The organism is Paenibacillus sp. CAA11 (genome assembly GCF_003060825.1).
Lineage (GTDB): Bacteria > Bacillota > Bacilli > Paenibacillales > Paenibacillaceae > Fontibacillus.
Genome location: NZ_CP028922.1, coordinates 1,426,008 through 1,483,678 on the forward strand (window position 1 = coordinate 1,426,008; position 57,671 = coordinate 1,483,678).

Annotated in this window: 55 protein-coding genes, 1 tRNA gene, 1 riboswitch and 1 other annotated feature (2 of these 58 cut by a window edge); of the genes, 46 read left to right on the plus strand and 10 right to left on the minus strand. The window is 48.7% G+C overall.

Annotated features, from left to right (window positions below; all coding sequences use genetic code 11):
• Positions 1-301 carry the final stretch of a leucyl aminopeptidase gene (locus DCC85_RS06635; RefSeq protein ID WP_234414371.1) on the plus strand. Its footprint begins 1,217 nt before the window's first position, so 301 of the gene's 1,518 nt are visible here — the last part of the coding sequence; its start codon lies beyond the left edge, outside the window; its stop codon occupies positions 299-301.
• Between the two features lie 42 nt (positions 302-343).
• Here DCC85_RS06635 and DCC85_RS06640 read toward each other — a convergent pair whose 3' ends face one another.
• From DCC85_RS06640 to DCC85_RS06650, 3 genes are all read right to left on the minus strand, one after another.
• On the minus strand, positions 344-520 hold the full coding sequence (locus DCC85_RS06640) for a FeoB-associated Cys-rich membrane protein (protein ID WP_108464871.1): 177 nt from the start codon (positions 518-520) through the stop codon (positions 344-346).
• Between the two features lie 70 nt (positions 521-590).
• Positions 591-2,624: a ferrous iron transport protein B gene (gene feoB, locus DCC85_RS06645; protein ID WP_108464872.1), complete on the minus strand. Its 2,034-nt coding sequence runs from the start codon at positions 2,622-2,624 to the stop codon at positions 591-593.
• On the minus strand, positions 2,621-2,863 hold the full coding sequence (locus DCC85_RS06650; protein ID WP_108464873.1) for a FeoA family protein: 243 nt from the start codon (positions 2,861-2,863) through the stop codon (positions 2,621-2,623). Before DCC85_RS06650 ends, feoB begins: the two co-directional genes overlap by 4 nt.
• Before the next feature lie 231 nt (positions 2,864-3,094).
• On the opposite strand from DCC85_RS06650, the gene DCC85_RS06655 reads away from it, so the two are divergent.
• From DCC85_RS06655 to DCC85_RS06695, 9 genes are all read left to right on the plus strand, one after another.
• On the plus strand, positions 3,095-4,054 hold the full coding sequence (locus DCC85_RS06655; protein WP_108464874.1) for an aldolase catalytic domain-containing protein: 960 nt from the start codon (positions 3,095-3,097) through the stop codon (positions 4,052-4,054).
• A gap of 175 nt (positions 4,055-4,229) precedes the next feature.
• Positions 4,230-4,300 (plus strand) — tRNA-Gly (locus DCC85_RS06660).
• A gap of 508 nt (positions 4,301-4,808) precedes the next feature.
• Complete coding sequence (gene ltrA / locus DCC85_RS06665; RefSeq protein ID WP_108463800.1) at positions 4,809-6,209, plus strand: group II intron reverse transcriptase/maturase; 1,401 nt, start codon at positions 4,809-4,811, stop codon at positions 6,207-6,209.
• A 233-nt stretch (positions 6,210-6,442) separates the two neighbouring features.
• Positions 6,443-6,778: a DUF4064 domain-containing protein gene (locus DCC85_RS06670; protein ID WP_108467758.1), complete on the plus strand. Its 336-nt coding sequence runs from the start codon at positions 6,443-6,445 to the stop codon at positions 6,776-6,778.
• Positions 6,779-7,331: 553 nt separating this feature from the next.
• Positions 7,332-8,354 (plus strand): BMP family lipoprotein, encoded by a 1,023-nt coding sequence (locus DCC85_RS06675; RefSeq protein WP_108464875.1) that lies wholly within the window; start codon positions 7,332-7,334, stop codon positions 8,352-8,354.
• Positions 8,355-8,511: 157 nt separating this feature from the next.
• Positions 8,512-10,047, plus strand: a complete 1,536-nt coding sequence (locus DCC85_RS06680; protein WP_108464876.1) for an ABC transporter ATP-binding protein — start codon at positions 8,512-8,514, stop codon at positions 10,045-10,047.
• On the plus strand, positions 10,044-11,120 hold the full coding sequence (locus tag DCC85_RS06685; protein WP_108464877.1) for an ABC transporter permease: 1,077 nt from the start codon (positions 10,044-10,046) through the stop codon (positions 11,118-11,120). Before DCC85_RS06680 ends, DCC85_RS06685 begins: the two co-directional genes overlap by 4 nt.
• Positions 11,121-12,083: an ABC transporter permease gene (locus DCC85_RS06690; RefSeq protein WP_108464878.1), complete on the plus strand. Its 963-nt coding sequence runs from the start codon at positions 11,121-11,123 to the stop codon at positions 12,081-12,083.
• A 156-nt stretch (positions 12,084-12,239) separates the two neighbouring features.
• Entirely contained in the window at positions 12,240-13,016 is a 777-nt protein-coding gene (locus DCC85_RS06695) for a general stress protein (protein WP_108464879.1), read from the plus strand.
• Positions 13,017-13,117: 101 nt separating this feature from the next.
• Here DCC85_RS06695 and DCC85_RS06700 read toward each other — a convergent pair whose 3' ends face one another.
• On the minus strand, positions 13,118-13,309 hold the full coding sequence (locus tag DCC85_RS06700) for a YwbE family protein (RefSeq protein WP_108464880.1): 192 nt from the start codon (positions 13,307-13,309) through the stop codon (positions 13,118-13,120).
• Positions 13,310-13,848: 539 nt separating this feature from the next.
• Here DCC85_RS06700 and pheS point away from each other — a divergent pair.
• From pheS to DCC85_RS06715, 3 genes are all read left to right on the plus strand, one after another.
• Entirely contained in the window at positions 13,849-14,883 is a 1,035-nt protein-coding gene (pheS, locus tag DCC85_RS06705) for a phenylalanine--tRNA ligase subunit alpha (protein WP_108464881.1), read from the plus strand.
• A gap of 29 nt (positions 14,884-14,912) precedes the next feature.
• On the plus strand, positions 14,913-17,360 hold the full coding sequence (gene pheT / locus DCC85_RS06710) for a phenylalanine--tRNA ligase subunit beta (protein WP_108464882.1): 2,448 nt from the start codon (positions 14,913-14,915) through the stop codon (positions 17,358-17,360).
• 114 nt (positions 17,361-17,474) lie between these two features.
• Positions 17,475-19,022: a cell division protein ZapA gene (locus DCC85_RS06715; protein WP_108464883.1), complete on the plus strand. Its 1,548-nt coding sequence runs from the start codon at positions 17,475-17,477 to the stop codon at positions 19,020-19,022.
• 66 nt (positions 19,023-19,088) lie between these two features.
• Here DCC85_RS06715 and DCC85_RS06720 read toward each other — a convergent pair whose 3' ends face one another.
• Positions 19,089-19,436 (minus strand): cupredoxin domain-containing protein, encoded by a 348-nt coding sequence (locus DCC85_RS06720; RefSeq protein WP_234414451.1) that lies wholly within the window; start codon positions 19,434-19,436, stop codon positions 19,089-19,091.
• 364 nt (positions 19,437-19,800) lie between these two features.
• Here DCC85_RS06720 and DCC85_RS06725 point away from each other — a divergent pair, with 364 nt between their 5' ends.
• Positions 19,801-20,811, plus strand: a complete 1,011-nt coding sequence (locus DCC85_RS06725; RefSeq protein ID WP_234414373.1) for a GGDEF domain-containing protein — start codon at positions 19,801-19,803, stop codon at positions 20,809-20,811.
• A gap of 54 nt (positions 20,812-20,865) precedes the next feature.
• On the opposite strand, the gene DCC85_RS06730 is transcribed toward DCC85_RS06725, so the two are convergent.
• The gene (locus tag DCC85_RS06730) at positions 20,866-21,222 is read right to left on the minus strand and encodes a phage holin family protein (RefSeq protein WP_108464886.1); all 357 of its coding nucleotides are present in this window, start codon (positions 21,220-21,222) and stop codon (positions 20,866-20,868) included.
• Between the two features lie 152 nt (positions 21,223-21,374).
• Here DCC85_RS06730 and DCC85_RS06735 point away from each other — a divergent pair, with 152 nt between their 5' ends.
• From DCC85_RS06735 to DCC85_RS06750, 4 genes are all read left to right on the plus strand, one after another.
• Positions 21,375-23,735 (plus strand): endonuclease MutS2, encoded by a 2,361-nt coding sequence (locus DCC85_RS06735; RefSeq protein ID WP_108464887.1) that lies wholly within the window; start codon positions 21,375-21,377, stop codon positions 23,733-23,735.
• A gap of 61 nt (positions 23,736-23,796) precedes the next feature.
• A complete protein-coding gene (locus tag DCC85_RS06740; protein ID WP_108467759.1) occupies positions 23,797-24,177 on the plus strand; it encodes a DUF350 domain-containing protein in 381 nt (126 codons plus the stop codon).
• A gap of 22 nt (positions 24,178-24,199) precedes the next feature.
• Entirely contained in the window at positions 24,200-24,745 is a 546-nt protein-coding gene (locus DCC85_RS06745; RefSeq protein ID WP_108464888.1) for a hypothetical protein, read from the plus strand.
• A gap of 65 nt (positions 24,746-24,810) precedes the next feature.
• A complete protein-coding gene (locus tag DCC85_RS06750) occupies positions 24,811-26,037 on the plus strand; it encodes an MFS transporter (protein WP_234414374.1) in 1,227 nt (408 codons plus the stop codon).
• A gap of 80 nt (positions 26,038-26,117) precedes the next feature.
• On the opposite strand, the gene DCC85_RS06755 is transcribed toward DCC85_RS06750, so the two are convergent.
• Positions 26,118-27,350 (minus strand): NAD(P)/FAD-dependent oxidoreductase, encoded by a 1,233-nt coding sequence (locus DCC85_RS06755; RefSeq protein ID WP_108464889.1) that lies wholly within the window; start codon positions 27,348-27,350, stop codon positions 26,118-26,120.
• A gap of 127 nt (positions 27,351-27,477) precedes the next feature.
• On the opposite strand from DCC85_RS06755, the gene DCC85_RS06760 reads away from it, so the two are divergent.
• From DCC85_RS06760 to DCC85_RS06805, 10 genes are all read left to right on the plus strand, one after another.
• Complete coding sequence (locus tag DCC85_RS06760) at positions 27,478-27,711, plus strand: hypothetical protein (protein WP_108464890.1); 234 nt, start codon at positions 27,478-27,480, stop codon at positions 27,709-27,711.
• A 26-nt stretch (positions 27,712-27,737) separates the two neighbouring features.
• On the plus strand, positions 27,738-28,127 hold the full coding sequence (locus DCC85_RS06765) for a spore coat protein (protein ID WP_108464891.1): 390 nt from the start codon (positions 27,738-27,740) through the stop codon (positions 28,125-28,127).
• Positions 28,128-28,280: 153 nt separating this feature from the next.
• Positions 28,281-28,781 carry an Lrp/AsnC family transcriptional regulator gene (locus DCC85_RS06770; RefSeq protein ID WP_108464892.1) on the plus strand — a complete coding sequence of 167 codons (501 nt, stop codon included), beginning with the start codon at positions 28,281-28,283 and terminating at the stop codon, positions 28,779-28,781.
• A 15-nt stretch (positions 28,782-28,796) separates the two neighbouring features.
• Complete coding sequence (locus DCC85_RS06775; RefSeq protein WP_108464893.1) at positions 28,797-30,011, plus strand: aminotransferase class I/II-fold pyridoxal phosphate-dependent enzyme; 1,215 nt, start codon at positions 28,797-28,799, stop codon at positions 30,009-30,011.
• Between the two features lie 221 nt (positions 30,012-30,232).
• Positions 30,233-30,499 (plus strand): aspartyl-phosphate phosphatase Spo0E family protein, encoded by a 267-nt coding sequence (locus DCC85_RS06780; protein ID WP_108464894.1) that lies wholly within the window; start codon positions 30,233-30,235, stop codon positions 30,497-30,499.
• Between the two features lie 172 nt (positions 30,500-30,671).
• Complete coding sequence (locus DCC85_RS06785) at positions 30,672-31,238, plus strand: cob(I)yrinic acid a,c-diamide adenosyltransferase (protein ID WP_108464895.1); 567 nt, start codon at positions 30,672-30,674, stop codon at positions 31,236-31,238.
• A 5-nt stretch (positions 31,239-31,243) separates the two neighbouring features.
• Complete coding sequence (locus DCC85_RS06790) at positions 31,244-32,242, plus strand: RluA family pseudouridine synthase (RefSeq protein WP_199910011.1); 999 nt, start codon at positions 31,244-31,246, stop codon at positions 32,240-32,242.
• The gene (locus DCC85_RS06795; protein WP_108464897.1) at positions 32,239-32,598 is read left to right on the plus strand and encodes an arsenate reductase family protein; all 360 of its coding nucleotides are present in this window, start codon (positions 32,239-32,241) and stop codon (positions 32,596-32,598) included. Before DCC85_RS06790 ends, DCC85_RS06795 begins: the two co-directional genes overlap by 4 nt.
• Positions 32,599-32,719: 121 nt before the next feature.
• Positions 32,720-33,610, plus strand: a complete 891-nt coding sequence (locus tag DCC85_RS06800) for a 5'-3' exonuclease (protein ID WP_108464898.1) — start codon at positions 32,720-32,722, stop codon at positions 33,608-33,610.
• Positions 33,607-34,710 carry a phosphodiester glycosidase family protein gene (locus DCC85_RS06805; RefSeq protein WP_108464899.1) on the plus strand — a complete coding sequence of 368 codons (1,104 nt, stop codon included), beginning with the start codon at positions 33,607-33,609 and terminating at the stop codon, positions 34,708-34,710. The genes DCC85_RS06800 and DCC85_RS06805 overlap by 4 nt, the downstream gene beginning before the upstream one ends.
• 68 nt (positions 34,711-34,778) lie before the next feature.
• On the opposite strand, the gene DCC85_RS06810 is transcribed toward DCC85_RS06805, so the two are convergent.
• Entirely contained in the window at positions 34,779-35,726 is a 948-nt protein-coding gene (locus DCC85_RS06810; RefSeq protein WP_108464900.1) for a helix-turn-helix transcriptional regulator, read from the minus strand.
• A 113-nt stretch (positions 35,727-35,839) separates the two neighbouring features.
• Here DCC85_RS06810 and modA point away from each other — a divergent pair, with 113 nt between their 5' ends.
• Complete coding sequence (modA, locus tag DCC85_RS06815) at positions 35,840-36,676, plus strand: molybdate ABC transporter substrate-binding protein (protein ID WP_234414375.1); 837 nt, start codon at positions 35,840-35,842, stop codon at positions 36,674-36,676.
• A complete protein-coding gene (gene modB / locus DCC85_RS06820; protein WP_108464901.1) occupies positions 36,673-37,353 on the plus strand; it encodes a molybdate ABC transporter permease subunit in 681 nt (226 codons plus the stop codon). The genes modA and modB overlap by 4 nt, the downstream gene beginning before the upstream one ends.
• Before the next feature lie 5 nt (positions 37,354-37,358).
• Here the strand turns inward: modB and DCC85_RS06825 are convergent, their stop codons facing one another.
• The gene (locus DCC85_RS06825) at positions 37,359-37,664 is read right to left on the minus strand and encodes a DUF3055 domain-containing protein (protein WP_108464902.1); all 306 of its coding nucleotides are present in this window, start codon (positions 37,662-37,664) and stop codon (positions 37,359-37,361) included.
• Between the two features lie 216 nt (positions 37,665-37,880).
• Between DCC85_RS06825 and DCC85_RS06830 the strand changes: the two genes are divergently transcribed.
• Positions 37,881-38,894 carry an HRDC domain-containing protein gene (locus DCC85_RS06830; protein WP_108464903.1) on the plus strand — a complete coding sequence of 338 codons (1,014 nt, stop codon included), beginning with the start codon at positions 37,881-37,883 and terminating at the stop codon, positions 38,892-38,894.
• A gap of 63 nt (positions 38,895-38,957) precedes the next feature.
• Here DCC85_RS06830 and corA read toward each other — a convergent pair whose 3' ends face one another.
• Positions 38,958-39,893 carry a magnesium/cobalt transporter CorA gene (gene corA, locus DCC85_RS06835; RefSeq protein WP_108464904.1) on the minus strand — a complete coding sequence of 312 codons (936 nt, stop codon included), beginning with the start codon at positions 39,891-39,893 and terminating at the stop codon, positions 38,958-38,960.
• Between the two features lie 485 nt (positions 39,894-40,378).
• Positions 40,379-40,504: riboswitch (SAM riboswitch) on the plus strand.
• 138 nt (positions 40,505-40,642) lie between these two features.
• On the opposite strand from corA, the gene metA reads away from it, so the two are divergent.
• The 15 genes from metA to DCC85_RS06910 all read left to right on the plus strand — a co-directional run.
• Entirely contained in the window at positions 40,643-41,578 is a 936-nt protein-coding gene (gene metA / locus DCC85_RS06840; RefSeq protein ID WP_108464905.1) for a homoserine O-acetyltransferase MetA, read from the plus strand.
• 19 nt (positions 41,579-41,597) lie between these two features.
• Positions 41,598-42,788 (plus strand): aminotransferase class I/II-fold pyridoxal phosphate-dependent enzyme, encoded by a 1,191-nt coding sequence (locus DCC85_RS06845; protein WP_108464906.1) that lies wholly within the window; start codon positions 41,598-41,600, stop codon positions 42,786-42,788.
• Positions 42,781-43,968 (plus strand): trans-sulfuration enzyme family protein, encoded by a 1,188-nt coding sequence (locus DCC85_RS06850; RefSeq protein WP_108464907.1) that lies wholly within the window; start codon positions 42,781-42,783, stop codon positions 43,966-43,968. Before DCC85_RS06845 ends, DCC85_RS06850 begins: the two co-directional genes overlap by 8 nt.
• 158 nt (positions 43,969-44,126) lie before the next feature.
• Positions 44,127-45,266, plus strand: coding sequence for a cyclic dehypoxanthinyl futalosine synthase (mqnC, locus tag DCC85_RS06855; protein WP_108464908.1), 1,140 nt, complete (start codon positions 44,127-44,129; stop codon positions 45,264-45,266).
• A 186-nt stretch (positions 45,267-45,452) separates the two neighbouring features.
• Entirely contained in the window at positions 45,453-46,337 is an 885-nt protein-coding gene (locus DCC85_RS06860) for a putative sporulation protein YtxC (RefSeq protein ID WP_159081806.1), read from the plus strand.
• Between the two features lie 45 nt (positions 46,338-46,382).
• Positions 46,383-46,620: a binding site (T-box leader), on the plus strand.
• A gap of 57 nt (positions 46,621-46,677) precedes the next feature.
• A complete protein-coding gene (thrS, locus tag DCC85_RS06865; RefSeq protein WP_108464910.1) occupies positions 46,678-48,615 on the plus strand; it encodes a threonine--tRNA ligase in 1,938 nt (645 codons plus the stop codon).
• Positions 48,616-48,703: 88 nt separating this feature from the next.
• Entirely contained in the window at positions 48,704-49,408 is a 705-nt protein-coding gene (locus tag DCC85_RS06870) for a 3D domain-containing protein (RefSeq protein WP_325048405.1), read from the plus strand.
• A 92-nt stretch (positions 49,409-49,500) separates the two neighbouring features.
• Complete coding sequence (locus DCC85_RS06875; RefSeq protein ID WP_108464911.1) at positions 49,501-49,800, plus strand: hypothetical protein; 300 nt, start codon at positions 49,501-49,503, stop codon at positions 49,798-49,800.
• Between the two features lie 199 nt (positions 49,801-49,999).
• Positions 50,000-50,932: a cell wall-active antibiotics response protein LiaF gene (gene liaF / locus DCC85_RS06880; RefSeq protein WP_108464912.1), complete on the plus strand. Its 933-nt coding sequence runs from the start codon at positions 50,000-50,002 to the stop codon at positions 50,930-50,932.
• 17 nt (positions 50,933-50,949) lie between these two features.
• Complete coding sequence (locus DCC85_RS06885; protein ID WP_234414376.1) at positions 50,950-51,975, plus strand: sensor histidine kinase; 1,026 nt, start codon at positions 50,950-50,952, stop codon at positions 51,973-51,975.
• Positions 51,972-52,631 (plus strand): response regulator, encoded by a 660-nt coding sequence (locus tag DCC85_RS06890; RefSeq protein ID WP_108464913.1) that lies wholly within the window; start codon positions 51,972-51,974, stop codon positions 52,629-52,631. The genes DCC85_RS06885 and DCC85_RS06890 overlap by 4 nt, the downstream gene beginning before the upstream one ends.
• A 144-nt stretch (positions 52,632-52,775) precedes the next feature.
• The gene (locus DCC85_RS06895; RefSeq protein WP_108464914.1) at positions 52,776-54,467 is read left to right on the plus strand and encodes a S1C family serine protease; all 1,692 of its coding nucleotides are present in this window, start codon (positions 52,776-52,778) and stop codon (positions 54,465-54,467) included.
• Positions 54,468-54,583: 116 nt separating this feature from the next.
• Positions 54,584-55,273, plus strand: a complete 690-nt coding sequence (locus DCC85_RS06900) for a response regulator transcription factor (RefSeq protein ID WP_108464915.1) — start codon at positions 54,584-54,586, stop codon at positions 55,271-55,273.
• 3 nt (positions 55,274-55,276) lie between these two features.
• Complete coding sequence (locus DCC85_RS06905) at positions 55,277-56,746, plus strand: sensor histidine kinase (RefSeq protein WP_108464916.1); 1,470 nt, start codon at positions 55,277-55,279, stop codon at positions 56,744-56,746.
• Between the two features lie 79 nt (positions 56,747-56,825).
• Positions 56,826-57,671, plus strand: the 5' portion of a protein-coding gene (locus DCC85_RS06910; RefSeq protein ID WP_108467764.1) for a 4-hydroxy-3-methylbut-2-enyl diphosphate reductase. Its footprint extends 114 nt past the window's final position; only the first 846 of its 960 coding nucleotides appear in the window; it begins with the start codon at positions 56,826-56,828; the stop codon falls past the right edge of the window.

Consider the following 57,671-nt stretch of genomic DNA (forward strand, 5'->3'; position numbering starts at 1 on the left):
CCTACAAGGCTTCATCATGGCGTCCAAGCAGACCGGCGAAAAGGTCTGGCCGCTGCCAAGCTATCCAGAGTACTGGGATATGCTCAAGAGCGATGTAGCTGATCTTCAGAACAGTCCAGGAAGGTTTGGTGCCGCCATCACAGCCGGGCTGTTTATCGGTACCTTTGCTGAAGGAATGCCGTGGATTCATTTAGACATTGCCGGCACGGCATACTTGCCCAAAGAGCGCGGAGTAGACCCTAAAGGCGGCACAGGTGTTATGGTGCGCACGATTACGCAGTGGCTGATTACAGAGAAATAAGATACAGGTTCAAAGCTGCCAGCAAATGAAAGAAGGCTCCGGTTATACCGGAGCCTTCTTCTCTGTATCTGCAGGATTCTGAAATGCACTGCAAGCGGCACTGCAGGATTTGTTCTGAGAACATGAAGCACAGGCGCCTTTCCTGCTTTTTTTAACAAAACGGTATAGGGTCCATCCGGCATAAGAGAATAACAGGGCACCAAGGATAATATCAATCATGAGTACATCCCTTTCCGTGTGAGATTGGACTGGAGCTTCAGTCAAAGATCGGGGCAAACAAGCATTAAGGTTAGCTAAACCCAAGCAGGAGGCCACCTTGATATACGATCAGGGCAATGAAATAAGCGAGCAGAAGTGAATAGCCGATAGAGAACAAGGTCCATCTCCATGAGGCGGTCTCTTTACGTAGAACACCTACGGTAGCCAGGCACGGAGTGTAGAGCAGAACAAAAGTCATAAAGCTCAAGCCCTGTAAAGGGGTGAAAGCCGTGGAGATTTGCTGCTGCAACCCACCGGAATCCGAAACATGGTAAATGATATTCATCGTGGAGACCACGATTTCTTTGGCCATAAATCCGGTAACCAGCGAGGCGCCAGACTGCCATGTGCCAAAGCCGAGCGGGGCCAGGATCGAAGCGAACAGGCCGCCTAATTTGGCTAGAAAGCTCTCATCCATGCTGACGCTAATTCCTGAAGGGCCGCAGTAGGTTAATAACCAGATGATCACTGAACCGCCAAGGATAAATGTCCCGGCTTTGCGCAGGAAGCCCTTGCCCTTCTCCCAGGTGCTGCGGAGCAGGGTAACGCTTTGCGGCATCCGGTAAGGCGGGAGTTCAACCACGAAGAAGCTGGGTTTATCTTTAAAGAGCACAGACGAGAACAATTTAGCCAGAATCAGAGCGAGCAGAATGCCAAGAACATAGAGTCCGAGAACCACAAAAGCCTGATAGCGAGTGAAGAAAATTCCCGCGAACAGAGCGTAAACCGGAAGTCTTGCAGAGCAGGACATTAGCGGAACCAGCAGCATGGTGAGTGTTCTTTCTTTGGGCTGCTCGATACTTCGAGATGCCATGATGGCGGGCACGTTGCAACCAAAGCCAAGGATAAACGGGATAATAGCTTTTCCGTTCAAGCCGACCTTTTCCAGCAGCCTGTCAGTAAGCAGCGTGATGCGGGCCATGTACCCGGAGTCCTCAATAAATGAAATCATCAGGAACAAGATGAAGATCTGCGGAAGGAAGACCAGCACACCGCCAACACCGGCGATAACTCCATCAATCACGAGAGAGCGTGTGAAAGAGGAGGCGCCAACTGCATCTAGCCCTAAGCTTACGCCTTGGCTCAGCGGGCCTGAGATGAAGCTGTCCAGCAAATCAGAGAGCGGGTTGCCCAACCAGTCGAATGTAAGCTGGAACATCATAAACATGAACAGCAAGAATATAGGAATCCCTAATAATGGATGAGCCACGATAGCATCTATTTTCTCGGTTAGATTATGCGGCTTCTGCTCTGAGCGGTCAACAGCTTCATTGCATAAAGCCTGAATGAAAGAGGTTCGAACAGAACGAATCAGCTCAGGAACAGACTCCTTAATTCCCTCTTTGTTCAGCTGCTGCGCGCATCTTGCCGTAATTGAGGCAATGTTCTCAAGCTCCGCTGGGGTCAGCGACTGAGTAACTACAGAATTCTCCTCCAGAAGCTGCAAGGCAAGCCAGCGTTTAGATGCAGGGCATCCTTGCAGGCTATGAGATTTCTCAAGGATTGGGATCAGGGCTTTGACCGCTTCTTCTAAAGTTCGCCCATAGTCCAGCAGCAGTACCTCTTGCGGGGCAGGGGCCGACGGGGAGCCAACCTTATCCATACACATCAATAGCTGCTGATTACCTTCACCTGTACGGGCGATGAGTGGAACGACCTCGGCACGAAGGCGGCTTGCCATGACCTCGGGGAGAACTTTAATGCCTCTAGCCTTTGCGACATCAATCATGTTGAGGCCGATAATGACTGGCTTCCCATATTCCAGAAGCTGAACGGTTAAATATAAATTTCGCTCTAATTGTGAAGCATCTACAATGTTAACTATTACCGAAGGAGATTCTGTGAGCAAATAATTAGTGGCAACTCCTTCGTCCTTGGATAGGGGATGAAGCGAGTAAATGCCTGGAAGATCTGTGATGAAGCCAGACTTGTTCCTCAGTTGACCGACTTTCTTCTCGACAGTTACCCCGGACCAGTTGCCGACGTATTCATAAGAGCTGGTTAGAATATTGAATAGGGAGGTCTTTCCTGTATTAGGGTTGCCGATGAGTGCAGCGCTCTTCATACAAGGAGCACCTCAATTTGGGCGGCTTCCGATCTGCGGATTCCGATCTGTTGGCTGCCGAACTGTATGGTGACAGGTCCGCCAAAAGGAGCGGTACGCCGTAGGGCAATAGGTGTTCCGATAAAGAGACCTAAGTCCGCAAGTCTACGCTGCATCATAGGAGATAAATTCTGCATACGAGAAACAGGAGCAAAAGAGTCTGGTTGTAAGTGAAGTAAGCAAGTTGACTTTGAAGCCATAGGTTCCCCTCATTTCTATGATTGGGAAAATCCCAAAAGATATTGATAATCAATCTCAATTAGACATTTGTGACTATAACACCGCAAATGGAAAATGTCTATGATTATTATCACGTTGTTTCACTTTCATATAAAGGAGGCGATGTGGTGACGAAAATCCTATAAACTTCTTTACTTTAACGGATTAATTCAAGTAAGATAGCATTAACCAACCTGAGAAAGGAATTCGTTATGAAAATGAATCAATGTAAAATTGTAGATTGCACCATTCGTGATGGCGGATTGGTCAATAATTGGGATTTTAGCGTGGAATTTGTGCAGCAGCTGTACGCCGGCTTAAATGAAGCTGGTGTTGATTATATGGAGATTGGATATAAAAATTCCCCCAAGCTGCTGAGCGGAGCAGAGAATGCCGGACCTTGGCGCTTCTTGAATGATGAGTTCATCCGTGAGGTAATCCCGCAGAAGGGGGTAACGAAGCTGTCAGCTCTTGTCGACGTAGGCCGAGTGGATGAGAGTGATATCCTCCCTCGCAGTGAAAGTCCGCTGGATCTGATTCGCGTGGCTTGCTATATCAAGGACGTCGATAAAGCGCTTGAACTGGTTCAGAAGTTTCATGACCGCGGATATGAGACAACCTTGAATATTATGGCATTGTCCAATGTGATGGATAATGAGCTGCTTGAAGCCTTTGAGATGATCAAGGAGAGCGTCGTTGATGTTGTATATATTGTAGATTCTTACGGCAGCCTGGATTACAAGGACATGGAGTATTTAGTTGACAAGTTCAAAACAAATCTTCCTAATAAGCGTTTAGGTGTCCATACTCATAACAATATGCAGCTTGCCTTCTCCAACACGTTGGTAGCTGCACAGAATGGTGTTGAGCTTCTGGATGCTTCTGTGTATGGAATGGGACGAGCTGCCGGGAACTGTCCTACCGAGCTCTTGGTTACTCATTTGAAGAACACCCGTTACAATCTGCGTCCGCTGCTTGGTGTGCTTGAGAAGCTGATGATTCCGCTGCGTGAGAAAGAAGAATGGGGTTACCTGATTCCTTATATGATTACAGGAACGCTGGATGAGCATCCTCGCTCGGCGATGGCGCTGCGGGCTTCTGAGGACAAAGATAAATTTGTTGATTTCTATGATAAGCTCACCACGCCTGAAGTCAGCTTTGAGAAAAAATAAGCCCTTAATCATGGGAGCCGGCTTCTAATGAAGCCGGTTATCCTTATCCTATTTGGATACCTTGAGTTCAGATGGATCTGTCTGTGACAAGACTTGCATTCACTACACAGCAGTGGTATATTAATCCTTGTGTTGATGGTTATTAGTCTTACATAATTTGATCGCATCATTATTTGCGGGTGTAGTTCAATGGTAGAACTCCAGCCTTCCAAGCTGGTAGCGTGGGTTCGATTCCCATCACCCGCTTTGATTATTTGTCTCATGTGAATAGATAGAATAAGCTAAGCAGTCAGCGCATGCCGATACTTAATCGGTATGCGCTGTTTGAGTGTGCGCCCGGCATGGGCGATAACTCGGCGGTGAAAGTCCGCTACAGGCTTGGCAGTAGGAACTGTTAGCTGAAGGCAAGGGTGTCCGCCGCGAGGCGGAATCTGAAGGAAGCCGGAGGCAAACCCTCGGTCTGACGAACAGAAATCACATAGAAGGCATCATGGGACGGACGAGCTTGCACTACAAAGCAAAGTCCAATACTGCCCGAATCCCATGGTGTAAATGTGGCAGATAGATGAGGGGAAGGTTATCGCTCTTACCCGGGGAGGTCTCACAGACGACAAGTAGGAAAAAAAAACCGAAAGACGGAGTAAAGCTTGCTGTGAGAAGTCAGCAGAGGCCATAGTACCCGGAAGGTTTTTTTTTCGGGGAAGGGCCGAACAATCGTAAGTCTCGAGTACATACCGAAAGGAGAGCTGACGCGATGAAAGCAGAATACCGAAAGGGCTACCTGCAAAGGGATAGCGTGGAACGCGAAGAGCATGCGGGAGTGCGGAGCGCCGGTACTCGGGAACGTAAAGAAAGAGGCGGTGCAACAGACCTGCTGGAGCAGATTCTGGACAGAGACAATCTGAACAGAGCCTACAAACAGGTCAAACGCAACCATGGAGCGCCAGGAATCGACGGAATGACCGTAGAAGACGCGCTACCCTGGCTGCAGGAACATAGAGACGAGCTGTTGCAAAAGATCCGGGAAGGCAGATACAAGCCCAGCCCAGTACGGCGCAAGGAAATTCCCAAAGCAGATGGAAGCGGAGTACGGAAGCTTGGCATACCCACGGTCGTAGACCGAGTGATTCAGCAGGCAGTCGCCCAGCAGCTCCAGCCCCTGTTCGAGCCGCTCTTCTCGGAGGGAAGCTATGGCTACCGCCCCGGTCGGAGCGCACAACAGGCCATTCGCAAGGTGAAAGACTATGCAGAACAGGGATACGGCTACGCAGTAGAAATCGACCTCTCCAAATACTTCGACACGCTGAATCATGAGCTGCTTATGCATCTTTTGCGCAAACAAATTCAGGACAGACGCGTAACCGAACTGATTAAGAGATACCTGAAAAGTGGGGTTATGGAGAACGGGGTGCACTGCAAAACAGAAGAAGGCTCCCCTCAGGGAGGCCCCCTGTCGCCGCTTCTGGCGAACATCTACCTGAACGAATTTGACCAAGAGATGAAAGGCCGCGGAGTGAACGTCATCCGCTATGCGGACGATATTGTGGTGCTTGCCAAAAGCAAACGGGCAGCGGTGCGGCTACTGGAATCCTGCGGAAAGTACCTGGAGACCAAACTGAGACTCCAGATCAATACGCAGAAAAGTAAGGTCGGTAGCGTAGTGGCTCGAAAGCACTTCAAATTTCTCGGCTTTGCCCTGGGAAAGAACAAGAACGGCATGTATATCCGTGCCCATGGACAATCCCTCGCAAAAGCGAAGAAGAAGTTGAAAGAACTCACAAGTCGCAGCCAGGGCAGAAATGTTCGCCAAGTCATGGAAAAGGTAAAAGTCTACATTCGGGGATGGATTGGTTACTACTATGTGGCCGACATGAAACGGATCCTGCAAAGCTGGAGCGAATGGTTGCGAAGACGACTGCGGATGTACATCTGGAAACAGTGGAAAAAGCCGCGAACAAAAGTACAAAACCTGCGGAAGCTGGGGATACCGGAATGGCAGGCTTACCAGTGGGGCAATTCCCGTCTCGGGTACTGGCGCATCGCCGGAAGTCCAGTGTTGTCTCGTTCCATAACAAACAAAAAGCTCGTACAGGCAGGATATTATGACTTTCCTGCGCAATACGAGCGTTTACGTAAATTGCACTTATGCGGTTGAACCGCCGTATACCGAACGGTACGTACGGTGGTGTGAGAGGTCGGCTACTCATCTAATGAATAGCCTCCTACTCGATTTATCCTGGAAATCCCGGTATTTCCCAATCTCATTAGATGTCGGACAATGGTTGATACTCGTAAAAAAGATGTAGTTAAATTCTCTTGAACATGATACCATATTCCTAGTCATAGGAGTTTTTGCTCAATGAATAAGGGGGATTTATAGTGTTTGCAATGGGTCTAGTAGCAGGTATCTTTGGAATTATCTCTTCTATTATTGCGCTAATGATAGGCGGTGTAGATGCGGCTTTCTCGAGTTCTGGGACTTCATCAGTAACAGGACTTGGATATGCAGCGTTGCTGTTCAGTATTTTGGGCATTGTCGGTGCAGCAATGACAAAATCCAAACCGAAACTTGCAGGCTGGCTGATGCTAGTAAGCGGTGTAGGCGGATTTATTAGTGTCTCCATGTTCTATATTATCTCGGCAGTGCTCTTTGTTGTCGGAGGGTTTATGGGGATTCTTGCAAAGAAAAAGGATCAAGCCCCACAGAATATGTCAGCTCAATAAAGCAAGTTGTCTATGAAGGCTTCCATTCAAGGGAGCCTTTTTTATATGCTCAGGTGCGATTACAGTTTGATTAGGTTATGACCCAAAATCGGCACGTTGGAAATGAAACTGATTAGCTGGTTACAGCACCCAGCAGGGAATCTAAAAGAGAGGACGACAATTCATAAGAAATGGATGGGATTTCTTACAATTTGTATTGACCGGAACGGTGGTTGCCATCGTAACGGCTATTTTGTGAATGATTGTTGGAGTTATTCATAAAGCAGGGGAAAGTGTCGAATACTAGGGTTGCCTACTTCCAATAAGATGCCAATACTGACTGGAAATAGCATGGCAAACGGCTGCTGAATAACATACACCGAACGTATAGTGTAAGCTTTTTCTGAATAAAGCGATTACATTCTGAAAATTACGAATAATCAATGAAAAAATCTTTAATAATGTCTGGATTTTACGCGTTTTTGATTGTATAATCGTTTTGTCAAAAGATAGTGCCGCAAGGTACGGAAAAAGTCCAAAGAGGCTTTCATATTTCTAAGGGGGACTACATTCAATGAAGAAAAGTTTCAAACTGACAGTGGTCATGCTGCTCGTATTAACTGTTGTTTTGGCAGGCTGCGGTAAGAAGAACAACAACGAGGGCAGCGCTGCAGAAGGTAAGAGCGGAAGCAGCGCAAAGTCGGTAAAAATCGGTATGGTTACTGACGTTGGTGGAGTTAATGACAAATCCTTTAACCAATCTGCGTGGGAAGGCCTTCAATCTTTGGAGGGGGCTTCTACTGAATACTTGCAAAGTACGAAACCTGAAGACTATGTATCCAACTTGAATAAATTCGTAAAAGGTGGCTATGCCCTGACTTGGGGTATCGGCATGGATCTGGGAGAGGCTATTGGACAAGTTGCCAAACAAAACCCGGATGCTAAGCTGGCTATCATTGACGCTGTAGTAAAAGGCAATAACGTTAAATCCGTAACCTTCTCTGAGAACGAGGGAGCTTTCCTTGTTGGGGTGGTTGCCGGTAAGATGACGAAATCCAACAAAATTGGATTTGTCGGCGGTTCTGAAATTCCGGTTGTGCAACGTTTTGAAAAAGGCTTCGCTGCAGGCGTAGCTGCTGTAAATCCTAAAGCTACCGTTACCTCGAACTACACAGGCGCATTCGACAAGCCTGACCAAGGGAAAACAGCTGCAGCTACATTCTATAATGACGGTTATGACATCGTGTTCCAAGCAGCGGGTGCTACAGGAACCGGCGTATTTAATGAAGCGATCGCTCGTAACAAAGCAGGACAAAAAGTATGGGTTATTGGCGTAGATAAGGACCAGTCCTTGGAATTTGGTGATGATGTAACCCTGACTTCCATGATCAAACGTGTTGACGAAGCTGTTAAACGTGTGAGTCAAGAAGTTATCGACGGTACGTTTAAAGGCGGTAATGAAGTTCTCGGCTTGAAAGAGAACGGCGTAGGCATTGCTGATACCTCTAGCAAGAACGTTCCTCAAGATGTGCTTGACCTTGTAGAGGAATATAAGCAAAAAATCATCAGCGGCGAAATCAAGGTTCCAACAGTGTAAGTTAGCTCGGCCCGTTATGTGGGCTGTTGCCTTTGTAACTGAATATAACGCATATTTTGTGACAAGGCTGGTTATCTAACTGGCCTTGTTCTTACGTTATCCTCCGTGTTAAAGTGATATGGGCTTAATGCTCTAATTATATAAGAAGGGTGATTTCATGAACGCAGCGACCCCCGTCGTAGAGTTAAAAGGCATTACCAAACGGTTCCCTGGGATTGTTGCCAATGATTCCATTAGTTTGAAACTGCACAAAGGTGAAATCCATGCTCTACTTGGCGAGAACGGCGCCGGTAAGTCAACGCTGATGAACATCGTATTCGGCTTGTACCAGCCGGATGAGGGCAGTATCGAAATTAATGGTTCCCCCGTTGTTATAGATAACCCGAATAAGGCTATTGATCTGGGGATTGGCATGGTACACCAGCACTTTAAATTAGTTCAGCCCTTTACCGTGACTGAGAATATTATTCTCGGCATGGAACCAAAGAAGGGTCTCAAGCTGGATCATAAGAGTGCTGCCGCTAAAATTCGTGAACTATCGGAGCAATATGGTCTGAAGGTTGATCCTTATGCGAAGATTCACGATATTTCCGTGGGCATGCAGCAGCGTGTAGAGATCTTGAAGACATTATACCGCGGAGCGGAAATTCTGATCTTTGATGAGCCGACCGCAGTGCTGACTCCGCAAGAGATTACAGAGTTGATGGAGATCATGCGCCGCCTCGTAGCAGAAGGCAAGTCGATTATTCTGATCACCCATAAGCTGAAAGAGATCATGCATATTTCGGATACCGTGACCATTGTACGGCGGGGTAAGGTCATCGATACGGTAAAGACCGCGGAGACTACGCCGAATATGCTGGCAGAGAAAATGGTCGGGCGTAATGTCTCCTTTAAGGTGGACAAGCAGCCTGCAAAACCGGGCGAGCCTGTTCTGCAGGTAAGGGACTTATTCGTGAAGAACAAGGATGGCGCAGCGGTGCTCAATCACTTGAACTTAGAAGTCCGGGCTGGTGAAATACTGGGCATTGCTGGTGTTGACGGTAACGGTCAGACGGAATTAATTGAGGCTTTGACAGGACTGCGCAAAGTGAGCGGAGGCTCAATACGCCTGTCCGGCAAAGAGATATCAGGGCTCTCGCCACGTAAAATTTCAGAGAGCGGTATGGCCCATATTCCGGAGGATCGGCATAAGCACGGGCTTGTACTTGATTTCTCCATGAGTGAGAATATGGTGCTTGAGAGCTACTATAAAGCACCGTACAATAAGGGCGGTTTCCTTAATTACAAGGCGATCGCGGAGAAAGCCCAGCGGTTGATCAAAAATTTTGACGTGAGAACTCCAAGTATGGAAACAAAAGCACGTTCTTTGTCCGGGGGGAACCAGCAAAAAGCCATTATAGCCCGGGAAATAGATAAGAATCCTGATCTCTTAATCGCAGCACAGCCAACCCGCGGGCTTGATGTCGGAGCTATTGAATTCGTACAAAGCCAGCTGGTAGCACAGCGCGACCAAGGTAAAGCAGTTTTGCTGATTTCTTTTGAATTGGACGAAATTATAAACGTATCTGATCGAATTGCTGTCATTTATGAAGGACAGATTGTCGGCGAAGTGCTGCCGGAGCAAACCAATGATGAGGAGCTTGGCTTGATGATGGCAGGCAGCACAGTAGCTGGAGGTGCCAAGGCATGAGTAAAGTGTTCAAAATATTTACCGGCAGTGCAGGGACATCCATTGTTGCAATTATTTTAGGCTTGATTGTCGGAGCCATTATAATGCTGATTGGGGGTTATGACCCTCTGCTGGCTTATCAATCTTTGTTCCAACAGGTGTTTGGAAATTCGTATGACTTTGGTGAGACCTTGCGTGAGATCACTCCGCTGATTCTGACTGGTCTTGCGGTTGCCTTTGCTTTCCGTGCAGGACTGTTCAACATTGGCGGTGAAGGACAGTTTATTATCGGGATGACTGCTGCGACGTTCATCGGCGTCAAAGTAACGGGCTTGCCAGCTTATATTCATGCCCCGCTCGCGATTATTGTAGGCGGTCTGTGCGGTGGCTTATGGGCCGCTATTGCAGGCTATTTAAAGGCAAAGCGCGGTGTGAATGAGGTTATTACCAGTATCATGCTGAACTGGACTGCTCTTTATTTAGCGAATTATGTAGTTCGCAACTTCTTGCTCATGGAGGGGCAACAGCGTTCTCAGGATATCCAGCCCTCGGCTTCTATCTCGATAGACTGGTTGTCTGAGATGCTAAATGGCGCTCGTGTGCATTGGGGCATGCTGATTGCGATCATTGCAGCGGTATTCTTCTATGTCTACTTGTGGAAAACAAAGCAGGGCTTCGAATTGCGTGCTGTCGGCAGCAATCCGCAGGCGGCCGAATATGCAGGGATGAATGTGGGCCGTAATGTGGTCAAAGTGATGTTTATCAGCGGCGTATTCGCCGGCCTCGCAGGAGCATTACAGATTCTAGGTGTGTTCCACTATCAGTCCGTGATGTCGGGTTCACCGGGAACAGGATTTGATGGTATTGCGGTAGCCTTGATTGGGATGAATAACCCATTCGGTATTTTGCTCGGGGGGATTTTGTTCGGTACATTAACTTACGGCTCGGCAGGTATGAGCTTCGGTGCCGGTGTACCTCCAGAGTTGATTCGAATTGTTATCGGTGCGATTATATTCTTTATTGCCGCTCAAGGCATTGTTCGCTGGGTGCTTAAACCCTTCTATAATAAACGCAAGAAAGAGAAGGTGTTGTAAATGGATTGGATAACGACACTGGGCCAGCTGATTAATACGACGCTCGTGTTCTCCACAGCGCTGATCTTCGGGGCGCTTGGCGGCATCTTCTCTGAACGCTCTGGTGTGACGAATATTGGTATTGAGGGTTTAATGACCTTCGGGGCTTTTGCTGCAGCGGTCTCCACTTATTATGCAGAGGATGCAGGCATGGGAGCAGCTTCTCCATGGGTCGGCCTTATTGCCGCCATCGTGTTAGGGATTATTGCCTCCTTAATTCATGCCGTAGCTTCCATTACATTTAAGGCGGATCAGACGATCAGCGGGATCGTCATCAACTTCTTAGCCACCGGTGCAACACTTTATCTGGTCAAGCTGATCTTCTCCGGTAATGGGGAAACCCCTTTGTTGAAAGAAGCGTTCAGTAAATGGGCCATTCCGGGATTGTCCCAGATACCGCTGATTGGGGAAGGATTGTTTAACAGTTATCCGACCACTTATATTGCGATTATCCTAGTATTCGTGGCGTTCTACGTACTGTTCAAGACTCCATTTGGTTTGCGTCTTCGTGCGGTTGGTGAACATCCAAGTGCGGCAGATACAGCTGGAATTAACGTAAACCGGATGCGCTACATTGGCGTAATGATCAGTGGTGCTTTGGCCGCTCTGGGCGGTGCGACAGTAACCCTGACCACAACAAACACATTTGCGCATAACACGATTTCCGGGCAAGGATTTATTGCCATTGCGGCAATGATCTTCGGAAAATGGAACCCGCTTGGCGCCTTTGGTGCCGCTGCGTTCTTCGGCTTTTCCCAGGCGATCCGCAGCTATGTTAGCTTGTTCTCCTGGTCGCAAAACATACCGCAGGAATTTATCTACATGCTTCCTTATATACTGACGATCATCGTATTGGTAGCTGCAGTCGGCCGTTCAGCGGCTCCGGCAGCACTAGGCCAGACTTACGATCCGAGCAAGCGATAATGTAATTTCTAAGAGCTGTTCCCTGATCAGGGGACGGCTCTTTTTCTTTACAAGCTTACCTGTACGAGCTTGCTTAAGGAAGAACGTGAATCGTTTAGGTTCGGTGAGATGGGGTAAGTATATCCTGTACCTAAACGAGAGCAGGAGGTAGTCAATATGGCTAGAAAAATTGTTGGTGTCTTCAATACAGAGCAGGATGCTGTAGGAGCTATTGAGGAATTGAAACAACAAGGAATTCAAGCAGACGATATCTCGGTGGTTTCAAAAAATAGTGCTGATATGAATGCGCTGGATGATAGAACAGGTACCAAGGCGCCTGAAGGTGTAGCAACTGGTGCTGCAACAGGCGGTGTAGTAGGCGGGGTAACAGGCTTGCTTGCGGGTCTGGGCCTGCTGGCGATTCCGGGGATAGGACCTATTATTGCAGCGGGGCCAATTGCAGCTGCTCTGACGGGAGCAGCTGTGGGAGCCGGAGCTGGTGGACTAGCAGGCGGGCTTATTGGAATGGGGATCCCTGAAGATGAGGCTAACGAATATGATGCCTATGTGAACGATGGGCGCATTCTGGTGATGGTGGATGAAGATGTAGCTGTGCGAGAGAATGTATACCGGGTTTTCCGCAAATATCATACCCTTAACTCAAATTACTATAGTATGGGAGAGAGCTACATGACAGAACGTAAGGATAGTCAGCATGGTGTACAGAAGAATGCTGACACTTACTATGGTGATCAGAACGCAGCTGCCAAGCGGAAGGAGACAAGAGAACCGGCAGGAACTTTCTATCAAGAGGTTACGCGGACAGATCACGACATGGCTAAGGGGCTGAATGGAGACACCGATGGCTATGATCGTGAAGATATGGAGCTCCCGGGCAGAGTTCGTGACGGACGGCTGCGCAGATCTACCAATGACCCGAATACGGATTTGTAAGCATGTACGCTAATATCGAATGAATAGAGATGTGCGTGTTAATGAAAGAGGCTTGTCCAGTGGACAAGCCTCTTTATATGAAACGAAAAGCATGGCTTAAACTAATGGATGACCTTAACGCGACCCACTTGCCCGTCCTGCAGGCGGACCTTGATGCCATGCGGATGCCTGGCAGAATTCGTTAAGATATCCTTCACCACTCCTCGGGTCAGCTTTCCGGTGGGCTGATCTTGTTTTAGCACGATATCAACAGTTAAACCTGGGGTAATATTATTACGGAGATTGCCGTCCATAAATATGTCCTCCTTAGGATAGTATGACTGGATGTCAAGGTAATCTAACCATAGCACACTACCGGTCACATACAAAATCAAAAGCCAAAGAGCTTAGGAATAAATCCTAAGGAAGCGGCTTGCCAACACGAATGACATTGCATATAATGTGTGTAGTTATGTAGGATATATAAATGCAGAGATGGAGAAGAGTAAGCAGTGCCTCTTTACAGGGAGGAGATGTCATGGATTGAGAGCATCTCTACAGAAACAGGCTGCCGAAGTTCCCTCCTGAGCAGTTCCTTGAACGACGGAGATGCCAAGTCCGTAAGTAGGGGATACCGGTCCTCGAGCCGTTATTTCGAAGAGTGAGAGACGCTTTCTAGGAAGCATGGCAGGGATCTGGCAATGTAGCGCTATCTGCCGATTGCTGAGGCGTTCTTTAACAAGGGTGGTACCACGGTCTTTTCGTCCCTTACGGGAGAAAAGGCCTTTTTTGTTATCCGACATGAAATCGAAGATGCGGTTGTAGGCCGCATGAAACCTTGAGGAGGGGCAAAATGAGAGAGCGTTTAGAAGCATTAAAAGAAGAAGCACTGGCTGAGCTTAGCCAAGTTTCTGATGCAGGACAACTGAACGACCTGAGAGTCAAATACCTGGGTAAGAAAGGCGCGCTGACCGAAATCCTGCGGGGGATGGGCAGCCTTAGTGCAGAGGAACGTCCGGTGATTGGACAGGTCGGCAACGAGGTGCGTGGTGCAATTGAGGCTGTCATTACGAGCAAGCAGGAGGAGTTCCAGCGTCTTGAGACAGAGCGCCGTCTGGCTGCAGAGAAGGTGGATGTTACGCTGCCAGGACGCCCGTTGAAGCAGGGGGCTGTTCATCCATTGAACAGAGTGATTCAAGACATGGAGGATATCTTTATTGGCATGGGGTATCAGATTGCTGAAGGACCAGAGGTAGAGACTGACTACTTCAACTTTGAAGCGTTGAACCTGCCGAAGAATCATCCGGCTCGGGATATGCAGGATTCTTTTTATGTTACAGAAGATCTGCTGATGCGGACACATACTTCCCCGGTTCAGGCCAGAACGATGAAGTCCAAAGAGGGAGAAGTGCCGATCAAGGTCATTTGCCCGGGCAAGGTATATCGCCGTGATGACGATGATGCCACCCATTCCTTCCAGTTCCATCAGATTGAAGGCCTGGTGGTTGGACGTCATATCCGGATGAGCGACCTGAAGGGGACTCTGCTTCAATTTGTTCGTGAAATGTTTGGTCCGCAAACTCAAATCCGCCTGCGCCCAAGCTTCTTTCCTTTTACGGAACCGAGTGTTGAGGTTGATGTGACTTGTATGAAGTGCGGAGGCGATGGCTGCCGGGTCTGCAAGAATACAGGCTGGCTGGAAATTTTGGGCGGAGGTATGGTTCACCCACGCGTGCTCAAAATGGGCGGTTACGATCCGGAGGAGTACAGCGGCTTTGCGTTTGGTATGGGCGTAGAACGCATCGCTATGCTGAAATACGGCGTAGATGATATCCGTCATTTTTATTATAACGATATGAGATTTCTTCAGCAGTTTGCCCGGAATTAAAGTTGTAGAGAAGAAGGGAGATTAAGCAGATGAAAGTATCCACAGAATGGCTGTCAGACTATGTATCGCTTGAGAATGTAAATGCGGAAGAGCTTGCGGAACAGATTACACGGGCAGGTATTGAAATTGACAGTGTAGAAAACCGTAACCAAGGCGTATCCAAGGTGGTTGTCGGCTATGTGAAGTCGAAGGAGAAACACCCTGACGCAGATAAATTGAACGTATGTATTGTAGATGCCGGACTGGACGAAGAGCTGCAAATCGTCTGTGGGGCGAAAAATGTAGATGCAGGGCAGAAGGTTCCTGTAGCCTTGGTTGGCGCAAAGCTCCCAGGAGGCTTGGAGATCAAGAAGGCTAAGCTGCGCGGTGTAGCTTCCCAAGGGATGATCTGCTCGGCTAAGGAGCTGGGTCTCAACGACAAGCTGCTTCCTAAAGAACAGCAGGAGGGTATTCTTGTCCTTGCAGAGGAGACGGTTATCGGTACACCTATCGAAGAGATTCTTGGTCTGAACAATAAGGTGCTGGATTTTGATTTGACACCTAACCGCTCGGACTGCTTGAGCATGATTGGAGCTGCTTATGAGGTAGCCGCTATCCTTGGCCGTGAAGTGAAGCTGCCTTCTCCTAAGGAGGAGCTCATTGAAGTCGCAGAGCAGGCAGCGGATCAAATCTCTGTAAAGGTAAGCGTACCTGAGCTTTGCAGCCGATATGCTGTTCGCTATATCAAAAATGTGAAGATAGCTCCTTCACCGCAGTGGATGCAGAATCGCCTAATGGCAGCAGGAGTACGTCCAATTAACAATATTGTGGACGCGACAAATTATGTCATGCTGGAGTATGGTCAGCCGCTGCACGCGTTCGATGCAGATCAAATTGCTGGCAGACAAATTGAAGTTAGACTCTCCGAGCAGGGAGAGAAAGTGATCACGCTGGACGGTCAGGAAAGAGAGCTTGAAGCTGGTGCTCTTCTCATTACCGATGCTGAGAAGCCAATAGCTCTGGCGGGAGTTATGGGCGGAGCCAATTCAGAGGTAACGGAACAGACCGTGAATATTGTTCTGGAATCCGCCAAGTTTGACGGAGGAGTGGTTCGTAAACTGTCTCGTCAGCTTGGACTTCGTTCGGAAGCCTCCCTTCGCTTCGAGAAAGAGGTTGATCCGAATGCGGTAATTCCGGCACTCGATCGTGCGGCACGGCTTATTGCTCTCTATGCTGGAGGAGCTGTTGAACAGGGAATTGTTGAAGCTGCTGGAGAGCAGCCAGAGGACCGGATTATTACTTTGTCCCTGACAAAGCTGAATGCTTATCTCGGTACAGAGATATCCGCCCTTGAGGTTAAGACGATTTTTAATCGCCTGCATTTTGAAGCGGGAGATTTGCCGGATAACCGCCTTGAGGTAAAAGTCCCAACGCGGCGCGGAGACATTACCCGGGATGTGGATTTGATCGAAGAGGTTGCAAGGTTGTACGGCTATGACAATATTCCGACAACAGTTATTGAAGGCCCGACAACGCCTGGTGCTTACACGAAGTCCCAGTCCTTGCGGCGGAAAATTCGCGCCCTGCTGGCAAATGGCGGCTGGCAAGAGGTGATCAGCTACTCATTTACAAATGAAGGGGCCGGGCAGCTCTTCCCAACTTTATTGGAGGGACGCCATACGGTGAAGCTGGCTATGCCTATGAGTGAGGATCGGAGCGTGCTTCGCAGCAGTTCGCTGCCACAGCTTCTCCAGATTGCTGAATATAATCGGAACCGGAAGCAGGAGAACCTAGCTTTGTTCGAGATCGGAAGTGTGTTCCAAGCAGAGGAGCAACTGCTTACCAAGCAACCACGGGAGCTGCAGGTCTTAGGTCTATTGCTTACCGGGCAGCGTCAAGAGACACAGTGGAACGTCCAAGGGCAGCCGGTGGACTTCTTTGATATTAAAGGTGCTGTGGAGAGTGTTGTTCACTTTCTGGGGCTTGATGGAAAAGTCACCTATACTGCAGACAGTCCGGAAGGGTTCCATCCGGGACGCTCGGCATCCGTCTTCCTTGAGCAAGGTACGGAGAAGGTTCGTGTAGGGGTCGTAGGACAGCTTCATCCAGCTTTACAGCAGGAGCGGGACTTAGCGGATACGTATGTTGCTGAACTGCTGCTTGCACCGTTGTTCGATACCGAAGGCAAGCCTGTTATTTATCAGGAGCTGCCGAAATTCCCTTCTGTTCAGCGGGATATTGCAGTTGTTGTTGATGCACAGGTTCCTGCTGGACAGCTGGTATCTGTAGCGCGTGATGCTGCGGGGGACTTGCTGGAAGCGGTGGATGTATTTGATGTATTTACTGGCAGCAAGCTTGGAGAAGGCAAGAAGAGCATTGCCTTGTCCCTGGTGTATCGCCACAAAGACCACACATTGACAGAGGAAGAGATTACAGATGTTCATGGACGTGTAACTGCGGCCCTGGAACAATCTTTTCAAGCAGAATTGAGAAAATAGCAGGAAATCGCGAAAGTCACATCGAATCCTCATACTATTGCAGGTTCGATGTGACTTTCGTGGTAAACCAGAACATCCGAGACCTAACATAAGACTGAAGGAGGCACAGATGCTTTGGCTAAATCCGAACGAGTTAGTGTAAACGTAGAAATTTACGGAACATCCTACAAAATTGTCGGCAGCAGCGCCGAATACATGAAGCAAGTAGCCAATCATGTGGATGAACGCATGCGTGCCATTTCCAAAGTATACACCCATCTAGACATTCCCCGGCTTGCCGTACTGGCTGCCGTTCATATGGCTGAAGAAGCTATCAGAGGCGAGCAGTTATCGCAGCAGTTAACTGAAGCTAACCGCGAGCTGGATGAGTTAAGTCGGAAGGTTTCCTCATTACAGGATTCGGCTGTAAAGCAGCAGGAGAAGCACAGCGCCTTATATGAGGAGCATTCTCAGCTTAAGAATGCAAAGGCGGAGCTGGAACAGCAGCATGCCAAGCTTCAGAGTATGGTTACTGAGAAAGAATCAGCGCAGCGAAAGCAAGCCGGCCGCATCCAAGAGCTGGAGAAGCAGCTGTCCGAGTTAAGAAGCAGCAATAGTCAGCTTCAGTCCAAGCTTCGCGGTGCAGAGCAGGAAGCGAAGAAGGAGAAGGAAGCTTTGATAGCGCTGAATGCAAAGGTCAATGAAGCACTGAAGCGAGAAGAGTCGCTGCAGGCTGAAGCGAAGCGTTACAAGGACGAAGCCGGGCGGCTCGAGCAGCAATATAAGGCTGCTACGGAAAGCTTGGCGGCTTCTGACCGGGAGAACAAGCGGAGACAGCAGCACCTGGACGAGGCCAAGAAGCTCGAAGAGAAGCTGCGCGGTGAGGTTGCTTCAGCTCTCCAGTCTCAGCAATCCTGGCGCAAGCAGGCCGAGCAGTTGAAGGCAGACTATGAACGCCTGGAGCTTGAGCTGTTGCAGGCCTCCGAGTATAATGGCACTCTTGAGGAAGGACTAAAGAGTGCTCAGGAAGAGACGATGGCGATGAAGGAGAATGCAGAGCGCAGTGAGGCCGATCTGGCACGGGCTAAGGCAGATTTACTGTCCGTCCGTGGAAGCTATGAATCACTCTCCATTAAGCTAAGCGAATCGCAGCAGCGCGAGCAAGCGGCATCCGGCGAGATCTCTGCACTGCGCGAACAGCTGGGCCGTCTTGAACTGCAGCTGGTTAAGGTGCAGGAGGAACTGGAGCAGGCGAATGTCTTGCTTCAGGAGCAAGATCAGGAGCTGAAGGCTGAGCAAGACCGGGCAAGCCAGTGGCGTGACCGCTGTGAAGCCGCGGAAGAGCAGGAGACAGCACTGCGCGCTGCCGAGGCGGAACTCCAGCGGCAATTGGAACAATGGCAGCAGGAATGTGCCGCGGGTCAGGATCAAGCTGCTGCGCTTACGCAAGAGAAGGAAGAAGCCGAAGCGGAGCGGCAGCGGCTTGCAGACCAGCTGCAAGAGATCGGTGGCCAATTTGAGATCATCTCTCATGAATATCGCTTATTGATCGCTGAGCGAGAAGTGGAGCGCGAGCGTGTACAGAAGACTGAAGAGCAGTACGAACGTCTGAAAGAGGATTATGCGAAGCTCCAGACGGAATTTAATGAGTGGATTGAATTGATTGAACAGGATCAGACATAAATGAACAAAGCCTGCGGAAGATTCCGCAGGCTTTGTTCATTTGCATGATTACAAGCTGTTGACTGACTATTCCACATACAGAACAGCTTTCATCATCTTATGCCCTGGTCCGCAAGGGATAGAGCAGGCGATATCATATTGGCCGGTCTCGGTTGGAGTGACGACGGCCGAGCTGTGTTTGCGGTCGAGGTGAACGTCCAAGCGGTCAATGTTAACTCCGTGGTTACCGTCAACGTTTTCCAAGGTGATTTGAACAGGAACCCCTTTTTTTACATGGTACGCTTGCTGATCGAATTGATAGTTCGAGGCTTTGATTACCAATTCGGCTTCTGCGGCATCCTTCTTCGAAGCTGGGGTCTCGTTATTCGGCGACTGAGCAACATTACCGCAAGCGGCAAGCAGGAATATAAGCATCAAAGAGCATAATAAGCTAATTATTTTGTTCATTATTCACCTCAAGCAAATATAAAATTCAGGTTCTATCATACCTTGAAATGGCAGGTAAGAAAACCTCCAGAAGTTGACTTTGGATGGGGCGAGCCTAATTTAACATTAGTTTTGAGCCCACCCCCTGTGGACAGCAGGGCAGAATACGATATAATAGTTCTATCTATATACCTTAGGGCACCATAATTAATAGTTAAAGTAGGGGATTCATATATTCGACAGTTACTCACATAAATGGGCTTCTTGGTCGTGGAATCGAAAAATTATGGTGGCTTACTGGTTGACAGCCTTTTTACTTTTTACTTCTCAGTCCTTCTCTTTTATTATCCACTTGTCATGGCTTAAGTATAGCGACTATTGGAAAACGAACGGAACTTTGGTGCTGCTGGCAGACGGTGCAATTTTGGTTCTGCTCGCTGGAACCGAACTATGGTTAAAGCGAAGCCATCGTCTTTTGAAGCGCGGCGTGTTATTTACCGGGATGCTGTTTACTTATTTCATGTATTACATGTTTAGCCCCATTGTCCATGGGGCTGAGATTATTTTAGTCATTCCGATGCTGCTTTCTTTGGTTTACTTGGACCGGAAGCTCTTGCTAACCTTCGGATTAGCGGATATGATGATTTACATTTTCTCGGAGTTCGTCAATGAATCCATATGGCCAGGCTCCTTAAGTATAGCTGATATCCTGCTGGTTCTGGCTGTTTTTGTTACTGCCATGCTGCTGGCTCAGGCTGCACTAATCCGTTCCCAGGAGATGCGCAAAGCAGTGGAGAGCCTTGTTAAGTCTGAGCAGAAATTAATCGTGGAGAAGACAATTGCGGATAAGCTGCTGAAGATAGATGCACTGACAGGGCTTTATAATCATAAGACTTTTCATGAATATATGGAGAATCTGATACAGCACAGCGAGGCAAACGGAGTATCTATTCAGCTGGGCATTTTGGATATAGATAACTTTAAGACCATTAATGATAATTACGGCCATTGGGTAGGCGATATCGTCTTGAAAGAGGTAGCTAACCAGCTCACTGAAATTATGCATACAGATGATTTTGCAGCAAGATATGGGGGCGAGGAGTTTGCGGTGATTTTTACAGAGAAAACTCCGGAAGAAGCCTATAACTATGCTGAGAAGATCAGGGAAAGCATTGAACGGCTGGAGCTTCCCCATCTTGACCGGCCAGTTACGGTGAGCGTCGGCTTGTGTGAATATCACTTGGGAGATGGTAAAGAGGCATTGTTCAGAAATGCGGATTCTGCGCTGTATAAGGCTAAGAGGTCTGGTAAAAACAGGACAGTTGTCTACTCCGGGAAGCCGGAGCCTGTCTGTCTATCTTAGTTACAACCCCTGTCCCGATCTGTCATCGGTTCAGGGGTTTGCTTTAGCCTGAAGCTACTTTTTGCTGCTTGCTGCGTCAAATGGAGTTGCGACCGGAATGAAGAGGTCGATAATCCCAATGACGAGCGCGGCGAGCAGCGCGCCAATCATAGTTACGGATACGCCGCTAATGACGAATTGGGCCAGCCAGATCACAAGAGCACTGACCAGAAAGCCTACAATGCCTCGTCCAAACGGGGAGACTTTTTTGCCAAATACGGCTTCAATCCCCCATCCGAGCAGGGCAATGACCAGTGCAAGCAGAAGGGCGCTGCCGAAGTTGCCCACGGTGAATTGAGGAACAAGCCAGCCTACCAGCAGTAGAACTAAGGCGGATACGATAAACCGGATAACGTGTCCAAGAAACTGCATGGACGTGAGGCCTCCTTTTTAAATGTTGTGCATTTGACTAATCGTCTTATAGAGTAGCCAATTCTAAGAAAGTTATGTGCTGTACAAAATGGCGGAGAAGACCTTTTTTCGTTTATAATAAATGAATACCTAAAGAGGAGTTGTGAACGTCCTTGGATCAGAAAATTTTACGAACGATGGATTATCCTAAAATCATAGATAGTCTTATCCAATTTGCGCAGACACAGCCAGGCAAGACGCTGGCCGGTCAGCTTGCTCCTGTTGCCGATCTGGAAGATGTTAAGCGGCTTCTTCAAGCAACGGATGAGGCTTATAAAGTGGATCGGCTTAAGGGATCTCCTCCTTTTGGAGGTATTGTAGATATCGTGCCGGCGGTTAAGCGGGCCCGAATTGGAGGCACTTTAAGCCCAAGCGAGCTTTATGGGATTGCTGCAACCTTATTTGGTGGGCGCAGAATTAGTAAATATATCGAGGGTGTACATGAGGAGGATCCGGTGGAGCTGCTGTCCCGGCTTACGGAAGAACTGAGTGACCAGAAGGCCCTTGAGAATTCCATCAAACGGTGTATCGACGAGAACGGAGAGGTTCTGGACTCGGCGAGCTCGGAACTGAGTCAAGTCCGCAGAGAATTAAGAGGCGGTGAGGCCAGAATCCGCGAGAAGCTGGAGGGCATGATCCGTTCGAGCACGGCCTCCAAAATGCTGCAAGAGCAGCTGATTACCATTCGGAATGACCGCTTTGTTATCCCTGTAAAATCAGAATATCGTTCTTACTTTGGCGGTATTGTTCATGACCAATCGGGTTCGGGAGCGACCCTGTTTATTGAACCCGAATCCATTGTAGCTATGAATAACAAGCTGCGTGAGACCAAGCTGAGAGAAGAGCGGGAGATTGAGGTTATTCTGCAGAAGCTGACGGCACTTGTAGGAGAACAGGCAGAACTGCTGCTGTTTGATGCGGATGTCCTTGCACAGCTGGATTTTATTTTTGCAAAAGGGCGGCTGGCCCACGTCATGAAAGCGACTTTGCCGCGTATGAATGATCGCGGATTTCTGAAGCTGAAGAAGGGGAGACATCCGTTGATTCCTATGGAGCAGGTGGTTCCGATTGATGTCGAGCTCGGGAATCAGTATACCTCTATCATTGTGACAGGGCCGAATACCGGGGGGAAGACAGTCTCGCTCAAGACGATCGGGCTGCTGAGCCTTATGGCAATGTCCGGGTTATTCGTCCCCGCAGAGGATGGGAGCCAGCTATGCGTATTTGACGCAATCTATGCGGATATTGGGGATGAGCAAAGTATCGAGCAGAACCTCAGTACCTTTTCCAGCCATATGACCAATATTATCTCTATTCTGAAGCAGATGTCACCTAAGAGCCTTGTGCTTCTGGATGAGCTTGGAGCGGGAACTGATCCTGCTGAAGGCTCTGCTTTGGCTATTGCCATTTTGGAGCACATTCATGCCTTGGGCTGCCGCATGGTCGCAACCACCCATTACAGTGAGTTGAAGGCCTATGCCTATGAGCGCAAAGGTGTTATTAATGCGAGTATGGAGTTTGATGTGAATACGCTTAGCCCGACTTATCGTCTGCTAATCGGGGTGCCGGGACGAAGCAACGCCTTTGCTATAGCGGAGCGTCTAGGTCTGTCCGCTGATATCCTAGAGTTTGCACGCGGGGAAGTGAAGGAAGAGGACTTACGCGTTGAGAATATGATTGCATCCCTGGAAGAGAATCGACTTGGAGCAGAGCAGGAGCGTGAATCGGCCGAGAAGCTGCGTCGTGAAATGGAGGAGCTGCGCAAGCGCCATGAACAAGAGCTGGAGAAGCTGGAGCAGCAGCGGGATAAGCGCTTGGAGAAGGCTGAGGACGAGGCGCGGCAAATTATCGAGAAGGCCAGACAAGAATCCGAGAAGATCATTGAGGATTTGAGAAGGCTAGCTCAAGAGGAAGGAGCCGCAGTCAAACAGCATAAGCTGATTGAAGCTCGCAAAGCGCTGGAAGAGGCTGAGCCTAAACAGCGCAAGAAAGCACCTGCTGTACGCAAGGCGCTGAAAGAGAAGGCTATTGAACCAGGGGACGAAGTATCTGTTTACAGCCTGAATCAGAAGGGGCATGTCGTGGAAATTGCCGGCAAGGAGGCGGTTGTTCAGCTAGGGATCATGAAGATGAAGGTTTCGATGGATGATTTAGAGCTGATTAAGCAGCAGCCGGCTGCCAAACCGGCCCAGCGTTCGGTTACTAATTTAAAGCGTACACGCGATGATTCCATCCGCAGTGAGCTTGACCTCAGAGGCTCTAACTTGGAAGAAGCGTTGATCGAAGTGGACCGCTTCCTGGATGAAGCCTTCTTGGGCAATCTGGGCCAGGTTTATATCATTCACGGCAAAGGTACAGGAGTGCTGCGAACAGGGATTCAGGACTATTTGCGCAGACATAAGCATGTGAAGAGCTACCGTCTAGGCAACTATGGGGAAGGCGGTGCCGGGGTAACGGTCGCTGAGCTGAAATAATGAATTGGGAGGGAAGGGAGATTTGAAACCCGTGGATCTGCTGCTGGAACATCCGCTAGGTATGATCATCGGCATGTTCTCGGTTGCGATTTTGGAGTTAATTGTCTTTCTCTTCTTTTTTGAACTGCTTACATCTTATCGCTGCTGGGAAGAGATCAAGAAAGGTAATATTGCGGCAGCCTTAGCCACAGGCGGCAAAATTTTTGGAATATGCAATATTATGCGCTCAGCTGCAGCAGGTGCAACGATCTATGAATTTATGATCATTTCTGCGATTGGTGTGGGCCTGTTGTTCGGTGCATATCTGTTGTTTGAATTTTTGACTCCGGTCTTCCGGATTGATCGGGAGATTGGCATGGGCAATCGGGCGGTAGGCATTATCTCACTGGCAGTTTCTGTATCCGTGTCATTCGTGATTGCCGCCTGTATTGCCTTATTCTAAGCTAAAGAGGGTTGATTAGATCATGGAGAATACGATTTGTCCTTGGTGCCAAACCGAAATTGTGTGGGATGAAGAAATCGGTCCTGAAGAGGAATGCCCGCATTGTAATAATGAATTAAAAGGATATCGTACCATCAGTGTAACGATTGATTCCGAGGAGGAGGCTGAAGAGGAAGCAAGAGAAGAGGAAGCTTATTCATCATCTTCCTACTGGGATGAGGATGACGCTACAAATCTCAAAGTTGCCGGAGCTCTGGAGGCTTATCTTCCGGAGGGTACGGATTTGCTTGCCTATGAGTCAGCTGTTGAGAAAATTATGGATGCTCAGGATCAAGTTCCAGAGTGTCCGCACTGCCGGGAGTACATGTTGTTCACAGGAACTCAATCCGTTCAGGAACAGGGATTCAAGAGTGTAATTCCCGGTGGATTTAAGCTCCCGCTGTTGGATGCGCCCTTCAAGATGAATGTGTATGTCTGCTCATCCTGTTTTCATGTCAGCAGCTTCTTGTCCGAGGATGACCGTCTGCGCTTAGTTCACCGGGCACAACAGCTTCACGAGCGGTCCTAATCATGATTCCCCTTCAAGTGGGACATTCTAATTCAGAGATGTCGCAACTTGGAGGGGGCTTTTTTTTGGCTAGAAAGGCTGTTTTGAATCATCAATCCATCCTGCTGCTGATCGTTAACGGGCTTTTTGTGCTTGCCGGAGCCTTGTCGGGAACCTTTTTAAATGTTTATTTGTGGCGGACACGGCCGGACTTTGCCATGATCGGATGGTTTACCTTCAGTCAGCAGCTTGCTTTAGGATTAACCTTTTGGCTGGCCGGTAAATGGGTGAAGGAAAAGGACAAGATGATCTTCCTCAGACTCGGTATTTTGGTATCAGGGGTGTTCTATTTGCTTGTGCTGTGGGCTGGACCGGCAACAGTTCATTTAATTTGGCCGCTCGGGCTACTGTTTGGGATTGGTTCGGGACTGTTCTGGCTTGCCTTTAATGTGGTTTATTTCGAGGTGACGGATGTTGGCACGCGGGACTTGTTCAACGGCTGGGTAGGTATTCTTGGTTCGGTCATTGGCTTGTTTGGACCTTGGGCCTCAGGATGGATCTTATCCAGTATGAAGGATGTGCACGGGTATAGGGTAATCTTTATAGCTTCTTTAGTGATCTATACGTTAGGTGTACTGCTTAGTCTTAAACTGAAGAAGCGCAAACGTGAAGGCTCCTACGACTGGAAGCTGCCGCTGACCTTGTTCCGCAGAGGCAATCCGTGGAGGCAGGCGGGTACAGCCTCTATGGCTCATGGAATTCGGGAAGGTGTTTTCTCTTTTCTTCTGAATCTGCTCGTATTTATAAGCACCTCTAAGGAGTGGAGATTGGGGCAATTCTCCTTTGCTGTTTCCTTCGTATCCCTCATCACCTTTTGGCTGGCCGGAAAATTTTTCAAACAGAAATACAGATATTATGGGATGTTGATTGGGGCGATCTGCCTCCTGCTGACAGGTATACCTCTGCTATGGAAGGTGAATTACGGAACATTGCTTACGCTTGGGATCGGTTCGGCATTTTTTATGCCGCTTTATCTGCTGCCGATGATCTCTTCCGTATTTGATTTGATCGGTAAGAGCGATGAGGATGTGGAGAACCGTGTTGAACTGGTCGTTGTGAGGGAGCTGAGTATGATGGTCGGAAGGCTGCTCGGCACGCTGCTGTTTATTCTGTGCTTAGGCTTCCGTCCTCAAATGCAGGCGCTCACTTGGTTGATGTTCCTTGTAGGGGCATCACCGCTGCTTAGTTGGCTGTTTTTACGCAAGCTGCTTCGAAAGTTCAAGAGCCCCGCTATGCCCCAGAGAACTTCATAAGCATAACCCGTGTATAAGGACACGAAGTAAGCCCTGCCGCTATCAAAGCAGAGGGCTTATTGTCATATAAAGGCAATAAATTATGGGGATGGCTTGGAGGAACGCTGCAGGGAGAACAGTTCCAGATGAGGGTGTGGGTATCCCAAGATATCTTGTGTAATGCGTTCTGCTGCAATCATACTATATACAACCCCACTTCCTCCGTAGCCCTCGATAAAAAACACATGAGAAAACTTGGGATGCGCTCCGAATAGAGGCAATCCGTCATGGGTCTGTCCGAACACAGCTCCCCAAGCATAATCTGCCTGTACCTGCCCAGCTCCGGGAAACAGCTCGTTAAGCTCCTGAAGCAGCTTCTTGCTCTGATGCAGATGCCTCTGAGGGGACAACCCATTCCCACGCAGAGGCTCGTCAAATCCGCCGACAAGGACCCGGTTATCAGGAGTGGTGCGCAGATACAAATAAGGTCTTCGGGTTTCCCAAATTAGGCAGCGCTCATGCCAGCTCTCGAGAAACTTCACCGGTTCTGTTGCAATGGCGTAGGACTGGGTAAGATAGACCCCGCGATCTTTTTTGAATTGTTGAGTCTCATAGCCTGTGGCCATGATGACCTTTCGTGCTCGAATTCCAAGCTGACCGCTCTGGCACAGTACACCATCATCCATAAACCGCATTCCGGTAACCGGCGTGTGCTCATAAACTCTTGCTCCGCGCTTCACCGATTCCTGCAGGAGGGCATGGGTAAAGCGGAACGGATTCAGCTCCGCATCGCCTGAAGTGTAAATTGCCCCGGGCTTGGTAAAGGGAAATTTGCTAGCGATATCCGTCTGGCTCAGCCACTCAGCAGGGAAGCCGTGGCGCTGCAGCGTCATGAATTCTTCCCGAAGCATCTGTAAGTCCTCTGCCGTGCTTGCAAAATATAGGCTGCTGCGGGGGATGAAATCAGGCTCCTGCTCAAGATGGGGCTTAAGGCTTGCAGAGATTTCACGCAGCCGAGCGACCGCTTCTATGCTGGCACGATAAACTTCCACTGCGGAGGATTCTCCGAAGGTATGAATCATGGAGGTTAAGGTCTTATCGCTGGAATACTGGATAAGCCCGGTGTTTACCATGGAGCTTCCCCCGCCAACGCTTCCTTTCTCCAATATTGCTGGCTTTATTCCTTGTAATGTTAGCAAATAAGCACAAATAGCTCCGCTCATTCCGCCTCCAACAATCAAGATGTCACATTCAAGCGGGCTTGCCAAAGAGGGATATTGGGGCGTGCTGGGCAGTGTATGCTGCCAATAATAAGTGCCTTGGTGAAGATCCATAAGGCTAAAGCTCTTCCTTTCCCTTAGCAGGATGTTAAAAAAATGTGGCAGGTTATGAACATCACATAATCAAGTGCGAACAGGACATACTACGTAATGCCAATATGCAGAAAAAGGAGGAGATTTCATGAACAACCACCAAATGCAGCCTTTGTCGGTAAAGGAACTAGAATATATATCAGATTCTATCTCCAATGAAGATATGCAAATCAAGCTGTGCTCCGCTGCAGCGATATCTTCACAGACCCCCGCCATTCAACAGGCGTGTATGCAGTATGTTCGCATCCATGAACAGCATTTGCAGAGACTTGCGGATTCCATTCGTCAGCATGAAGCTTTGGCTCCGTCCCATATGCAGTAAAACTAAAATTAGGGGAGGCTCTAACATTGAATAGCCCATCTGGATCATTATTGCCCGAGAAGGACTTGTTAAACACCATTCTTGCTGATCTTCGGCGAACCGTTCGGGAATACTCGACGGCTGTAACAGAATCGGCTTGTCCTGCGGTAAGACAGATGTTCACTGAATTAACCGATAGTTCGCTTCGCTTGCAGGGTGATCTCTATCAGCTGATGGCGAGCCATCAAATGTATAATGCTCCTGTAAAGGCTCCTCGCGATGAAGTGAGCAAGAGAGCACAGTCTGCAAGAAAAACTCAAGAAGATGCATATCGATTTGTACAACAGCGATTAGGTACGACGAACCCGTATATGGGGGCGGCGGTTCATCAGCAGTCAGTTCAGCATGCGCCTCATCAGGGCTCATTTTATAGCTAACCCATTATAGGGCCTAACGAAGTCAATGAAGTCAGCCCTTTTCGAACACCGTCTATCCTTAAGCGTACACAGAGGATGGGCGGTTTTTATTTGCAGAATAAATAATTTAATGTAATATAGGTATAAAACTTAAGCTGGCGCTGGAGGTGCTCTATGAAAGAAGTGAGCGAACTGAAGAGAAAGGTGCTGGATCTCCTGAGAGAGGATGCCAGATATACGCCGGAGCTGCTGGCAACCATGCTGGGAGTTACTGCAGAGGAAGTAAAGAAGGCGATAGCTGAGCTTGAAGAGGACCATATCATTGTAAAGTATGCGACAGCCATTAATGAAAGCAAACTGGATGATGAGAAAGTAACCTCTCTCATTGAGGTACAAATCACACCTGAGCGCGGGCGGGGATTTGACGCGATTGCTGAGCGGGTTTACTTGTTCCCTCAGGTGAAATCCGTATATCTTATGTCCGGTGCCTATGATCTTCTTGTTGAAGTGGAAGGCCGTAATCTGAAGGAGGTAGCGAGCTTTGTTTCTGACAAATTGTCTACCTTAGAGTCGGTTCTTTCAACCAAAACGCACTTTATTCTTAAAAAATATAAACAGGACGGAGTTATCTTCGAAGATCATGAAGAGGATCACCGTCTGATGATTTCTCCGTAAAGGAAGTAGTAGAATATGAAGTCAAATGCTGATACTGAACTGCCCCAAGAAATCAAGACATCAATGCGTTCTTATCTGGCGCCTAGAGTGCAAGAGATTCAGCCCTCGGGAATCCGCAAGTTTTTTGACCTGGTGAGCGGAAATAAAGATATTATTACACTGGGTGTGGGCGAACCGGATTTCGTGACGCCATGGCATGTGAGAGAATCCTGTGTATATTCCCTGGAGCGGGGCTTCACCCGCTACACCTCTAATGCAGGTACCCCTGAGCTTAGAGAGGCTATTGCACAGTATTTGTACAACGCCTTTCAGGTTGCTTATGAACCTAAGGATGAGATTATCGTGACCGTAGGAGGCAGCGAGGCGATTGATCTAGCTCTGCGGGCTCTGATCGAGCCGGGAGATGAAATTCTTGTGCCAGAGCCGTGTTACATCTCCTATTCGCCAATTACGATGATCGGCGGAGGGATTCCCGTTGGAATCGAAACCTTTGCGAAGGATAATTTCAAGCTTAAGGCGGATCAGCTTGAGGCCAAAATTACGCCTAAATCCAAGGTGCTTGTTCTTAGCTATCCGAGCAATCCTACCGGTGGGATTATGACCTATGAGGACTGGCTCCCTATTGCCGAAGTCGTTAAGAAGCATGATTTAATAGTGATCTCGGATGAAATTTACGCCGAACTTACTTATGGTCAGACCCATGTGAGCTTCGCATCCCTCCCGGGAATGAAGGATCGTACCATTCTGGTGAGCGGATTCTCCAAAGCTTTTGCGATGACCGGCTGGAGAATGGGCTACGCCTGCGGTCATCCGGATCTGATATCGGCGATGCTTAAGATTCATCAATATACCGTAATGTGTGCGCCAGCTATGGGGCAGGTTGCTGCTCTGGAGGCTCTAACCAACGGCCTGGAGGAAAAGGACCGGATGGTGGATTCCTACAACCAGCGCCGCCGTCTGGTGGTACAGGGGCTTAGAGATATTGGACTTGATTGCCATGAGCCGCAGGGCGCGTTCTATGCCTTCCCAAGTATTCAATCCACTGGGTTGACTTCTGAGGAATTTGCTCAGAGACTGCTGATGGAAGGGAAAGTTGCGGCGGTTCCCGGAGATGTGTTCGGACTCGGAGGTGAGGGATATCTACGATGCTCCTATGCAACATCGGTAGCACAGCTTAACGAGGCAATTCATCGGATTGGCGAGTTTGTCCATCGTCTGAAGCAAGGCTGATCGGCCTGACTTGAATTCATCCCATTTTCTTTAACATATTTTTCTTTTTTTAATTGATAATTGGATGGTGGACATGTTATAATTTGTCTTCGGAAGAGATGGAAGAGTTGGATAAGAGATTAGGGTGAGCCGCCTTAATGCTTTTTTATTCATCTTAAGAATAACTGTCCCGTTCAGGTTATGATCGGTAGACCGTTTTACTTGCCAAGGAGGGATCACCCGTGAGTTGTGAGGAATATAATTTGCCTTTTTATTTCGGAGGATTTGTTGCCGAAGACCGTGAGGATTGGTCGTCGACTCAACATTATGCAGCCGCGGATGGAGCTCACAGTCTTTCCTTGGAAGACGAAATTCGTCTGTTACGGACGAAGATGGAACAAATGTTTGTGAAGGAGAAGTCCTTCACTTCAGATATTGTAATTGAGATTAGTACTTTGCTGGATTTGAAGATTAATGAATACATGAAGAGAAAGCAGAGGCAGCTCTAAGAAGTTTGTCCTTCGGAAGATTCCCATGGGGAGTCTTCTTTTTTGTTTGTTCAAGGCTGGCCTGGTAGGATAGTGGGTTTAAGCAAGGACAGAATATGGTATTATGGTTCAGTGCGTGTTTACAGTGCGTGTACTGTGAATGAAAAGTTCTTGATGAAGGGATTGTCCTCGAATGAAGGTATATACTCGAACAGGCGATCAGGGAATCACATCGGTCATTGGGGGTAGGGTAAGTAAAGATGATATCCGGGTCGAGGCTTACGGTACGATTGATGAGCTGAATAGCTTTGTAGGCCAGGCTGCATGCCTTGCTAACGATGAGCAATTTGGGGATCTTAAGCAGCATTTGCTGCACATTCAGCACGAACTGTTCGATTGTGGATCGGATCTTGCCTTTGTAAATCCTGGCCAAGGTGCCGCTGTCTATAAGACAAATGCTGATATGGTGCAGCGTTTGGAAGCTTGGATGGATGAATATGAGAAAGAGAATCCTGCGATTGAGCGTTTTATATTGCCGGGAGGAACACCTCTCTCCTCAGCTCTTCACGTTTGCCGTACCGTATGCAGACGAGCAGAACGCAGAACTGTGACGCTGGGAAATGTAGCGGAAATTAATTCGGAGGTGCTTCGATATATGAACCGCTTATCGGATTTTCTGTTCGTGGCCGCCAGAATGGCGAATGTGAGACAAGGCTGTCCGGATGTGGAATATGAACGGAGCGGGAGGGTGTTCAAGTAATTATGATGAATGAGTACTATCCTCCAATTACTTATATCGTGCCACCGGAGGAAGATGGATACCTGCTCAAAACCATACTCCAGAAGAGGCTCCGCGTATCCCGGAAATTGCTGTCCAGGCTGAAATTAACGGAGCACGGTATTATGCTGAACGGTGAACGTGTCTATATCAGTGTTAAAGTCCGGCCGGGGGATGTCGTATCCATCCAGCTTGAGCAGGAGATATCTGAAGATATATTGCCGCAGCCTATGGATTTGGATATCCTGTATGAGGATGAAGCGCTGCTTATTCTTAATAAGCGGGCAGGGGTTATTGTTCACCCTACTCATGGCCACTATACGGGAACTTTGGCTAACGGCGTGGTTCACTATTGGGCGGAGCAAGGAGTCCGGTACAGATTTCGGCCCGTGCACCGACTCGATCAGGAGACAAGCGGGGTGCTGGCTGTGGCTAAGAATGCCTATGTCCATCAGCACATCTCTGAACAGATGATTGCCGGCCAAGTTGACAAGAAATATGCTGCAATTGTTCATGGCAGACCCACCCCCTCAGAAGGCACTGTGGATGGTCCTATTGACCGGGACCCTGCTGAGCCGCATAGGCGGATCGTAACGCCTTCAGGGTATCCGGCTCTTACGTATTATAAGGTTGTCGAAAAATATCATCAGGGCTCAATGGTGCATCTCAAGCTGGGCAGCGGACGGACGCATCAAATTCGTGTCCATATGACTTGGATGGGATGCCCGTTGATCGGTGACAAGTTGTATAGTCAGGCGGGAAGGGGAGAAGACGAAGCCCGGGAGCTGCAGTCAGCTGGGAAGCTGGACGAGCTGATTGACCGGCAAGCTCTTCATGCCAGGGAATTAGGATTTGTCCATCCGCTCACAGGCGAATACATGTTGTTCACAGCCCCGCTTCCCGAAGATATGGAAGAGCTGAGGGATGCTCTAAGGAGTCAGTCTTTTTTGAGCCATAAAAATGATCAGATAGGAGATAAAGCATGAGTAAACTGGTTGTCTATCAATATCCAAAGTGCAGCACTTGCCGCAATGCGGTGAAATGGCTTCAAGCTGCAGGTCATGAACTGGAGTTAAGGCATATTGTCGAAACACCGCCAACACCGGAAGAGCTGAATGATCTTGTGACGAAGAGCGGCCTGGAGTTAAAAAAGTTCTTCAACACCAGCGGGGAAGCCTATAAGTCGCTCGGGCTTAAGGACAAGCTGGCTGATTATACAAGAGAAGAACAGCTCAAACTGCTGGCTTCCAACGGTATGCTGATTAAGCGTCCGATTGTAACAGACGGTGAGAAGGTAACAGTGGGCTTCAAAGAGGACAACTACCAGGCGGCCTGGAGTTAATCAGCAGCTTTAGGGGATTGCAGGAAGCAGGAGCTGCTCTTTTACCTCTATGCTATACTGAAACAGATGACTTCATTATCCGATAAAATAAGAGATGAACATGATATAAGGAGAGAGAGCTTTGACGGATGGCAACAGAGAGACTTTACTGCTAGTGGATGGGATGGCTTTAATGTTCCGGGCTTATTATGCCACCTCTGCCAGTGGCTATATCCGGCGCACCAAGGCAGGTCTTCCCACGAATGCCATATACGGATTTATGCGTTATTTCTGGGATGCGGTGGAGACCTTCGGCCCTTCGCATGTGGCTTGCTGCTGGGATCTTGGAAGCAAGACCTTCCGAAAGGAGCAATTCCCGGCTTATAAAGGGAACCGTTCTGAGGCTCCGGATGAGCTAATCCCGCAGTTTACAGTGATTCGCGATGTCATGGAGAGCCTTGGAATTCCGAATATAAGCGCGGTCGGATTTGAGGCCGATGATTGCATCGGCACATTGGCTTCCAGATATAGCGGGGAGATGCGGGTGCTGGTACTGACCGGAGATCATGATATGCTGCAGCTTGTGGACGAGCACACCAGCGTTATCATCATGAAGAAAGGTCATGGCAATTACATGGTATATACCCCTGAATCTCTGATGGAAGAGAAGCAGCTGACCCCCAAGCAGATTATTGACCTCAAGGGACTTATGGGGGATCCCAGTGATAACTATCCCGGGGTTCGCGGAATTGGGGAGAAGACAGCGCTCAAGCTGGTGCAGGAATTCAGGGATGTGGAAGGGATATTGGCAAACCTTGATAAGCTGACGAAGGGCGTACGTAACAAGATTGAGAGTGATCTGGAAATGCTTCACCTGTCCAGGCAGCTGGCTTCAATACGCCGTGATGTAGAGCTCGTATGCGATATGAATGCTTGTCGTCTCGAACTGAATCACCCTGTAGTAGCGGCAAAATTTGAGGAGCTGGAAATGAAAAGTATTTGTACCTGGATGGGAGTGGCAGTCGGTTCATGAGCGTATGGCATAATGCGGGGAAATTAAAGGTATTTGCACTATTATTAACAGTTATAGTCATGCTGACAGCTGTTGATCCGGGCGGCGTTGCAGTTGCGGCGCAGCCTAAAATTCAAAACGGAGTTAAGAAGGTGAAGGCAGCTGGACGGACCTTTACGGTTCAGACGGTTCATATCCCCAAGGGAACGCCCGTAACAGCAGGTCTTGCGAAGGGACAGGTCGGGAAGACGGAGTCTCTGGCTGGGATTGCCAAACGCTATCATGCGCAGGCAGCGATTAACGGAACGTTCTTCTCGGCATATGGAGGACCGACAGACCCTTATGGAACGCTTATTCTTAATGGCCGCACAGCCTATATCAGTCGTTACGGGACGGTCATTGGGTTTCTGAAGGATGGAACGGTGCTGATGGATACGCTCCGAATGTCTCTGAGAGGCACAGTAACGGCAACAGACGGGAAATCAACCGGCTGGTATGCGACGTGGATGAATCGGACACCGGAGAAGACTGCGAACACCATTGTCTTATTGACTCCTGATCGTGGAGCTAATGTAGGTTTTAGTGGAGGCATTGCCGTAACCGTTAAGGAGGGGACGGTTAGCAGTAAATCTGTAAATTCCAATGCAGCCATTCCGAAGAACGGGTATGTTATTGTATTTGTAGGCAGCGAGAAAAAGCTTGCGGATCGCTTTGCCGTAGGCAGCACAGTAGACTATAGCCTCAGCTATAGTGATGATAAGAACCGCGAGCTGCCCGCTTGGAGTAATGTGGTGACTGCACTCGGAGCTGGACCAAGGCTGGTGAAGGACAGCAAGGTGGCGCTGAATGCGAAGGCGGAAGGCTTTAATGATCCTAAAATTCTCTCAGCCTCTGCCACAAGAAGCGGCATAGCTATAATGCAGGATGGCTCGATCATGCTGGCGACCGTAAAGGGAGCAACCATGTCTCAGTGGGCTGCAATTATGAAAGCCATGGGAGCTAAGCAGGCAATGAACCTGGATGGCGGAGCCTCTTCCGGCTTGTATGCAGGGGGGAAGCTGCTAACCTCTCCCGGACGTCTTCTCAGCAACGCTTTGGTTTTTGGCGCTGGTGTAAAGTAAATAGTCTGATTAATAGAACATAGAAGGCCGAACCCCTCCAGGGGTTCGGCCTTCTATGTTCTACAGACCTAAGTTTCATACAGAACTTGTCCGGACAAAGTCAGATCGTATCCCTGCAGGGCTGCAAGCTCTGACTGAAAGGCATCCGAGCGAATGACCCCCAGCAATGAAGGAATCCACTTTGTGCTTTGCGGGGTCTTCAGAACAACAAGATCATAGCGTTCTTCGATCAGAGGGATAAAATCAACCTCTCCCGCCAGCCTTGCAGTCTTTTCTGTACCGACCCCGACATCGGCCGTTCCGGAGGAAATGCGGCTGGCCACTCCCATATGGCTGGTTTCCTCGCGTTCATATCCCTGGAGGCTATGGCGGTCAATATGATGAATTCTAAGCTGTTCATCCAGCAGTACTCGGGCTCCAGACCCTTTCTCGCGGTTAGCAAGAACCAGACCAGGCTTCTCTAAATCCCGCCAGCTGAGAAGGGATTTGGGATTACCGGCCTGCACATACAAGCCCGCCTTCCGTTTAAGCAGATTGATTACCATATAATCATAGCCGGTTAATAGCTTGCTGATATAAGGGAGATTATACTCCCCGCTCTCTGCATCAAGCAGGTGGGTACTGGCAATATCGCTTTGCCCTTGAATGAGGGAAATTAGTCCTGCTATGCTTCCAGCATAAGAGCGCAGCGGCCGGTAGGCCGGATTCTCTCTCTCCAAGTATCTGGCGAGCAGATCCAGGCTGATCTCCTGGCCGGTGATCACAAGTGATCCTGAGCCTGAGGCTGCAGGAGAGCCGGTATGCGGTAAATCAACAGATGCCGCCTGCTCGGAAGAACTTCCTGCTGCCGTCATGCTGGAGCGTTTATAGCTTTCTAGATCCGCTGCATCGATGCGCATTTGTTTACCTACACGATACGAGGGCAAGAGTCCTTTCTTTATCAAATCATAGATGGTTAGCTTCGAAACCTTGAGCAGCTTGGCTACTTCTTCGGTTGTATAAGAATGATCGGTCATTCTGTTTCTCCTTCGTCACTAAATAGATATATCTAATTATAACTAATTATATCTAAATAGAACTAATTGTAATATAATAATATTGGATTATACATAGCTAGGAGGCAATCGTTTTGAAAAAAACAAAACTTGTATGTGTATTATTTATCGTATCGGCAATGCTCATGCTATTGCTGGCTGGCTGCGGCAAGGATTCAGCTAATAAGGAGTCAGCTAGCAATGAGACTAATAAGCCTTCGGCACCTGCAACAAGTCAAGTGGAACTGACAATCTCAGCGGCAGCAAGCTTGAAGGACAGCATGGAGCAGCTAAGTGAAACTTATGAGAAATCCCATACAGATGTTCATCTTGTTTTCAATTACGGAGCATCAGGATCGCTTCAAAAGCAGATCGAGCAGGGAGCGCCTGCAGATATCTTCATCTCAGCAGGCAATAAACAGATGCAAGCTTTGGTTGACCAAGGGCTGATCGAAGCGAAGGATTCATCAGTGCTGCTGAGAAATGAGCTTGTACTGATTGTGCCTAAGTCCTCGTCCCAAACGCCAGCAACACTTGACGATCTGAAGGGAGAGTCAACCAAGCTCATTGCCATGGGAGACCCAGATGCCGTTCCGGCAGGCAATTACACTAAGGAATCCCTTGAATCTAACAAACTTTGGGACACGCTAAAACCTAAAATGGTCTTTGCCAAGGACGTGAGACAGGTGCTCACCTATGTAGAGACAGGAAATGCGGATGCCGGATTTGTATACAAAAGCGATGCGATGATCTCGGACAAGGTTAAGACCGCTTTCGTGGTTGATGCCTCTGCCCACAAGCCGATTGAATACCCTATTGGCCTGCTAAAAGCCAGCAAAGAGCAAGAGGCTGCTCAAAGCTTCATTAAGTTCCTGGAAAGCGCAGAGGCGCTAGAGGTGTTCACTAAGTTCGGCTTTAGCACTGTGTCATGAATCAAAGCTTATCCCAAGAGGAGTTCTGGACACCGGTAATCCTCTCGGTTAAGGTATCCATCCTGTCAGCGATTATTGCATTCATACTTGCGCTTGCCGCTGCTTTATTTATGAACAGTCGCCGCTTTGTCGGAAGGACTGCACTAGAGACTATATTTATGCTGCCGCTAGTGCTTCCACCGACCGTTGTTGGCTTTTTGCTGCTGGTCAGCTTCGGAAGGCGTTCTATCATTGGCAAGATGTATGAGTCGATGTTTCATATGCCGATTGTATTTACTTGGGGGGCTGCTGTCATAGCGGCCTCCGCTGTTGCCTTTCCTCTTGCGTATCAGACGATCAAGACGGGTCTCGCCTCGCTGGATAAGGACCTGCTCAGTGCAGGTCGATCTCTCGGCGCTTCAGAGTGGCAGCTGCTTAGGTATGTGATAGCTCCGCTGGTCAAACGCTCGCTGGTAACGGCCTTTATTCTGGCCTTTGCACGCAGCCTTGGCGAATTCGGAGCTACACTCATGCTAGCAGGCAATATCCCTGGCCGGACACAAACACTGCCGACGGCAATATATATGGCCTCCGAGTCTGGCGATATGACTCAGGTATGGCTATGGACCGGACTTATGGTATTCATCTCTTTCCTGCTCTTGACTGTCGCCGGTCCTCATACGCGGCGTTCCGAGTAGAGAGATTAGTCGGTAAAGTGCGGCTCACCGAGGACCTGGTTCAAAAAGCTGCGCAGCTCCGTGCCTTCTTCCGAATTCAGGTTGAAGACGGCTTCTAGGTAGCCTTCTTCCTCAAGATCATCGCTTCCGAGAATAGCCGTCTTTCCGCTTTGCAGATCAAGCACTAGCTTCTTGCCGTAGAACCGATTGGTAGTCGTAACAGCCAGGTCAAACCGCTTCAGGGAAGGGCCGATAAAGGTCACAAATCTTGTGGAAGTTTGTTCTGTGCTGTCGCTCAGGAAGTCCAGATCTGTATCGGAATGGTTGCTCATGATAATGCCTCCTTGAGGTAGTTGTACAGAGATAAGTTCTTTACCAGTCATTATATCCGAATATATAAGCCTAAGGGAAATACCCTATCCGTTGACTCGTTTGGAAAATATGGTATTATATACATCAACAGGATATACATTAGAGGAAGCACCTCTCTTGCTTTAGCAGGAGAGGTGCTTTTTTGTATGTGCTGATCTTATCGGAGGTGTTAAGTCATGCGAATTGTATTTCTGAACAGTTTGGAGAAGCGGGTAGAAGGGGAGCTGACCAGCAGCAGTCAGGTCTGGATTGGAGAGGAGCAGGGACTCTGGCGAATAGGCTGGGACGAGATGGGGGACCAGGAATCTCCTCTTTGGTACGAGGGGGACTCCTGGTCAGAAATGCTGCACATTTACCGGCACAGGCTGGCCGCCAAGCTGGCGGAGGGTTTTCGGCCTGTCATCGAAGGCATATTTCATGAAGGCGAGGCGCAGGGTAGCGGCCGTACACTTGCAGCTCAGAAGCTGATTTGTTACAGCGAGCTTCACGCAAATGAAGAGCTGTATAATGAGTTATGCGCTTGGCGGCGCAGACGCGCAGCACAAGAGCGCAAGGCCCCTTATTTAATTGCCAGCAACCGTCTGCTGCGGATGATCAGCGCCTTTGTGCCGAAGACTTCTGCAGAGCTGCTTCAGCTTCCGGGAGTGGGAGAAGGAAAGTCAGCGGAGTATGGTGCAGATCTGCTAAACATTACCGAGGGGGCAAGCCGAACTCACGATTTTCCCCTTACATGGGTATTCTCCGTTATTGACCAAGAAGTCTTTCTCTCCTGGCAGTACAAACAGAAGGAAGCTAAATATCGCCAGGAGATTGAGAAATTTAATCTGCGCCGCTCCCTGATGGAAGGCGTACAAGAAGGACTGAGCTTGGAGCAGCTGTCTCTTCGTACAGAGCTTGACCGCAGAGAAGTGTTGGAAATGCTTGAAGTACTGGGAAAGGAGGGGCACAGCTTGGAGCCGCTTGTTGCTCTGGAGCTTGCTGACACATCTGAAGCAGAACAGAATCGTGTATGGGAAGCGTACCAGAAGCTTGGCGATGAATACTTAAAGCCGGTTCTGCAGCATGTGTATGGTCCAGAGCGAATTGCGGCTGAAGGAGAGAAGCTGGAGCGATTATATGAGCTGCTGCGGCTGATACGTCTTCGCTATCGCAGCCAGCCTGATTCAAGGGCTGTTCGGAGCGCTGGCTAAGGACAAATAAAGGACGAAAGCCTTCGCTTCTTGGGGAAGCTTCATGGCTCTCGTCCTTTATGATCAGATCCAGTCTTTTTTGCGGAACAGGTAGAACATTCCCAGGCCCATGACCGTCATAATTCCAATTACAATGAAATATCCATACTTTGTATGCAGCTCCGGCATATTGTCGAAGTTCATACCATAGATACCCGTAATGAGGGTCAGCGGGATGAAGATGGTCGTAATTGCGGTGAAGACGCGCATGATTTCATTCGCACGGTTCGCAATACTTGACTGATAAGCTTCTCGTAAGTTTCCCATCAGTTCCCGAAAAGTATCAAAGTTTTCGGAAATTTTAACGGCATTTTCATAGATGTCGCTAAAATATTTCTGCAGCTGATCATCAATGAGCCGCAGATCTTTTTTGTTCAGAATATTAATAACTTCCTTCTGCGGGCCTAGCATCTTCTTGAGCCACAGAATTTCACTCCGCAAACCAATAATTTCGTTCAGGTGTGAGCGCTTGGTATGGACAAGGATATCCTCTTCCAGCTTTTCAATCTTATCTTCGATTCGGTCACCGACCAAGAAATAATTATCTACGACCAGGTCGATGAGCAGGTACAGGAAGCGATCGGGTTCGCTGACCTCCTGCTCCCAAAGAATGGGTTTGATGGCTCGCAGCTCATTAAGTTTCTGACGGGTTAGAGTAATTATAAAATGACGGCCTAGGAATACATTGAGCGCACGGAGGAAAATTTCCTCATCATCAAATCGAATACTATTCACTACAATAAAATAATGATTATCATAAATTTCAATCTTCGGCCGCTGATCTTCTTCGCTCAAGCAGTCTTCTACTGCCAGATCATGCAAAGAGAAGAGCGGCTGTAATACGGCTAAATCATCCACATCCGCATCAATCCAGTAGAAGCCTTCGGATGGCGCATTCAGTGTGAGTTCAACATCTTCTACCGGGGTAAAGACCCCTGCGTTTACATGCCGGATTTTCATCTGGTTTCACTCCTTTGCCTGTCCGAGGACAGGGCTATGCTCTTAGGAAAGCACAGGGGAAACCCAGCAGCCTCCGGTCTTTGCTGCTACTGTAACCTATTGTAAGCAAGGATGCACCGTAGAACGAAAGAGTCCCCTGCCTTCGTCCCGAGCAAGCTGCTGAGATTTTCCCTGTGCTGTTGTATATCTGGGGACTTGCTCTGCGGACTAGAGTCGCCTTCCATTCTTAGTTTCACCTCGTTATGCTCAGTTTTAGACACCAGTATAGTATAACGCCGGATCCTGGCGGTTATCAAGATAAATTGGCAGCAGGGACGGCTTAAGTGGAGCAATAGATGGAACAATATATGGAAGGCGGTAAAGGATGGTGCAAATGCGGGTGGAAATTAGGCCCAGCGCTTGACGGGCAGATGCTCATGCTTTAAAGTATTGATTAAATCAAGATATAGGCTTTGTAATATTTAATCCTAATTTCATACAGCGAAATCTTATCAAGAGCAGGTGGAGGGACTAGCCCGATGATACCCGGCAACCGGCGAGCAATCGCACGGTGCTAATTCTTGCAGGACATTTAAGCGAAGTGCTCGCTTAAAGTCTCTGAGAGATGAGAGAGGCGCATATAAGTGTAATCAATGACCTTTCTCGATAGCTTCGGGAAGGGTCATTTTGTTATTTACACATGCCAACACTTGTTTGCAGGCCCTTTTCATACTGGATTTTCGCAAACTTTGCAAAGGAGTGAGCCCAGCTTGCCAATTAAGATTCCTGATCATTTGCCCGCCAAAGAAGTGCTGGTCGGCGAGAATATTTTTGTTATGGATGAGAGCAGAGCCTACAGGCAGGACATTCGCCCATTACGTATCGCCATCCTGAATTTGATGCCTACGAAAGAGACTACAGAATCCCAGCTTCTACGGTTGATCGGCAATACGCCGCTTCAGGTTGAGTTTACTCTGCTGCATCCAAGATCCCACATTTCCAAGAATACCTCGCAGGAGCATCTTGAGACGTTCTATAAGACGTTCGATGAAGTCAAGCACCGTCGTTATGACGGGATGATCATTACCGGGGCACCCGTTGAGCAGCTTGAGTTCGAGGAAGTAAACTACTGGAATGAAATTCAGGAGATCTTTAACTGGAGCAAGTCGCATGTCACCTCGACCATTCACATTTGCTGGGCCTCCCAGGCAGGGCTTTATCATCATTTTGGCGTGCCGAAGGTACCGCTTGAAGAAAAATGCTTCGGGGTGTTCTCCCATAGAGTCAACATCCCAAATACGAAGTTGCTTCGGGGATTTGACGAGCTGTTCTATGTTCCGCATTCCCGCCACACGGAGGTGCGGCGCGAAGATATCGAGAGGGTGCCTGAGCTGGATATTCTGGCAGAGTCGGAAGAGGCGGGCGTCTACCTGGTTGCAACCCGGGACGGCAAACAGATATTTGTTACAGGCCATGCGGAGTATGACCCACTGTCGCTCAAATGGGAATACGACCGGGATGCAGCCAAAGGGCTGGATGTTAAGCTTCCGCTTCATTATTATCCTAACGATGATCCGACGCAAACGCCTCCATCGGTATGGAGAGCACACGCAAACTTATTATTTTCCAATTGGCTAAATTATTATGTGTATCAAGAGACACCTTACGATATCGACGAGCTGGCTGAGTTCGTCTATGAAATATAGCGAGGAGATGGGCTTAACAATGGCAGAGGACAAACTTCGTATAGAGAGCAGATTGGCACAAATCGGTTCGGTCAGTGAGCCTGTTACAGGAGCGATAAATTATCCGATTTATCAGGCAACGGCGTTCAGGCATCCAAGACTAGGGCAGAGCACTGGCTTTGATTATGCTAGGACGAAGAGTCCTACGCGTACTATTCTGGAGGAGGCGGCCGCCGAGCTAGAATCGGGTGATGCAGGCTTTGCCTGCAGCTCAGGGATGGCTGCTTTGCAGATCGTCTTTACCTTATTCGCCTCGGGAGATCATCTGATTGTCTCACTGGATCTGTATGGGGGGACCTATCGCTTGCTGGAGAGAATTCTCTCGAAGTATGGAGTTACTGCTTCTTATGTGGATACGAATGATTTGGAGGCACTTGAAGCATCAAGACAGCCGAATACCAAGGCAGTATTCATAGAAACGCCGACCAATCCGCTTATGATGATCACAGATATAGCGGCAGTAAGCGCTTGGGCCAAGAAGCATGGGTTACTTACAATTGTAGATAACACCTTGCTTACTCCATTCTTTCAACGTCCGCTAGAGCTTGGAGCCGACATTGTTGTGCACAGTGCTACCAAGTATTTAGGCGGTCATAATGATGTGCTGGCAGGACTTATTGTCACCAAAGGCAAAGAGCTGTCGGAGGAGATTTTCTTCCTTCATAATTCTATCGGCTCGGTACTGAGTCCAACCGACAGCTACCAGCTAATGCGGGGAATGAAGACATTAGCTTTACGCATGGAGCGCCACCAGACTAACGCGCTTGCGGTATCGAATTATCTTAAGACACATCCGCAAATTGACAAAGTGTATTATCCGGGGCTGCCGGAGCATCCAGGCCACCAAGTTCAGAGCAAGCAGTCCTCCGGCAATACGGGAATCTTCTCCTTCAAGGTGACAGATGCCCGTTATGTCGAACCGATTTTGCGCAATTTGAAGCTGATCGCCTTTGCGGAGAGCTTGGGCGGGGTTGAATCGCTGATGACTTATCCTTCGGTACAGACGCATGCGGATATTCCTCTGGAGATTCGAGAGGCGATCGGGGTGGATGACCGGCTGCTGCGCTTCTCGGTAGGGATTGAGCATTCGGATGATATCATCGCTGATTTGGGTCAGGCGCTTGAGGCGGCTCGAATTGAAGTGGAACAAGGAGGCTGTGCTCATGGCTAAATCAATTCAAGAAGCTCTTGATCCGCTGAACGTACGGAATACGAAGCTGGATACCAAGCTGCTTCACTTTGGTGCTGAGGTGGATCAGGCTACAGGGGCCTCCAGCGTTCCGCTCTATCAAGCTTCAACCTTTCACCATGCGGATATTTTTAACCCGCCGCAATATGATTATTCCCGCTCAGGGAATCCAACCCGGCAGGCCTTGGAGGATTATATCGCCCTGCTTGAGGGCGGTGCCGCCGGATATGCCTTTCCAAGCGGAATGGCAGCCATTTCCACAGCGTTCATGCTATTCTCGGCCGGGGATCATCTGATCGTAACAGAGGATGTATATGGAGGTACATATCGGCTGCTGACAGGTATTCTAGGGCGGCTTGGAATTGAAGCTTCATTCGTTGACATGAGCCGGCCAGATGTTGTCAAGGCAGCCTTGAGACCCAACACTAAGGCGGTCTATATGGAGACCCCATCCAACCCGACATTGAAAATTACGGATATTGCCGGAATTTCAGCATGGTGTAAGCAGCAGGGGCTGCTGAGCATCGTCGATAACACATTTATGACACCTTACTACCAAAGACCGATCGAGTTAGGTGCAGATATTGTACTTCACAGCGCGACCAAATTTTTAGGCGGTCACAGCGATGTCCTGGCCGGGCTGGCAGTAACTGCAACGAAGGAGCTGGGCTCCGAGTTAAAGTATTTACAGAATGGGCTTGGCAGCGTACTGGGCGTGCAGGATTGCTGGCTGCTGATGCGAGGGATGAAGACCCTTGGAGCAAGAATGACGCATAGTGAAATCAGCTCCCGCCGCATAGCCGAGTGGTTGGAAGGTCGATCTGATATTCAGGCTGTTTATTACCCCGGGCTTTCCAGCCATCCGGACAGGGAAATTCATGCGAAGCAAGCCACAGGGTATGGTGCGGTAGTTTCCTTCGATGTCGGGTCTGGAGAACGCGCTAAGAAAGTTCTTAACCAGGTTAAGCTTCCACTTGTTGCCGTCAGTCTTGGCGCCGTGGAGAGCATCCTGTCCTACCCGGCTATGATGTCCCATGCAGCCATGCCTGCAGAGGTGAGAGCGGAGAGGGGCATCACGGACGGACTGCTGCGTTTCTCGGTAGGTTTGGAGGATGTGGAGGATTTGATGGCCGATTTGGATCAAGCGTTGGACCAGGAGTAAAGTACAATTTTATTAAAAAAATATTGTATTATTTTTCACGCACCTGCCTGTTCGGGTGCTTCTTTTCTGTTATGGAGTATGTTAGGATTGAAATATGAATGTACAAATTTTATGTGTATGCCCGAGCTTTTGTTAGGGGAAGGAAGGAGGCTGCTCTCGTGGTAGCTATTGATTCTATATTAGATAAAGCGCTCAGAGGAGAACGCTTGAACTTGGAAGATACGATCGCCTTGTTCGAATCCGATGAAATAGAGAAGATGGGCCATACGGCAAATATCTTGATGCAAAGAAAGAATCCGGATCCGATCACAACCTTTGTGATCGGACGTAATATCAACTACACCAATGTTTGTGACGTGTATTGCCGCTTCTGTGCATTCTATCGCAGACCAGGGTCTGATGAAGGATATGTGCTTCCAGATGAGGTGATCTTCCAGAAAATTCAGGAGACCATTGATGTGGGCGGTACGGAAATCTTAATGCAGGGCGGTACGAACCCTAACCTGCCATTCAGCTACTATACAGATTTACTGCGCAACATTAAGAAGAGATTTCCGGACATTACGATGCACTCGTTCTCACCAGCCGAGATTCAGAAGATGAAGGTAGTGTCGGATGGACTTTCGCTGGAAGAGGTAGTTCGGCAAATTCACGAGGCAGGTCTTGACTCTCTGCCAGGCGGCGGAGCGGAGATTCTGGATGACCGTACGCGCCGGAAGATCAGCCGCCTCAAAGGCTCCTGGACTGATTGGATGGATGTTATGAAGACAGCGCACCGGATCGGTATGAATACGACGGCTACCATGGTTATCGGGCTAGGAGAATCCATGGAGGAGCGTGCACTTCACTTACAGCGTGTTCGCGATGCACAAGATGAATGCATTCAGAACGGATACGATTCCGAGGGCTTCCTGGCGTTCATTCCGTGGACGTTCCAGCCGGATAATACGAATTTGAAGCAGGAGCGGCAAACTCCTGAGGCATATTTGAAGACTGTGGCGATCAGCCGTATTGTGCTGGACAACATCAAGCACCTCCAATCCTCTTGGGTAACTATGGGGCCAGAGGTTGGCAAGCTCTCCTTACAGTATGGCTGCGATGATTTCGGAAGCACAATGATTGAGGAGAACGTCGTGTCCTCTGCTGGAGCAACGCATAAGGTTAACATTGAATCCATCCTTACACTGATCCGTGAAGCAGGCAAAACTCCTGCACAGCGTAATACGAAATATGAAATTTTGCGTGTATTTGATGATGCCGATGTTAAGGTTGACCATGATTTCATCATGCAGAATTAACCTGAACTCATTTCTGATCTCTTATTGCTGCGTACCTGCTGATTATCAGGTATGCGGCTTTTTTGTTTGTGTTTTTTTAAATTATTCATTCTAGAAGGAACCAGCTCTTTCCGTCAGGGTCTTCGTATATCCGGCTTGCATGCACCATATACTTTGAGAAGGAACTGCGGAAGGGAGCTTGGTGCCATGGAATTGTTCGTCATTACGTCGTCGGTGGAGTCGGAACAAGCCGCAGAGCGTTTTTGTCTCAGGTTTCGTGCATTAGGTAATTTAAATCAAACGAGATCCGTTTTCCAAATCACATTTAAGGTTGAGGCCGAGCGGGTGACGGTTATTTGTGAGGGGGATGAATCTGTCTCCTTGTCTGGACGAGCCTTACTGGCTTTAAAGGCCCGTGCAGCTGATGCCGTTGGTGAGCATGTGGCTGAGCATAAGGAATCCATGATTGTTCAAAGACTGCTTCATAAGTATTATCCTGAGATTCCTCAAACTGAGCGTCCTGTTGTTGAGGAGCTTACTCGAAAAATGCTCAATGGAGAGGAAGCAGATCTTATTCATGGGCATAGAGCACGTGAAAAACATGTGGCTGAAATCTCCAAGGGATTTTATGAATATTTGCAAAGCACCTCTTATGTGGATGTTGATGGAACCATTGCTTTTCGAATGAGGGATTATCTGGATACGTTGAAGGAAACCTTGGATTATGCGGTGGACGAATATTTGCTTAGCAAGCAGTATGAAGAGTTCATTGGAATGCTGAAATATTTTGTTCAGTTCCAGGAGCCTCGAGTCCCTGTTATTCACTTGCTTCATAAGGGAGGAACCGAATTTGCTCTTCTGGATGAAGGCCTAAAGCCGGTAGAGCCTCTTCCGGGTCAAGGGGTGTCGGCTCATATGGCGGATCAGGAGCTGGAGATGGAGGACGTTGTTGTCAGCACGCTTATCTCCCTCTCTCCGAAGCGAGTAGTAATTCATACGCTTGAGCCAGAGCTTCTTATCATTTCGACCATCCGGCAGATTTTCGGGGAGCGGGCAGAGCTGGGCAAGGTGTTGCCCCCTCAAAATGCTTGACTCATGCGCTTAGCAGAGCTTATAATTACTGACATAATTCCTTAATGAACAGCGATGACAAAGATAAGAACCATGGATTTAGGAACCGTACAGAGAGAGGGAACCAGGCTGTAATTTCCTCCGGCGTCCGACTTGGTTTACCCCTTTGGAGCTGCGATTCCGAACATGCCAGTAAGAATCGCCGGTGCATCCCCGTTACTTGATGCTTAATGAAGGGCCTATCCCCTAGATGGATGGAAGGCCGAATTAGGGTGGAACCACGGGTATAACACTCGTCCCTTTGCGGGACGGGTGTTTTTTGTTTTGCTGTAGTGATTTATATGATAGGAGGAAATTTGAAATGGCAATATCCATTAGTTTGCCGGACGGTTCTGTCCGGGAGTATGCGGAAGGCAGTACGTTTGAGGATGTGGCGGCTTCCATCAGCAGCGGGCTTCGTAAAAATGCGGTAGGCGGTAAGCTTAACGGCATTACTGTAGACCTGAATACAAAGCTGGAGAACGGGGCTCAGGTGGAAATCCTGACACTGGATTCCCCAGAGGGACTTGAAATGATGCGCCACAGTACAGCCCATTTGTTGGCTCAAGCGGTGAAACGCCTTTATGGAAATAAAGAGGTTAAGCTGGGCATCGGACCCGTGATTGAAGACGGTTTCTACTATGATATGGATTTGGAACACCCGCTTAATCCAGAGGATCTGCAGAAGATCGAGAAGGAAATGGAGCGGATCGTTGGCGAGAATCTGCCGATTACACGCCGCGAAGTGAGCCGTGAGGAAGCGATCGCAATCTTTACCGAGCTTGGCGATCCGTATAAGCTGGAGCTGATTCGCGATCTGCCCGAGGACAGCGTGATTTCCATCTATGATCAGGGCGAATTCTTCGACCTGTGCCGTGGTCCGCACGTTCCATCGACTGGCAAGATCAAAGTGTTCAAGCTGCTGAGCGTCGCCGGAGCGTACTGGCGGGGGAACAGCAAGAACAAAATGCTGCAGCGTGTCTATGGTACAACCTTTGTGAAGAAGGCCCAGCTGGATGAGCATCTTCACCTGCTGGAAGAAGCCAAGAAGCGTGACCACCGGAAGCTTGGGAAGGACTTGAAGATCTTCACTTTCTCTAATCTTGTGGGACAAGGCCTGCCAATCTGGCTGCCAAACGGGGCTAAGCTGCGCCGTACCCTTGAGCGTTATATTGTAGATTTGGAAGAGCGGCTTGGTTACCAGCATGTGTACACTCCGGTAATGGGGAATGTTGAGCTGTACAAAACTTCCGGCCACTGGGAGCATTACCAGGAGGACATGTTCCCTGTCATGGAGCTTGATAACGAAGAACTTGTGCTTCGCCCAATGAACTGTCCGCACCATATGATGGTTTATAAGAGCGATCTTCGCAGTTATCGCGATTTGCCGATTCGGATCGGTGAGCTCGGCCTGATGCACCGTTATGAGATGTCCGGTGCATTGACAGGTCTGCACCGCGTGCGTGCAATGACCTTGAACGACGCGCATATTTTCTGCCGTCCGGATCAGATTAAGGAGGAATTCGCACGCGTTATTCGCTTGATCCAGCAGGTATACGATGACTTTGGCATCAAGGATTACCGATTCCGCCTGTCTTATCGTGATCCGCACGATACGGAGAAATATTTCCCGGATGATCAAATGTGGGAAATGTCGCAGAGCATGCTGCGTGAAGTAGTGGAGTCCCTGGACATTCCGTTCTTTGAGGCAGAAGGTGAAGCAGCTTTCTATGGTCCGAAGCTTGATGTGCAGATTCGCACAGCTCTTGGCAAGGAAGAGACACTTTCGACCTGCCAGCTTGACTTCCTGCTGCCAGAACGCTTTGAACTGGAATATGTGGGAGATGACGGACAGAAGCACCGCCCTGTTGTTATTCACCGGGGTATTATCAGTACGATGGAGCGCATGACTGCATTCCTGCTTGAGAACTTTGCCGGAGCGCTTCCGCTATGGTTGGCTCCTGTACAGGCCAAGGTTATTCCGGTATCAGGCAACTTCGAGGACTATGCCCGCAAGGTGACGGAAGAGCTGCAGGCTAGCGGTATTCGCGTTGAAGCAGACCTGCGCAATGAGAAGCTTGGTTATAAGATTCGTGAAGCTCAGCTGGAGAAGATTCCGTACATGTTCATTGTCGGTGAGAACGAACAGACCGAAGGAACGGTATCTATTCGTAAGCGCGGCGAAGGCGACTTGGGGGCTAAAGCGCTTGGTGAGACCATTGCCCTTCTTCAAGAAGAAATCCGGACTCACGTGATTTAAAGCCGCTTCATTGATTTTCGGTAAATAACAGTAACGTATAAATTATGGCGCATGTGGACACCCTGCGAAGTAAGGGGGAGGTTTATACATGCGCCAATTTATGTTAAATCGAAAATTATGGTTCACCATTACGCTTGCTTTGTTACTTAGTGCCATTGCCGAAGCAAGCCTAATCCATGCGAGTCCAATTGAACAGGATGATAAATCACAGAGCTTAGGGTCGGCAGGAGTGTTTTCATTTCGGCTTCCTGGATCCATCCAGCCCGCAAACCATCAAGATCGGCTAATGACGAACAGGAAGACCTTCGCCAAGCCCATTCTGGTTTTGGGGGCCCGTCAAGCTTGGCCAAAGCTTCATAAAGCCGCCGCAAAAGCCGATACGGTAAAAGTGCTAGCTACAGGATATACAGCAGGGTACGAGTCTACTGGAAAGCGGCCAAATCACCCACAGTATGGCATTACCTATTCTGGGGTTAAGGTTAAACGAGATAAGGATGCTGTCTCCACAATCGCTGCGGATCTGAAGGTTTTTCCGCTCGGGACGATACTCTATATTCCCGGGTACGGGTACGGTGTTGTAGCAGATAAAGGTTCAGCGATCAAAGGACATAAAATCGATCTATATTTCTCGACAACCAAACAGGTTTTTAAGGAATGGGGTAAGAAGGAAGTCGAGGTCCGTATCGTCAAGCGCGGCAGCGGGAAACTGACGGAAGCTATGCTGAAAGAGCTTGGAAGAGCGGTTGAAGTTAATAAAGAGCTTCCGGACAGAAATTGGGAGAGGAGCATCTAGTCCCGGTTCGCATAGGAGTCCGCAGGTCTTCGCATAATAATTGATGGAGGCCCAGCGATGGACTCCCTAGAATAATCCGGGAGGTGCAAGTGATGAAAGGTAATAACTTTCAAGGTCCAGGTGCAGGCGTAGGTGCAACAGGAGCAGGTGCAACAGGAGCAGGTGCAAATGCGGCCCCAAGAAATTATAAAACACCTAATGAGAAGTACGATGAGGAATTTGCTGACTTGAGCGCAAACCCGGTGACTCAAAAAGCGCAAGCTTCTCATCAAGCGGGCAGCACGCATACTGGCTTCAAAACACCTAACGAGAAGTACGACGAGGAATTTTCCGAATTGAGCGGTAATCCCGTACAGAAGAAAATCCAATCGTCACAAAACAACAAGCGCTAATCATAATCTGTAGATTTCGCGCTAGCTTCAAGGGAACAGGATGTCCTTCATTCGAGGGCATCCTGTTTTTTTGTATTATTTTTCCACACAACTCGGTCTTGAGGCGGAGATGAATTTCAATCCCGCGCCGCTATGCGAAAGATTGGCTATCGGGTAAACTGATAATCAAGAACACAGAAAGCGATGTGGAGGCGAAAAAATGAAAAGAGGCTTTGGGGGACGAATTTTTGGGGGGCTGCTGCTTCTTGGTATCGGCGGAATCCTCCTGCTCAATATGATGGGGATTATCAATACGAGCTTAAGTTATCTAATCTCAACATTCTGGCCTATGTTCATCATTTTTGTCGGAATTTCACAGTTGAGCATCAGCAGCAAGAATGGAGGGGGCTTACTCAGCGGGTTCATTATTTTGGCAATCGGTGGGTATTTTCAAGCAAGAAATCTCAATCTGATTGATCTGTCGATGGGTGAGATGATTCGGTTTGCGGCCCCGATTCTCTTAATTGTTGGCGGTCTGTATGTGCTATTAAAGCCAAGGCAGCGGAATGGACGACCTGACAAGCATTATGATCCGCCAGGGCCGCTGGAAGAAGCGGAGATTCCTCCTTATCAACATCCGGAGATCAAGTCTAATTTAGATGAAGTGTTCGAGCAGACTTTCCCGGAAGAGAAGCAAAAGCAAGAGCACGAACCTAAGCATAAATCAGAATACAGCCGTCCCAAATTTGATACAACCTATGTCCATGATAACGAAAAGATCAACAGATCCGGCTTTATAGGTGATGTTAGGATCGGTAAGGACTATTTTCAGCTTAAGCCTATGAACATTTCCCATTTTATCGGCGATACCATTATTGACCTGACCAAAGCGCAGATTCCCTATGGGGAGACCAAAATCAACGTCTCTGCTTTTATAGGTGATGTGAAGGTGTTCATTCCTGAGGACATGGATTTGGGGATAACGGTAACGTCCAGCTCCCTTATCGGAGATATGAAAGTCTTAAAGGAGAAGCAGGGCGGCTTTATGAGCAGCTGTGTATCTCAGACTCCGTATTACTCTGAAGCAAGCAAGAGAGTCAAGCTGAATGTTAGCGTGTTTGTTGGCGACGTTCGCGTCAACTCGGTAGGTTAATTATGATGCTGAAGGTGATGAAGAATACCAAGTGGGAGCTTCTCAGCTATTTCCTTCTTACGGGAATTGTTACGGCAGGCGCTTTTTATGCAGGCTGTGAAGCTGGGTACATCGTAGTCAAGGACGCCAGGATGTGGATTTATTATGTGGTCGGCGTTCTGATCTTTACTTTAGTTATTGGCTATATTGCCGGACAGCGTATTCAGCGAAGAATTGATTTGCTTCATCTCAATATGCTGCAGGTAGCTAAGGGGAACCTGGGCGTTCGAATGCCCAATACGCCAGACCAGACCTTTGCAGGAGTATATGGGGAATTTAATACGATGATTGAAGCGGTGGAGAAAAAGATGAGACTGCTTCAGCAGTTGGGTGAAAAAGAGGTCATCGAGAAAGAACAGGCTGCCGAGAAGGCGGTGCTTGAGGAACGGCGGCGGCTGGCTCGTGATCTGCATGACACAGTCAGCCAGCAGCTTTTTGCTGTTCATATGGCAGCATCTTCGCTGCCGAAGATGCTGGAGCTTAATGAGGAGCAGGGCAAGCAGGTCATGCAGCAGCTCATTCAAATGTCTAATACCGCCCAGAAGCAGATGAGGGCACTAATTGCCCAGCTGCGTCCGATGGAGCTGGTGGGCAAATCGCTAGCTGAAGCGCTTGATCAATGGTTCCCGGATTATTGCCGACAGAACGGACTAAAGGGAATGAAGGATCTTGATCTTGAAGGCAAGCTATCCGAAGCCATTGAACACCAGCTGTTCCTGATTATTCAGGAGGCGATGGCGAATATTGTGAAGCATTCCGGGGCGCGCCTTGTCAGCCTTTCTTTGCGGGAGGGTCCAAGGCAGGTGGTGTTAAGCGTGAGCGATGACGGGCAGGGCTTCAGTTCTTCCTTGCCCAAGCAGGGGTCCTATGGACTCACGACAATGCGAGAACGGGCCGAGAAGCTGGGAGGGCAAGCTGAAATTATCAGTAACCCTGGAGCGGGAACGACCATCCGCATACATATACCTAAGTTTGAGGATGGCATGAAGGGGGAAGACCAATGAATGACACGAGAATCAAAGTAATGATTGTGGACGATCATGATATGGTTCGAATGGGGCTGAAAACATATTTGATGCTGGACCCGAGCTTTGAGGTTATCGCTGAGGCGGGAGATGGCTCGCTGGCACTGAAGATGCTAAAGGAACAGTCTCGGGATGAGCATCCGGATATTCTGCTTATGGATTTGATGATGCCGGTGATGAACGGGGCTGAAGCCACCAGGGAGATTCTTGCCCTCTATCCTGAGCTAAAAATTGTGATTCTGACCAGCTTTCTTGAAGATGATCTCGTTGTGGAGGCTATCGAGGCCGGGGCTGTGAGCTATGTGCTGAAGACTGTATCGGCAGAAGAGCTTATTTATGCTCTCCAAGGGGCCTATCGCGGTATGCCGGTTATGACCGGAGACGTTGCGCAGGCTCTTACGCGGGGAATTCGTCAGCGTACAGTGCAAGGCGAAGATTCAGGGCTTACCGAACGCGAGAGGGAGGTACTGCTGCTAATTGCTGAAGGAAAAAACAATAAAGATATTGGAGAAGAGCTGCATATTAGCATCAAAACCGTCAAGACTCATGTCAGCAACCTCCTGATGAAATGCGAGCTGGAGGATCGGACACAGCTTGCCATTTACGCTCATCGGCAAGGCTGGGTTACACGCTGAACCTATATATATGCTGATAATAGCAAGGGATGGACTTTCTTATCTCCTTTTTAATTGTTTTTAAGGTATGTTTAAGGTTTATAGTAGAAAATATAGACAACAAGTTAAACAACCCTTATAAACAGGGATAAGGAGGCCATGACAATGGATGATCAAAACAAAAAGACAAGTGAGCCCTTTGGTGAGGATGAGAATAGAGAACTCAATAAATCGGAGAATCAAGGTTCTTCATATTATTATTCGTACGGATCTTTCCAATCGTTCGATCGGGATCCGAAGGAGCGGAATACTAACGACATGAATGAAGAGAGAGACAATCATAGTACGCCTTTTCCATCTGAAAATGTAGAGATTACTCCTCCTGAACCGGTACGTCCGATGCCGACCAGCTACCCGGTTCGCCCTTCGAACAAAGAGGGATTTGGTCAAGCAGATCAAGGCGGAAACGGGGGCCAGGGCCATGGGAATGATTCGGGAAAGAACCCGGGGAACTGGCAGTATAACCGCAAGCCGAAATCCGGAGTAAAATCGATCATTGCCGGTGTCCTGGCAGGAATGGTCATCATGACTGGCGCTATGGCTTATGCAGATCATGAGAATATCTTTACGGGCGGCAAGGCGGCTACCACAGCTGCTGTTCTAACTTCGAGCGTGGATACGGCTAATACCCAATCAACAAAGAGCTCTGCAACCACGGCGGCCTTGCCAATTTCGAATCCGGGCGATGTAACGACCGTGGTCAAACAGGCTGGACCTGCAGTGGTGCAAATCGAGACTTTGTCCAAATCCAGCGGCCAGTCCTCCAGCAGCGGGGGCAGCACTTTTGATAGTGATCCGTTCTACAAGTATTTCTTCGGAGATAACTACTTTGGCGGCAGCAACGGCGGGGGCAACAACGGTAGTGGCAATAGCGGAAACAGTGGTAACAGCGGCAGCGGAAGCTCCTCAAGCCAACTGGTTCCAACAGGCCTTGGCTCCGGCTTTATTTTTGACAAAGAGGGATATATCTTAACCAATGAACACGTAGTTCACGGAGCGGATGTAGTACAGGTTACTGTACAGGGAACCACTAAACCTTACGAGGCCAAGGTGCTGGGTAAGAGCTATGATTTGGACTTGGCTGTTCTGAAGATCAATGGTAGCAGCAGCTTCCCTTCTATTCCACTCGGGGATTCCAATAATAGTCAGGTAGGGGAATGGATGGTAGCCATCGGTAACCCTCAAGGCTTTGATCACACGGTAACCAGCGGTGTACTCAGCGCAAAGGGACGGGAAATTACCATTGCTGGGGAGAACGGTGAGAAGGACCGCAAGTATAAAGACCTGCTGCAAACCGATGCTTCTATTAACCCAGGTAACTCCGGCGGACCACTTCTGAACTTGAACGGTGAAGTGATCGGGATTAACGTTGCGGTCAGCTCCGATGCTCAAGGCATTGGATTTGCGATTCCAACCAGCACGATTACCGAAGTACTCGACAAGCTGAAGAATAATGAAGCAATTCCGGCCACTCCAGAGCCGTTTATCGGGGCAACGCTGCAGACAGTGACTCCGGAGGTTTCCAAACAAATGGGTACGGATGTAACAGAAGGCTCCTTGGTGGTAGAAGTAATGTACAAATCCCCTGCCTACAATGCCGACCTTCGTCCGTATGACATTATTACGGGTGCTAATGGACAGAGCTACTCAACCAATCAGGAACTTATCGCCTTTATTCAAAAACAAAAAGTCGGTGATAAGGTAACCTTGAACATTATCCGCAATGGTAAGAAGATGGATTTGTCTGTAACAATTGGCAACAAAAACGATTTCCAGACACAGACGACACAGCAATAATACCGAGACTGGCGAACAACCAGTGAATTAAGGCATAATGAAGCGGCAGGGAATTTTCCCTACCGCTTCTTACATATCCGGCAAGGATAATATCATTTCGGAAAAGGAGAAGGATTATGCGATCCGGAATATTGGTCATTGACGATGATGAGAAAATAACCTCGATGCTTCGCAGGGGCTTGGCATTTGAAGGATATGATGTATATACCGCGAACAATGGGGCGGAAGGCTTGCAAATGATGTTGACCGCCGACCCTGACTTGGTGGTATTGGACGTGATGATGCCGAAGATTGATGGCTTTGAGGTGTGCCGCAGGCTTCGGGAGGGAGGAAGCACAGTCCCCATTCTTATGCTGACGGCCAAGGATGAGGTAGAGAACCGAGTGAAGGGACTGGATATCGGTGCAGATGATTATGTGGTCAAGCCGTTTGCCTTGGAAGAGTTATTAGCAAGGGTTCGTGCGTTACTGCGCCGCAAGGAGAGCGGCGGAGAAGAGGCTGGTCAGCGGCTGATCTTTGAAGATGTCGTAATGGATTTGGATTCTCGTGAGGTTATACGCGGAGGGAAGCGGCTGGAGCTGACGGCGAAAGAGTTCGAGCTATTGCATCTGTTCATGCAGAATCCCAAGCGTCTCTTAACCCGGGATCTGATTATGGACAAGATCTGGGGTTACGACTATAGCGGAGAATCAAATGTTTTGGAAGTATACGTGGCTATGCTGCGTCAAAAAACAGAGGAGCATGGTGGCAAGCGGATTATCCAGACCATCCGCGGTGCCGGGTATATTCTGAGAGGAGAATCTTAAAAAATGTCGATCAGATTGAGGCTGACAGCTTGGTATACGGGGATTCTTTGCGTAACGCTCATTCTGTTCGGCGCTACCATCTACTCAGTTGTCCGGTATAATATTTATACGGAAGTTAGGAAGAAGGTTATGGAGCAAGCGCTCCAGATAAGGCAGTCTCAGAATTTAACGATCACCCAGGGCTGGGACCTGCAGCTGGACACGGCTCAGAGGATCAGGCTGGAGGATGCGCGGATTTTCTGGCAGAATACCAATTATGTTACCAATATGACCACAGTCTCTCAAGGGATGCTGAACCGGAATTTGGCGTTCCCTGTCCCTAGCCTGGAGGAGGTTGGTACCGACTCTAAATTCGTGACCTACAAGACCAATGGAACCTCTTACAGCGTTCTTCAGGTACCGATTACATTGAATGTAAATGGAACGACTACGATCATAGGATTAATTCAGCTCGCGACCAATACAGCTGCCGAAGACCGTATCATGGATCAGATGCGAACAGTGCTGCTGTTCGGTACATTTGCCACTCTAATTGTAGCTTCTACATTCGGCTTGTTCCTTGCCCGGAAATCAATGAGTCCGATCGGCAAGGTGATTAACGCCGCCGAGCAAATTCGTACAGGGAATGATCTGAGTGTGCGAATCGATTATGACGGGCCGCCGGATGAGATCGGCAGGTTAATCGGTACGGTGAACGGCATGCTGGCGCGGACAGAGGTGTTCTATAAAGATCTTGAAGAGGCCTATGCGGCTCAGCGCCGCTTTGTATCCGATGCTTCTCATGAGCTGAGAACCCCGCTGACCACCATCAGGGGTAATGTTGATCTGTTGAAGAAGGTATGGAGCGGATCGACCGAAACGGCCAAGAGAATGGATGAGGAGAGTATCAAGCAGCTGTCTATCGAAGCTGTGAGTGATATTGCTGATGAGTCCAAACGAATGAGCCGCTTGGTCAATGATATGCTGTCGTTGGCTCGTGCTGATGCAGGTCAGACCATAGAACTCTCGACGATTGAACTCAACCCTCTTGTTGATGAAGTGGTGAGGAGGGCACAGTTCCTGCCGAGAAATGCAGAATGGATACAGGGGGATCTGAGCATGCTGCAAGGGGTATTTGTTCACGGGAACAAGGAGTATTTGCAGCAGATGCTGTTTATTTTTATTGAAAATGCCTTCAAATATACGCCATCAGGAAGCGTTACCATTGACGCAATGTTTAATGCGAACCAGATCGGCATCAGAATTGCTGATACGGGAATTGGGATGGACCGCAGTGAAGTGCCTTATATCTTCGAACGCTTCTATCGTGCGGATCAGTCACGCGGCGTTACGCCAGGAACGGGACTTGGCTTGTCCATTGCCAAGTGGATTATTGACGAGCATCAGGGATCGGTGGAGGTATTGACCCGCAAAGACGAGGGGACAACCTTCATTATCTGGCTGCCTGCAATCTTTCATGCCTTGCCCGAATAAGGTATAATAATTGAAGTGTTCCCTCTTCGAGAATGAATTGCTTAATTTAATGGGGAACAAGGAAGGCGGGATTAAGCCCATGGAAGTTGTTAAAATTTCGCCGCGTGGATACTGTTATGGTGTGGTGGATGCAATGGTGCTTGCGCGCCAGGCTGCCGCAAATCTGGATCTGCCCCGGCCTATCTATATATTGGGCATGATTGTGCACAACAGTCATGTCACGCATTCCTTCGAGGATGAAGGCATCATTACGCTTGACGGGCCGAACCGCCTTGATATCTTGGATAAGGTGGATAAGGGAACGGTTATATTTACCGCTCATGGAGTATCCCCAGAGGTTCGGCGTATTGCCAGAGAGAAAGGGCTCACCACCGTCGATGCAACCTGTCCAGATGTGACGAAGACCCATGTTCTCATCAAGGAGAAGGTGGAGGACGGATTTGAGGTTATTTATATCGGGAAGAAAGGACATCCCGAACCGGAAGGTGCGGTAGGGATTGCTCCAGATCATGTGCACCTGATTGAGAAAGAGGAAGAGATCGAGAGCCTCCATATCCCAGCTGGAAAGGTGATTATCACCAACCAGACGACCATGAGTCAATGGGATATTAAGCACATTATGAAGAAGCTGCTTGAGAAATTCCCGGGAGCAGAAGTGCACAACGAAATTTGCCTTGCAACCCAAGTACGTCAAGAGGCTGTTGCTGAGCAGGCCGGTCAGGCGGAGCTCGTAATTGTGGTGGGAGATCCCCGCAGCAATAACTCCAATCGTCTTGCCCAAGTCTCCGAAGAGATCGCAGGGGTCAAGGCTTATAGAATCGCCGACATTACAGAGCTCCAGACAGAGTGGCTGAAGGATGTTACCCGAGTTGCTGTAACCTCCGGGGCTTCGACGCCTACGCCAATTACGAAGGAAGTTATTGCT

What these genes read in the sequence shown, in the direction of transcription:
- DCC85_RS06670 (WP_108467758.1), top strand. Translation starts at nt 6,443, where the DNA reads ATGGGTCTAGTAGCAGGTATCTTTGGAATTATCTCTTCTATTATTGCG.
- DCC85_RS06775 (WP_108464893.1), top strand. Translation starts at nt 28,797, where the DNA reads ATGAAGTCAAATGCTGATACTGAACTGCCCCAAGAAATCAAGACATCA.
- DCC85_RS06740 (WP_108467759.1), top strand. Translation starts at nt 23,797, where the DNA reads ATGATCATCGGCATGTTCTCGGTTGCGATTTTGGAGTTAATTGTCTTT.
- DCC85_RS06745 (WP_108464888.1), top strand. Translation starts at nt 24,200, where the DNA reads ATGGAGAATACGATTTGTCCTTGGTGCCAAACCGAAATTGTGTGGGAT.
- pheS (WP_108464881.1), top strand. Translation starts at nt 13,849, where the DNA reads ATGAGAGAGCGTTTAGAAGCATTAAAAGAAGAAGCACTGGCTGAGCTT.
- ltrA (WP_108463800.1), top strand. Translation starts at nt 4,809, where the DNA reads ATGAAAGCAGAATACCGAAAGGGCTACCTGCAAAGGGATAGCGTGGAA.
- DCC85_RS06680 (WP_108464876.1), top strand. Translation starts at nt 8,512, where the DNA reads ATGAACGCAGCGACCCCCGTCGTAGAGTTAAAAGGCATTACCAAACGG.
- DCC85_RS06655 (WP_108464874.1), top strand. Translation starts at nt 3,095, where the DNA reads ATGAAAATGAATCAATGTAAAATTGTAGATTGCACCATTCGTGATGGC.
- DCC85_RS06845 (WP_108464906.1), top strand. Translation starts at nt 41,598, where the DNA reads ATGGCAGAGGACAAACTTCGTATAGAGAGCAGATTGGCACAAATCGGT.
- pheT (WP_108464882.1), top strand. Translation starts at nt 14,913, where the DNA reads ATGAAAGTATCCACAGAATGGCTGTCAGACTATGTATCGCTTGAGAAT.
- DCC85_RS06755 (WP_108464889.1), bottom strand. Translation starts at nt 27,350, where the DNA reads ATGGATCTTCACCAAGGCACTTATTATTGGCAGCATACACTGCCCAGC.
- DCC85_RS06795 (WP_108464897.1), top strand. Translation starts at nt 32,239, where the DNA reads ATGAGTAAACTGGTTGTCTATCAATATCCAAAGTGCAGCACTTGCCGC.
- DCC85_RS06805 (WP_108464899.1), top strand. Translation starts at nt 33,607, where the DNA reads ATGAGCGTATGGCATAATGCGGGGAAATTAAAGGTATTTGCACTATTA.
- DCC85_RS06685 (WP_108464877.1), top strand. Translation starts at nt 10,044, where the DNA reads ATGAGTAAAGTGTTCAAAATATTTACCGGCAGTGCAGGGACATCCATT.
- DCC85_RS06785 (WP_108464895.1), top strand. Translation starts at nt 30,672, where the DNA reads ATGAAGGTATATACTCGAACAGGCGATCAGGGAATCACATCGGTCATT.
- DCC85_RS06770 (WP_108464892.1), top strand. Translation starts at nt 28,281, where the DNA reads ATGAAAGAAGTGAGCGAACTGAAGAGAAAGGTGCTGGATCTCCTGAGA.
- corA (WP_108464904.1), bottom strand. Translation starts at nt 39,893, where the DNA reads ATGAAAATCCGGCATGTAAACGCAGGGGTCTTTACCCCGGTAGAAGAT.
- DCC85_RS06810 (WP_108464900.1), bottom strand. Translation starts at nt 35,726, where the DNA reads ATGACCGATCATTCTTATACAACCGAAGAAGTAGCCAAGCTGCTCAAG.
- DCC85_RS06905 (WP_108464916.1), top strand. Translation starts at nt 55,277, where the DNA reads ATGTCGATCAGATTGAGGCTGACAGCTTGGTATACGGGGATTCTTTGC.
- DCC85_RS06900 (WP_108464915.1), top strand. Translation starts at nt 54,584, where the DNA reads ATGCGATCCGGAATATTGGTCATTGACGATGATGAGAAAATAACCTCG.
- DCC85_RS06830 (WP_108464903.1), top strand. Translation starts at nt 37,881, where the DNA reads ATGCGAATTGTATTTCTGAACAGTTTGGAGAAGCGGGTAGAAGGGGAG.
- DCC85_RS06700 (WP_108464880.1), bottom strand. Translation starts at nt 13,309, where the DNA reads ATGGACGGCAATCTCCGTAATAATATTACCCCAGGTTTAACTGTTGAT.
- feoB (WP_108464872.1), bottom strand. Translation starts at nt 2,624, where the DNA reads ATGAAGAGCGCTGCACTCATCGGCAACCCTAATACAGGAAAGACCTCC.
- DCC85_RS06860 (WP_159081806.1), top strand. Translation starts at nt 45,453, where the DNA reads ATGGAATTGTTCGTCATTACGTCGTCGGTGGAGTCGGAACAAGCCGCA.
- modB (WP_108464901.1), top strand. Translation starts at nt 36,673, where the DNA reads ATGAATCAAAGCTTATCCCAAGAGGAGTTCTGGACACCGGTAATCCTC.
- DCC85_RS06890 (WP_108464913.1), top strand. Translation starts at nt 51,972, where the DNA reads ATGAATGACACGAGAATCAAAGTAATGATTGTGGACGATCATGATATG.
- DCC85_RS06695 (WP_108464879.1), top strand. Translation starts at nt 12,240, where the DNA reads ATGGCTAGAAAAATTGTTGGTGTCTTCAATACAGAGCAGGATGCTGTA.
- DCC85_RS06870 (WP_325048405.1), top strand. Translation starts at nt 48,704, where the DNA reads ATGCGCCAATTTATGTTAAATCGAAAATTATGGTTCACCATTACGCTT.
- DCC85_RS06640 (WP_108464871.1), bottom strand. Translation starts at nt 520, where the DNA reads ATGATTGATATTATCCTTGGTGCCCTGTTATTCTCTTATGCCGGATGG.
- DCC85_RS06720 (WP_234414451.1), bottom strand. Translation starts at nt 19,436, where the DNA reads ATGCTTATATTCCTGCTTGCCGCTTGCGGTAATGTTGCTCAGTCGCCG.
- DCC85_RS06885 (WP_234414376.1), top strand. Translation starts at nt 50,950, where the DNA reads ATGAAGAATACCAAGTGGGAGCTTCTCAGCTATTTCCTTCTTACGGGA.
- DCC85_RS06895 (WP_108464914.1), top strand. Translation starts at nt 52,776, where the DNA reads ATGGATGATCAAAACAAAAAGACAAGTGAGCCCTTTGGTGAGGATGAG.
- DCC85_RS06825 (WP_108464902.1), bottom strand. Translation starts at nt 37,664, where the DNA reads ATGAGCAACCATTCCGATACAGATCTGGACTTCCTGAGCGACAGCACA.
- liaF (WP_108464912.1), top strand. Translation starts at nt 50,000, where the DNA reads ATGAAAAGAGGCTTTGGGGGACGAATTTTTGGGGGGCTGCTGCTTCTT.
- DCC85_RS06690 (WP_108464878.1), top strand. Translation starts at nt 11,121, where the DNA reads ATGGATTGGATAACGACACTGGGCCAGCTGATTAATACGACGCTCGTG.
- DCC85_RS06730 (WP_108464886.1), bottom strand. Translation starts at nt 21,222, where the DNA reads ATGCAGTTTCTTGGACACGTTATCCGGTTTATCGTATCCGCCTTAGTT.
- DCC85_RS06650 (WP_108464873.1), bottom strand. Translation starts at nt 2,863, where the DNA reads ATGGCTTCAAAGTCAACTTGCTTACTTCACTTACAACCAGACTCTTTT.
- DCC85_RS06760 (WP_108464890.1), top strand. Translation starts at nt 27,478, where the DNA reads ATGAACAACCACCAAATGCAGCCTTTGTCGGTAAAGGAACTAGAATAT.
- DCC85_RS06850 (WP_108464907.1), top strand. Translation starts at nt 42,781, where the DNA reads ATGGCTAAATCAATTCAAGAAGCTCTTGATCCGCTGAACGTACGGAAT.
- DCC85_RS06675 (WP_108464875.1), top strand. Translation starts at nt 7,332, where the DNA reads ATGAAGAAAAGTTTCAAACTGACAGTGGTCATGCTGCTCGTATTAACT.
- DCC85_RS06875 (WP_108464911.1), top strand. Translation starts at nt 49,501, where the DNA reads ATGAAAGGTAATAACTTTCAAGGTCCAGGTGCAGGCGTAGGTGCAACA.
- thrS (WP_108464910.1), top strand. Translation starts at nt 46,678, where the DNA reads ATGGCAATATCCATTAGTTTGCCGGACGGTTCTGTCCGGGAGTATGCG.
- DCC85_RS06790 (WP_199910011.1), top strand. Translation starts at nt 31,244, where the DNA reads ATGAATGAGTACTATCCTCCAATTACTTATATCGTGCCACCGGAGGAA.